Here is a 46,342-nt window from a genome sequence, read left to right on the forward strand (position 1 = left end):
ATATGTCCCATACTGCATCGAGCCTTCCCTTGGGGCAGACCGGGTAACCCTTGCATTCCTATGCGATGCATTCGAAGAAGAGGAACTCGAGAACGATTCACGTACCGTGTTACGTTTTCACCCGGCGCTTGCTCCGTTCAAAGCGGCTGTGCTGCCACTTTCTAAAAAGCTTTCTGACGATGCAATCAAAGTGTACGAAGAGCTGTCACAGGATCTTATGATCGACTTCGACGAAACGGCATCCATCGGGAAACGTTACCGCCGCCAGGACGAAATCGGTACACCATTCTGTATCACATTTGACTTTGACTCTGTAGAAGACGGTCAAGTAACCGTACGTGACCGTGACACAATGGATCAAGTAAGGATGCCAATCAGTGAAGTTAAAGCGTTCTTGCTAGAGAAAACCAAATTTTAAACCCTAAAGCGGAGGCGGCTCGTTCAGCCCCGACAAGCATATCTGGAAAATCCCTGAAGGCACACTTTTTGCCTTTGGGGATTTTTTTAGATATGACCTCGAGGGGCTAGCCGCCGGAGCTAGAAGACCCCTAAAGCGGAGGCGGCTCGTTCAGAGGCGACAAGCATAAGACGGCCCTGCTGAAAAAGGCGTTCTTTGCCTTTTTGGCAGGGTTGACTTATGACCTCGAGCCTCTAGCCGCCGGAGCTAGAAGACACAATAAAAAATCAGGCCCATTCACAAAAGTGAATGGGCCTTTCTATATCACAAGCAGCATCTATAAAACTAGAATAAGTCCTTAAGGTTATCCATTTGGTCCAGAAACCTCCTGGACTTTAATGTCAGACCTGAGTTTTCATCGTAATAAGTCCTGATTACCCGCTTCAATTGATGTTTCGTTTCATCTTTCACCGATATATTTCCCAATCGATTGAGGTCGAAATAGTAAAATACCCTGAGAAGCTTCACAGTGCTTTGTGAGATCGGTAAATGATGTGGGTCTTCACTTAAACAGCGATGACAGATGAATCCATTTTCTTTAAAAGAAAAAGCGAATTCACCATCGGTTTCCCCACACACAGCACATCCATTCAGGTGAGGATACAACCCCAGTACAGGGAGCATCTTCATTTCAAAAATATGCATCAGGATTTCCGGGTCATAGTCTTCATTCAAGTAGTGAAGAGTTTTGTAAAGCAATTCAAACAGGAAGGGGTTCGGCTTTCGGTCCTCGGTCGCTTTATCAAGGAGGTCAACGATATAAGTGGCGTAAGCCGTCTTAAACAGATCCTCCCTCACATGCCTCAGGGACTCTGCCATTTCTCCCTGTTGAAGGGTACCAAGCCCGCTTCCTTTGATAAAAAGGAAATAACCATATGTAAACAATTGTGAAATGGCGGATAGACGGCTATTAGGTTTCTTTGCCCCTCTAGCCATCAATCCAATCTTTCCAAATTCCCGTGTATATATGGTAACAATCTTATTCGACTCACCGTAATGATTGGTTCGAATGACAATTCCTTCACACTTCTGCAGCATTTAGCCACCTCCCGATCTCTATCTTCCCGGGTGATGACAAACTTATCACGTTAAAGGAAAATCAACTTCCGCTGTTTCTTCTTCAAAGCTGTAAGGATCCTCAAATGTCTCCTTCTCAAGCTCCTTAAAAAGGAGATAGGTGTCGATACTCCCTGTCTGCGAAAAAAATTTCCATGTTAAGTCTAACATTAAAAAACCCACCTTTCTGGATTTAAACTAGCAAGACTTCATAAGCTTTCTTGTGATTAGAATGAGCATTTTCTCTCTAAAACATGTGGCCTAAATATTGTTAATTATCAATATTCGTCGTCGCTGAAGCCAAAGTCACGAAGGTTTGCAGAGCGATTGCGCCAATCTTTCTGTACCTTCACCCATAGTTCAAGATAAACCTTTGATCCCAACAGGTTCTCGATATCTACACGTGCCCGCTTTCCGACTTCTTTGAGCATGGAACCCTGCTTGCCGATGACAATCCCCTTCTGGGAATCTCTCTCTACAATGATGGTGGCGATGACGTCTATCAGGTCCTTCTCTTCTTTTCTCTCCATCTTGTCGATCACGACCGCGATACTGTGGGGAATCTCTTCCCGTGTCAGGTGCAGGACTTTTTCCCGGATCAGTTCCGACACGATAAAACGTTCAGGATGATCGGTAATCTGGTCTGCAGGATAAAATTGAGGCCCTTCCGGTAATTGATCCTTCAGTACCTGAAGCAGCTGGTCGACGTTATTCCCTTCGAGTGCTGAGATCGGGACGGTCGCAGCGAACGGGAACAGGTCATTGTATTGTTGAATCATAGGCAGTAATGAGTCTGGATGGACCTGGTCGATTTTATTAAGAATAAGGTAGACCGGCGTTTTCACACCTTTCAGCTTCTCTATGATGAAGTGATCTCCTTTTCCCAATCCTTCCTCGACGTTCACCATGAACAATATGACGTCCACTTCTTTTAAAGTGTTCTGAGCAATCTTCATCATGAAGTCTCCCAGTTTATGTTTCGGTTTGTGAATTCCAGGAGTGTCGATGAATATCATCTGGGCATCATCTGTCGTGTAAACTCCTTGAACTTTGTTGCGTGTTGTCTGGGGCTTATCACTCATAATGGCGATCTTTTGACCGATGACCCGGTTCAGGAAAGTGGATTTCCCGACGTTCGGTCTTCCGATGATGGAGATAAAGCCTGATTTGTATTCTGTATTGCTGACATTATTACTCATTTAGATCCTCCGGTGAAAAAGCTCCTGGTAATAGTTCTGCTACGGTTAATTCTTCTACATCGCCTTTAAGGTTCGTCAATACGACTTTCATTTCTTTCGGACAAAGTTCTGAAATGACTTGCCGGCATGCTCCACATGGTGGAACAGGTCTTGCCGTGTCTGCCACAACCGCAATCATCGAATAATCTGTGTCGCCATCTGAATACGCCTTGAATAAAGCAGTCCGTTCAGCACAGTTACACATGCTGTACGCTGCATTTTCAATATTGCAGCCATGATACACCTTACCGTCCTTTGACAGAAGAGCCGCTCCCACCTTGAATTTACTATAGGGTACGTATGCTTTTTCCCTCGCTAGTTTAGCTTCTTGTATTAATTGTTCTGCATTCATTGATTTAACTCTCCTTTAACCCTAACACATTCATTTTACTACAATTTTCGTAAAAGAAAATGGGCTGTTATCATTTTGTAATAAAATAGTTAGATAATTCAAACTATTTATCAATTTTGTTCTTTGCTCCACTTATTCTATACAAGTATAAGAACGTTTTCAAATGAATTAAAGGCTGCAGGAAAGAAATTGCTCAATTTCTTCCCTGCAGCCTTTATTTTGCGGTGTTACAATGCCTTTTCAGATCAGAGGATCAATTCCAAAAGCTTTGGAAGAAAGATGATGGTTCCTACAATGGCAGTACAAACTGCGAAGAGCAGGACCGCCGCCGAAGCCAGATCCTTCGCAGCCTTCGCAAGTGGATGATACTCTTCTGTGGTAAGATCGACCGCCTTTTCAATGGCTGTATTCATCGTTTCAAGAGCAAGCACGGAAAAGACCAGGATGATCAGGATGATCCATTCCATGACGGATACAGAGAGCAGGTAGGCAAGTAAGAAAACCACAATACCTGCGAATGAATGAATCCTGAAATTCTGTTCCGTTGCCCAGACAGACTTCATTCCTTCCGCTGCATATCCAAAGGATTTTATGAACCGGAATAAGCCGAATTTAGTCTCTTTTGAGTCCATATTCATCTAAAATGTCCTTTTGTCTCTTGAACATTTTCTTTTCCTCTTCTTCTTCCATATGGTCGTACCCTAATAAATGAAGGAAGCCGTGAAGGGCAAGAAAACCAAGTTCACGGGATATAGAATGGTTGTACTCTTCCGCCTGTTCCTTCGTACGGTCAATGGAAATGATGATGTCCCCAAGAACGCGGGGAATCTCAGCCCCTATGATTTCAACCTCATCTTCCCCCAATTCTTCCAGGGCAAATGAAATCACATCCGTTGGCTGATCCTTAGCCCGGTATTCCCGGTTGATTTCCTGGATACGGTCGTTTGTCACAAAGGTCACGGAAACTTCGCTTTCATCCTCGATCCCTTCTTTTTCTGCAGCAAAGTTCAGGATATTCTGAACCAGCTGTGACTGTTCCTCGGATACTGTTTCTGTTTCGTCAATAAAGTCGATTAATAAAGTCATGCCTTATCTCCTTTTGCTTGAAGTTCAGGGTACTCGATCCTCGGATGGAAGATTCCACTCAATGTTTCACATAGAGACCTCTTTACCGTCTCTAATTGCTTTAATGAAATATCACATTCGTTAAACTGCCCGTCCTGGAGGCGGTCCTGTACGATCGAATGGACAAGCTTTTGAATTTCTGCCTGTGTCGGTGATTTCTTCGACCTGACAGCCGCTTCTACACTGTCCGCAATGCTGATGACAGCCGCTTCCCTCGTCTGAGGTTTAGGGCCTGGATAGCGATATTCTTCTTCCTTAACATCTTTCCCTTGTTCTTTTGCCTTATAATAGAAAAATTTCAACAGTGTCGTCCCGTGATGCTGCTCGGCGATGTCAACGATTTCCTTTGGCAATTTATGTTTCCGGAGCATCTGGGCTCCATCTGAAGCATGACTAATAATAACATCCCGGCTTGTTTCAGGCGAGACCCGGTCATGGGGATTTCCCATATTCAGTTGATTCTCGATAAAGAAATGCGGCCGTTTGGACTTTCCTACATCATGATAATAGCAGCCGACCCTCGCGAGTAAACCGTTAGCCCCGATGGCTTCACACGCGGCTTCCGCAAGGTTCGCCACCATGACACTGTGATGATAAGTACCCGGCGCATCGGTCAACAACTTCTTTAATAACGGCTGTGTAGGACTTGAAAGTTCGACCAGTCTCATAGAAGAAAGAATCCCGAATCCCGCTTCAAAAAACGGGAGGAAACCGATCGTGAGGATGGAAGACATGATACCCGATACGAGGGCAAACACAATATAATACACATATTCACTATTCGAATAGGAAGTACCGCTTAATAGGATTAAAAATCCAAGGATCAGGATATTGACAAGGGCTACGTAAATCCCCGCCCTTAAAATATTCGAACGCTGATTTCGGCTCACAAGGAAAAGAATCCCGGATACACCGCTGAATAATGTATAAATCGCAATTTCGATATCGATGGATCCAGAGAACTGCTGATGAAACACGATACTCGAGCACGCAGACAGGATGAATACCATCATCATTGCGATCCGTTCATTCAGTAAGATCCTCAATATCATACCCGTGAAGGCAGCCGGGAATATGAAAACAATATCGTTGATCTCCAGCTGTTCTATCAGTCCGACGATCTTCATGATCAGTAGTGATATGACAAACACGATGCTTGTGAGGATCAAGTAGTTTTGCTTCCGCTCCTCGGTGACTTCAAGTGTATAGAAGAAATAATATAATGAACTGATCACAACCAGGACAAAAAGGGCGAGACCGATATATGGCCTGAAGGAGAACGTATCCTCCACCATCCCCAGAGACTTCAGGATGCTGTATTTTTTAGGTGTGATCAGCTCCCCGTCTTCTACGATGACCCCGCCTTCAATGATTTCAACCTTTTCCACATTTGCCTCGGCGAGCTTCTTTAACTCATCCGTTTTTTCAGCATCGTAGTAAAGCGTCGGCTCGATGGCGACTTTCCCAAGCTTCACTGCTGCGGTGGATAAATCACCTTTGAACGAATAGTTGGTGATCCGTTGTTCCAGATTCAATTTCGCTTCATTTAATTCTTCCTCTTTCACCCCGTTTTCCATGATGATTTTTATCTGCGTTGAAACGATGGTTTCTACACGTGATAAGTCATCTTCTGAGGCCTCAAGGAGGGTTTTTAATACATCATCACTCAGACTGTTGGTGACATTATTATTTTTATCCTTCGGCAATTTGGCTTTCAAGAGCTTCAGCTGTTCATTTAGATCCGGAGTTGATGGAGGTTTTAGATCTTCTTCTCCCCCGGCCTGTGGATTCTCACTTTTCACTTCATTTACGCTTTCCAACAAAGAGTGAATCAATGAAGTTGAGTTATCGATCGCCCCTTCTTTCGGGGTATATACACTCGCTACTTCTGCCTTTGCTTCTTCCTTCTTCTTGGCAGTTGCCTCCTCATCGACGAATTTCTTAGGAGCCCTTATCGTAGTGGGGGCATCTTCATACAAATGAATATCCAGCGTTTTCGGTGTCACATTTCCATATAGGACTCCGAAAACAATGATGCCAAGCAGCACAAATAAGAGGTTGGTAAATAATCGGTAGCTCAGAAAGCTCCTTATCTTGAGTAGAAATGGGTGAGTTTGCATAAAGAACCCCCTGTTATGTATAAGCAATTTCTAATAGCCCATTCAAAAACATTTAGTAATTATGTAAAATGATAACAGTTTTTGACTTATTTATCTATGTATAGCCCAACAAAAAAAGATTGATCCAGGGACATGCCGGATCTTATGATGGCGGCATGGATCATCTGGATCAATCTCTCACTGTTTATTTTTCGATTGTTTCATAGGCATCGATTATTTTCGCGACCAACGGATGTCGGACAACATCGGCTTGATCGAGGTAAATGAACGACACTCCTTTAACATCTTTTAAAATCCGTTCAGAAGAAATCAATCCTGATTCGCTTCCCCTTGGCAGATCCACCTGGGAGCGGTCTCCCGTGATGATCATCTTGGAATCAAAACCAAGCCTTGTCAGGAACATTTTCATTTGGGCCTTCGTTGTGTTCTGAGCCTCATCAAGAATCACAAATGCATCATCCAGTGTACGGCCCCTCATATAGGCAAGGGGGGCGATCTCGATGGTACCCCTCTCGATCAGGCGTGCAGTATGCTCTGCTCCCAATACATCATGCAGGGCATCATATAGGGGGCGGAGATAAGGATCCACCTTCTCCTTCAAGTCACCCGGAAGAAACCCGAGGCTTTCACCTGCTTCCACAGCCGGCCTCGTCAGGATGATCTTCTTGACCTGTCCATTCTTTAGGGCATGTACAGCCATGACAACGGCTAAATAGGTCTTCCCTGTTCCCGCCGGCCCGATCCCGAACACCATGTCATGCTTCTTGATGGATTGGATGTATTGGCGCTGCCCCAGGGTTTTCACCCGGATGGATTTACCTTTGGCGTTCTTTGTAATCTCTTCATTGTACAACTCTGTAAAATATTCAAGCGTCCCTTGTCTGCCCATCTCGATGGCATAATGGACATCACGCTGGCCGATATTGATCCCTTTACGGATTACAGCCACCAGTCGATCAGAAATATCAACGGCGAGACTTACATCTTCTTCTTTACCTGAAACCAGCAACTCTTCGCCTCTTGTTACGATCGAAACGTGTAATTCCTGTTCTATTAATTTAAGGTGAGAATCTGAAACACCGAACAAAGCGATGGCTTCGTTTGGGTTTTCAAGTTGTAATTTCATTAAGATTTCATCTGACATTCGTTAGTCTCCTTGAATAAGTGGTTGTCCTTCTGCAATATTTTCTATTACTTTGAAGTGAATGGTTACCCTAACTTTACCATTCTCCACCTTTTCTTGCAAAATTTTTTCCCCTCTTATTTCTGCATCTTCCGGGAGGGAGGATTCCAGGTTACTTTTGGCAAGCTTTTCAGCAGCCATGATCGCCTCGGATTTTGTATAGGTCCTCTCCACATCCTCTTTCTCTTTCATGCTCCGGTCAATATAATAAACGGGGAGCTCCCATTTCAAAAACCGCAGTGGCTTTTTCGTTTCTTCCACGACGACGTCCTTAAATTCCGTTTTCCCGAATCCCCATACCTGGATATTCATTGATCCGAACCCGAGATAATGTTTTCTTTTCTCGTTTCCGCTGAACACGATAAATCGTGACTTCAGCGGGAGTTCAACCGATGTCTTATACCAGGTTTCCCCCAGTATTTTCGCTTTCGCCGAGACTCCTTTCGGCTCTTTTTCATTCCCGATCAAACCCGACACAAGGAGCTGTCCTTTATTGACGTAGTCATTGACGCTCACCTGGGGATCCCCTTCTTCTACAAACATGTCTGTGATGATGGCTTTCTTTTTGGCGACAATATGCTGCAGGCCAGTTGATTCAGGGGGCAGGGGGGCATTCTTTTCCACAACTTGAAAGTGAAAGGTTGTCCCTTGTAACTCCACCCCGACCCACGTGATATTATCCATCCTGAAGGATAGCTCACGCTGAATGTTCTCAACATCGGGGATAGAGAACTGCATCTTCCCCTTGGAAACACCCATCTGCTCGAGTTCCTTTCGTATACTGTGCTCGGTCTGTGGTGACGCACCTTTGATCTCTATGCCCCACACCATATTGGAAAGAAGGAATACGATGATGAAGAATGCCAGTCCACCAATCATGAAACCCGAATTTTTCAGTGATCTCTTGAATAGAAAGGGAACCCCCTGGCCTCTTAGAAATGTCACTTTACACTCGGATGTCCGTACTGCTCTTCTGAAGTTATGTACATCATCTAAGGATAAGTAAAAGGTGATCGTCTCCGTTCCCGCTCTCTTCACATTCCATATGGTGATACCAGCCCGGAGCAATTGATTGATGACCCGCTCAACTAATCTGCCTTCCATTTTCACAAATACCTTTCCCCTCAGAAAGGTGAACCATTGATTCTTCAAATCCGTCCCTCCTATTGTTCTAAATAGATCACTTCTACGATCTTCCCCTGAAGGAGAATTTCTTCCGGAAGGATCATCTTGATGACAAATTGCTCCCCTTTTATCAGCAGTTGACCCTGTTTAAGCAGAAGCCGCACCTCCCGATCTGTGAAGGTCAACAGACCCCTGTGATTTTCTATATAGATATGAATTTGTCCAATCATTGTGACGCGAGGAAGGTCCATCATGACATCTTCAGGTAAATCCATTTTCTGTGTCATCCATTTACGCATCTGTTGTAAAAAGCTTTTTGCCATAAAAAAAGAACCCCCTTTCATCTCATATTTATGAAATGAAAAGGGGTTTCATCACTTTTATTTTTGATGATGGCGTTTTTTTGATTTCGGAGGACCGAACACCTCTGAAAAAATAAATCCTTTTACGATATCATCTTCATTTTTAAAATCAAGGATCAGACCTGAACCCTCCCGAATCTTTTTTGCCCGGTTTTGGTGGGCTTCAAGCTTTCTTGAATATCGTTCTTCTTGTTTCTGAAGGCTGGAATAAGTTGATTCCGTTTCCCTCTTTTTATCTTCAAAACGGGTTTGAATGGAAGAAACAGGCTCTTTTACAGGCTCTCTGTAAGCCCTTGGTTCCCTCCGTCCGCTTCTTTCGCTCTCCGCTCTTTCCCTGCCTCTTCCAACAGGCTCAGGGGAAGCGGGCGAGGCCGTTTGAATCGGCTTTTGCCTCACGGGTTTATTGGAAGGAGGCTGTTTCATTTTATTGAATATGGACGTGATGATCCCGATCAATATAGCAATGATCAATGGCTCCATTGGGAATACTCCTTTCTGAACAAAGGGAGATTACTTATCACTCTTCGGATCTTTTTTATCCCCTGTCAGCTTTCCGATCGAGTCTCTCATTTCTGTATCGGCATCGATATTCTTTATGTTCATATAGTCCATCACACCGATGTTACCTGACCTGAGTGCTTCAGCCATGGCAAGAGGTACTTCTGCTTCTGCTTCCACAACCTTCGCTCTCATTTCTTCTACTCTTGCTTTCATTTCCTGCTCATTGGCAACGGCCATTGCTCTTCTTTCTTCCGCCTTCGCTTGAGCAATGTTCTTATCAGCTTCCGCTTGTTCTGTTTGCAGTTCTGCTCCGATATTCTTGCCTATATCAACGTCCGCAATATCAATCGAGAGGATCTCGAATGCCGTACCTGCATCCAGGCCTTTTGAAAGGACCGTTTGAGAAATCAGATCCGGATTTTCCAATACCTTTTTATGGTTGTCGGATGAACCGATTGTCGATACAATCCCTTCTCCTACACGGGCAACGATCGTCTCTTCCCCGGCACCCCCGACAAGGCGGTCGATATTCGCACGGACCGTAATACGGGCCTTGGCCTTCACTTCGATTCCATCCATGGCCACACCCGCGATGAACGGTGTTTCGATCACTTTAGGGTTAACACTCATTTGAACCGCTTCAAGTACGTCACGACCTGCAAGGTCAATCGCCGCAGCACGCTCAAACGTCAATTCAATATTTGCACGATGAGCCGCAATCAGTGCATTGACTACTCTGTCTACGTTACCGCCAGCTAAATAGTGACTCTCCAGTTGGTTGATCGTCACCGTGATTCCTGCTTTATGGGCTTTAATCAGTGGATTGATCACACGGCTCGGGATAACACGTCTTAATCTCATCCCCACAAGTGTGAAAATGCTGATCCTTACTCCTGCCGCGATTGCTGAAATCCACAGCATGACTGGTACAAATGTAAATAATACAGCTAAAACGATAATGCCCACCACAATTGCAACGAGCAGTAGAATCGTACTTGGTCCTATAACCATATTTTCTTACCTCCTGAAATATTATGAAATGTCTCTTACTACAATCCTTGATCCTTCCACCTTCACAATTTTAACCTTTTCACCTGCTTTGATAAAGCCGCCTTCTGTCACTGCGTCGATTCTTTCTTCCTCCACAATCACGGTTCCGGATGGCCTTAAAGGTGTTTTGGTCACACCTACCATTCCAATCAAATCCAATCGATTGGCATTTGATACATAACCGCTTTCTGTGCTGGTGGAATCGTTTAAAATAATTTTGTTGAAAAATTTCATTTTTTTACCAAACACCTTTACAAAGATAATCACTGTTGCAACGGCAATCAATAAAGCGATCAAAACAGAGATTCCCATTTGCATCATATCGCCCCCTGCCAACATAATACTTGCAAGGATCGCTCCTATACCGAGTCCCCCTGCTAATCCACCAGGGAGGAAAAACTCCGCCACTATAAGGATGATACCAATGATGAAAAGAATAATGGTTTCGTATCCCGCAAGTCCTGCAACCAAGTGTCCATAAAAGAATAATACAAGGGAGATCAAGCCGATAGAACCGGCTATCCCAAAACCGGGTGAATACAGCTCCACAATCAGTCCAATGCTTGCCAAGGATAAAAGAATGGGGACAACGACAGGATTAGTGATGAAGCGGGCGAGTTTTTCCGCAAACGTTTCATCCACTCGTTTCACAGAGGATTTATCCACCCCAAGCGTTTCATACAATTCATCGAGGTTCCGGACTGTGCCTTCCGAATACCCGATCTCCTTCGCTTCCTTTGAGCCCAGCGTCAATAGTTCCCCTTTTTCAATCCCCAGCTCTTCGATGACGAGGGAATCATCTGCCATGGCCAGAGCATATTGAGGATCTCTCCCATTTGATTCAGCGGCACTTTTCATGGCAGACAGCCAGTAGCTCTGGGCTTTCTTATCTGCCGCATTTCCCTCCTGATCAATGACCGCTGCTGCACCCATCTGTCCATTCGGGACCATATAGATTTCATCTGCATGGAGGGAAATGAATGCTCCCGCAGACAGCGCATGGTCGTTTACGAACGCAATCTTTTTGGCATCGATTCCATCCAGAAGCTGCCCGATATCTCCTGCGGCATCCACCAATCCCCCGGGTGTATCAATATCGAAAATGATCAGTTCCGCATTGTCGTCTTCCGCATCTTTGATCGCTCTTTCCAAAAACGCATGAAGTCCCCTTTCCACTTCCTTTTGAATGGGAATGACGTAGACCTTTCCCGAATCCGCGGCCGTACTGATCAGCGGCTGAATAAAGCTGCACCCAAGAATCAGCATCAACATTACAAGTATACTTCTTCTCAACTTAACCCCCTCGTTTCAGGTGATATTCCTTAATACTTTATGTACGGATAACCCACTATTAAAGTTTCATCTTTTTGAAAAAATATGTTATAAAAAGTGTCTTAGGTCCCCTATTCCACCTGGTATCGATTTTAAAAGGTTCAACGTCAAATGTTGGGGTGAAGTGAATTTTACTTCACCCTTATCCAATATGCGTACCCATTCTTTTATACTTATGTGTCAGTAAAATCTTTGCTCGAAAACGAAGAAAGCTTCTAAAGCCAAAAGCGTTTCGTTTCATCACTTTCGTTAAGTTGTTTATGCCCTCTAAAAACCCATTTGAATAGTTATATCGAAAGCTATTCAATATTTCATTTTGCCAATTCTTTAGGGTTTGGGCAGAACGTTGGAATTCAGGAATTCCAGCCTCATCAATCGCTTCGTAGAAGTCATATAAGGCGTTTTTTGTCTTGAGGATATTTTCTTCCCCATTCACCTTCGCTTTGTCAAACCACTGACAAAACCTCTCTTTGAGTTCATATGCCTGTTTCAGTTCATGGGACATCTCGAGATACCTTTGAAGGTACCACTGATCGCTCTCATTTAATTTATCTGACCTCTTATAAAACACATGCCGCATCTTTTTACATTTCTTCCGATCATAGTCATGCCAACTAGATTGGATCCTTCTTCTCACACCATCGAGTGCCCAATAAATATAGCGGACAAAGTGGAATCGGTCGGCCACAATGACGGGCTTACCCAGAGCTTGTTGTACAGCTGCCTTAAACGAGTGACTCATATCCATAACGACCACCTCCACTTGAGAACCATATTTTCTTAGATAGTGTTTAATGGTGTCTTTATAACGATTGGGAAGGATATCAATCGGTTCTCTAGTGATCCCATTCGCGATAATGAGCTGATATTTTCCTTCTTTTGTGTCCCCTTTGTACTCATCTATGGCAATAACCTTAGGCAGTTCTTTCGCTTCTTCGTTGACCGTAACCTCTGCCAATTGATCAAAGCGCCTTACCACAGTGGAAGCCGAAGTCCCATACACCTCTGCCGTTTCTTTAAATGTCTTCCCCTTAATACTTCGGATCTTTAAAGCCTGATTAAACTCTACAGATAACCGTTGGTATCGTTCCACAAAGGGGTTATTTTCCGCAAATCTTTTTCCACAAGGGCAAACATAGCGCCTTTTTCTGTAGAAAAGAAGTGTGTGTCTTTCAAACAGCTTTAGATGTTTAATCTTTTGAATCCGGTAATCATGAACTTTCATTGTGCTGGCCGGACATTCTGGACAGTTGTGCGACATAAGAGGAAGCTCTATATGTAAACAAAGTCGCTCATCCACTTCCTCCATTTTTATGATGTTTACATCTTCAAAACCAGGCAACATTATGGTAGAATTCATTATGCACGTATCTCCAATCTTTACTTGTTTCTCGACAATTCAAGTATAAAAGATTGGGCGATTACGTGCATTTTTTGTGTCATCTAATTGTGTAGGAACCCCAACAAATATTATAGAACCTTTTAAAAAAACCGGAAAGCATCAAAGCTTTCCGGTTTCTTTAATCTTATGATAGATGTTGAAGAACAAGTTTGTTGACGAGAGCCCCATCGGCTTTCCCTTTTAATTTAGGCATGATTGCTCCCATCACTTTGCCCATATCGGCTTTAGAAGTAGCACCTACCTCCGCTACCGTCTGTTCGACAATAGCAGAGACTTCTTCTTCTGAAAGCTGCTTAGGCATATATATTTCGACGTAAGTCAGTTCTGTTTGAATTTTTTCAACGAGGTCTTCGCGACCGGCGTTTTGAAATTCCTGGAGGGAGTCTTTCCGTTGCTTCACTTCTCGAGAAAGGACAGTCAACTCTTCGTCTTCAGAGAGTTCCTGTTTCCCATGTTTGATGGCTTCATTTTGAAGTGAAGCCTTAAGCATGCGGATAACGGAAAGCTTCTCTTTTTCTTTATTTTTCATCGCTTGTTTCATATCATCATTTAAACGATTGAGAAGACTCATACTTACACCCTCTCTTAGAACTTACGCTTTCTTGCAGCTTCTGATTTCTTTTTGCGTTTTACGCTTGGCTTTTCATAAAATTCGCGCTTTCTAAACTCTTGTAAAGTTCCTGTTTTAGAAACTGAGCGTTTGAAGCGACGAAGAGCATCTTCAAGCGATTCGTTTTTACGAACAACTGTTTTTGACATCTCTCTTTCCCTCCCTCCGAACACACTACACTTACATGTTCAAGTCAAGAAATGGTTTGTACCAATTTCTTAAGACGCAGAGATTTCTGACGTCCTTTACTTCACCAATAGGTTATGGCTTTGCCCTTGCCTTATTGTCACAAGGGGACAGAAAGTGTATGTCTTTCTTGGATGGATTCTTTAATATTATAAAGAAATCCATGTACTTTGCCATTATAATATATGATATGTGTCAGGTCAACAATTTATCATAAAACACTCACATAAATAGGCATGTCTCATTGATTCCCCCCATACATTTGTATTAATCGTACTGGTGTACAGGAGGAATTCAATGATCTTACATGGAATCGCCTTTATTTTTTTCATCTTATGTTTTTTATTCGGCATGACATGGCTCAGGTCCGGGCTATTTAATATTGCAAATCAAAAAATCAAGACTTGGCTTCATTATCTCACGAGCACCCCTGTCAAGGGCGTCCTGACAGGGACCGTTGTCACCGCCTTTATTCACAGCAGCTCGGCCGTCATGGTCCTCACAGTGGGACTTGCTTCCTCCGGTCTGATCCCTTTCCGTCAAACCATCGGCATCATGCTCGGTTCGAATATAGGGACTACTTTCACTCTTGAAATGTTCACCCTGGATATGAACTATCTGATTATTCCATCCATGATCCTCGGATGTGTACTATATTTTTTCCGATCTCCACAGATCAAAAGCAGCGGCATGATCTTTATGGGTTTCGGATTGATCTTTACATCGATCCGGGCCATCCAATGGCTTGCAACGCCTTTGACGACGCAAGAGTCCTTGCGTTCTTACATGATTCAGGTTAATGAACATCTTGTCCTTGCCTTACTGATTGGATGCGTGTTAACTGCCATCATCCAATCGAGCACCGTCGTTACAGGAGTGACGATGGGGTTTCTCGCTGCAGGTTCGATTGATCTCCATGCCGGAATAGCCATTATGCTCGGTGCGAATGTCGGCACTTGTATCACAGCCTTTATTGCAAGCATCGGCGGCGGCACACAGGCCAAGCTGACGGCATACGCACACATCTGGCTGAATGTGATGGGCGTCGCCCTTTTCATTCCCTTCATCCCTTTGCTTGGTATGGTGGTACAGACGCTTGCCGGTTCTGCAGATATGCAATTGGCACACGCCAGTGTCCTGTTCAACCTTCTATGTTCCCTGCTTGTTCTTCCATTCGCCAATTCGTTTGCCCGGTTAATTGAAAAGGTTCACCTTCCAAAAAAAAGCTGAACGGGCATGATACCCGTTCAGCTTTTTATCTTATTAATAATCTGAATCGCTTGTTAAACCTTGGACAATTTTCACACCTGAGCTGGCTCCTAAACGAGTAGCTCCGGCTTCGATCATCGCTTTCGCGTCTTCTAGGGAGCGTACGCCGCCTGAAGCCTTCACGCCGATATCAGGTCCAACCGTCTTTCTCATTAAAGCGATATCTTCTACAGTCGCACCGCCAGTCGAGAAACCGGTTGATGTTTTCACATAGTCTGCTCCCGCTTCCACAGCAAGTTGACACGCTTTTACTTTTTCTTCTTCAGTAAGAAGACATGTTTCAATGATGACTTTAGAAAGTGCCTTTCCTTTAGAAGCTGCAACGACAGCTTCAATGTCACGTTTTACTAGTTCATGGTCGCCGCTTTTCAGTGCACCGATATTGATGACCATATCGACTTCCGTTGCTCCCTTTTCGATCGCATCTTTTGTTTCAAACGCTTTCGTTTCAGGTGTAGAAGCTCCTAGGGGGAACCCGATCACCGTACACACTTTCACTTCTGTACCGCTTAATAATTCGCTTGAATATTGTACCCAGGTAGGATTTACACACACAGAAGCAAACTTGAATTCTTTCGCTTCCTGGCAAAGTACCTCCACTTGGTCTTTTGTTGATTCAGGTTTAAGTAAAGTATGATCGATCATACTTGCAATGTTCATAGTCATTGATTATCTCTCCTTTAACAGTTGTCCGTACCTCTCTTATCATACCAAAACTAAGAGAAAAAGACGAGCACTTTGTAGTATCTCCCAAAATAAAGAAAACCTTTTCATATTCTTGCAACAGGGTTGCATTTCAGAAGCAAGCAGTAGTTGATTTCCACTCCAGATGCTCGCTTTCCGCGGGGCGTGAGTTGAGCATCTTCCGTTCCAATCAACTGATCGAAGAAGTGTCGAAAAAGACTATTGTCATTAATATTTTTTTGTAAGAGGGCAACTAAAAGTTAATTCTAATGAATCATTTAAAGACTGTAGCTATCAGTAATGGTGTAAAAGAGGTTGAAACAAAAACGTTTTGTCAAAGAAAAAGCCGAGCGAATTCGAGATTCTTTATTGAAAATCGTATTCGTTCGGATTTTTTTGTTTTGTCATCGCATTTGAAGTGTATTTAGACAAATCTAGCTGTTGATTGGAGTGCAAGACGAAGACTCCTACGGGAAAAGCGGAATAGGTGAGACCCCGCAGGAACGTCAGAGACGAGGAGGCTCGCCTTCCGCCCGAGGAAAGCGAAGTCTTGCACGGAAATCAACAGCGGTGTAACACGATTATTTTAGTCGATATACTCTCGCCTCGTATGGTTTGAGGGTCAACTTGCTTAACTCTCCATGGTTCTCTACTTCATAGTTGTTCAATAGAAGGTTCTCTGATGATACGTTTAGTTTACCAAGGTCACAAACGGCGTTTTTTGTGGAAAGGTTTGTGATGACGATCATGGTTGTATTTTCTCCGGTGCGTGTATACGCATAGATTTGCTTGTCTTTTTCAAGCAGCAAATCATAGATTCCGTACGTGAAGACGTCTTCCCTTTTCTTAAGTTGAATCATTTTCTTGTAGAAGTTGAGTATGGACTTTTCATCTTTTTCCTGTGCTTCTACGTTGATCGTCTTAAAGTTAGGATTGACTTTCATCCAAGGAGTCCCACTTGTGAATCCGCTGTTTTCCCCTGCTGACCATTGCATCGGTGTTCTGCTGTTATCACGGGAGGAAGCCCAGATGATTTCCATGATGTCTTGATGAGGCACCCCTTCTTCACGTTTAAGACGGTATAGATTTTTCACGGCTACATCATCATAGTCTTCGATGGAAGGAAATTGAACGTTGGTCATGCCGATTTCCTGCCCCTGATAAATGAATGGTGTCCCCTGCATCAGGAAATACATGGCTGCCATGGCTGTGGCACTTTCTTTCCAGTATTCCTTGTCATTCCCCCATGTGGAAACAACGCGGGGTTTATCATGATTTTCGATGAAAAGGGCATTCCAGCCGTTTCCTTCCAGCCCTTTTTGCCAACGTGTGAGCACCTTTTTCAATTCGACGATGTCGAGATCCGGATTAGTTTCCGCATCCCATAATCCAAGATGTTCAAATTGAAAGATCATATCCATCTTTCCATTCTCTTTACCGACCCATAGTTCTGCTTCATCTGCCTTCACACCGTTTGCTTCTCCAACCGACATCACGTCATAATTGGCATACGTACGATCCTTGAATTCCTGAAGGAACGTATGGATCCCTTTTTGGTTCATATGCATGTCAAAGGAAGAAACGTATTTTTCCTTCTTCGGATTCTGCATATCCGGCAGACCCGCGCGCTTTTTAATATGACTGATGGCATCGATTCTGAAGCCGTCTATTCCTTTATCCAGCCACCAATTTACCGTGTCATATAGTGCCTCACGCACTTCTTCATTTTCCCAATTCAGATCCGGCTGCTTCGTCGAGAAGACATGAAGGAAGTATTGGTCCGTTTCTTTATCATACTCCCAGGCTGATCCCCCGAAAATGCTTTCCCAGTTATTCGGTTCTTTGCCTTTCGCGCCATCTCTCCAAATATACCAATCACGCTTTGGATTGTCCTTGGAACTCCTTGACTCGATGAACCAAGGATGCTCATCACTAGTATGATTCAGGACAAGGTCAATGATTAGCTTCATATCCCTTTTATGAACTTCTTTCAATAATTGGTCGAAGTCTTCCATCGTTCCGAAGTCTTCCATGATATCCTGATAATCCGAAATATCATAACCATTATCGTCATTAGGGGATTTATACATTGGACAGATCCAAATCACATCGATCCCTAACTCTTTAATATAATCCAAACGCTGGATGACTCCCTGTAAGTCCCCGATTCCGTCACCATTGGAATCCTGGAAACTTCTCGGATAGATTTGGTATCCCACTGCCTCTTTACGCCATGCCTTTTTCATCGTAACACCTCATCAAAGTATAGTAAGATACAAACGCTTACATTTAATGCAATCGTTTGCACTATTGTTTAAAAAAAAAGACTCTTTTCAAATATAATAATAGTTTACAACCTTCTTCTGCACTAATCAATAGATAATTCGATTCTAACCAAAAAAAAGAAAGTGGTTACAAAGTATTATTGCACGAAAATAAAATGCAAGGCACCCGAGCGAAACGTCAGGTGCCTTCATCTATTAAATGGCTGCTTTTTCTTCTGATTCTTCTAGTACCCGGACAAATTGTCCTTCATTTAGAGGATAACCCGCTTTGGTGAGTTTCACTTTCACAAGTTTCCCTACCATCTCTTCGGTTGCAGGGAACACCACTTTCAAGTAGTTATCCGTGTATCCTACGTAGAGATCATCCTGATGGATTTCTTCAGGGATTACCTCTAGTACTTCGTTTTCGAACTCTGAAGCGTATTCTTTCGCTAATTGGTTCGAAAGTTCAATTAAGCGGTGGACACGTTCGTTCTTGATGTCTTCATCAATCTGATCGTCCATTCTGGCAGCAGGCGTGCCTGTCCGTTTTGAATAAGGGAAAACGTGAAGCTCAGAGAATTTATGCTCTTTGATGAAATGATATGTTTCCAAGAATTCTTCTTCCGTTTCACCCGGGAAACCAACAATGACATCGGATGTAACGGCAAGTCCTGGAAGGGCTTTTTTAAGCTTCTCTAAACGCTCGGCAAAGAATTCCATCGTATACTTTCTGCGCATTCTCTTAAGGACCGTGTTGGATCCTGATTGAAGCGGGATGTGCAGATGCCTTACCACGATATCGGATTGATCGATTACTTCAATGACTTCATCCGTCAATTGACTCGCTTCGATGGAGGATATGCGGATTCTCTTAAGTCCCTTCACGTTTTGCTCAAGATCTTTAAGGAGCATGGCAAGGTTGTAGTCTTTCATGTCCTCTCCATATCCGCCTGTATGGATCCCAGTCAGGACAATTTCTTTGTACCCTGCATCAACAAGCTGTTGAGCCTGGTGAACGACTTCTTCAGGGTCGCGGGATCTCATCAGTCCACGTGCCCAGGGAATGATACAGAACGTACAGAAATTGTTGCAGCCTTCCTGGATCTTAAGGGAGGCACGGGTACGGTCCGTGAATGCCGGAACGTCCAATTCTTCGTACACACGATTCTTCATGATGTTGGTGACACCATTGATCGGTTGACGTTCTTTTTTGTACTCCTCGATATACGTAAGCATTTTCCTGCGATCCTGGGTACCTACCACAACATCGACTCCCGGGATGGCCATGATTTCGGCTGGGGACGTTTGGGCATAGCATCCTGTTACACAGATGACCCCGTCTGGATTTTTCCGGATGGCACGGCGGATTACCTGCCTGCTCTTCTTATCACCTGTATTGGTTACTGTGCATGTATTGATGACATACACGTCTGCGATCGAGTCATATTCTACACGATCATATCCTTCTTCTTTAAATAGTTGCCAGATGGCTTCAGTTTCGTAGTGGTTCACTTTACACCCTAGAGTGTGAAACGCTACTGATGGCATTGCAATCACCTCATAAGTTCTAATTGATAGCTGATGGCTGAGAGAACATACAATGGAGCAGTCTCCGTCCGGAGAATCCTTGGGCCAAGGCCGCATGTAAGAAAGCCCCCGCTTCTCAACAGCTCTATTTCTTTCTCCGATAATCCACCTTCAGGGCCGAATACGACCAGTACACTTTGCCCGTTACCGATGGAGGACAACATCTTTGACAGGTTCCCTTTTTCACCGGCACGTGCTTCTTCTTCATATGCGACAAGTTTATAATCGAACTGACTGCCTGCTTGAATCAATTGTTTGATTGAAACGGGTGCAGAGACATCAGGGACGAGAAGTCTATGCGACTGTTCAGCCGCTTCCTTCACAATCTTTTCCCAACGCTCTGTCTTTTTCTTTGCTTTTTTTTCGTCCCACTTCACAATGGAGCGATCCGCATTAAAAGGGATAAATTGAGTGGCTCCAAGCTCTGTTCCCTTTTGGAAAATCAACTCCAATTTATCCCCTTTCGGCAGTCCGCTCGCAATGGTTACTTTAATTGGTAATTCCTTCGTCGATGTTTCCCATTGTACTATTGACAGCTTGACTGCGTCACTGGAAATCGTTTCAATACGGGTGATCGCTGATGCCTGATCCTTGAAGACAACGAATACTTCATCCTGCTCCTTCATTCTCATGACACGGACAATATGATGATAATCATCCCCCGTGATCATAATCGGATCATTTTCTCGATATAGGTCTTCTATAAAATATCGTTGCATACAGTTTCAACTCCACCGATTTTACTTTGTATTATTCAGGCTTAACAGCGATGATCGCAACCCAGTCTTCCATTACCATGATCTCTTCGATATGGAAACCGGCAGCTTCCAACGAGTCACGTACTTCCTGCTTTTTAGGCTGGATGATTCCGGAAGTGATAAAATATCCACCCGGCTTCACAAGCTCGTATGCGTCTTCTGTAAAGCGCAGAATGATTTCAGCCAGGATGTTCGCCACGATCACATCAGCCTGCCCGGTCACCCCATTCAATAGATTGTTGGCATCCACGGATACCGTTTCCTGTACTTTGTTCAACTTCACATTCAGTCTTGCTGAACGAACCGCGACTTCATCAAGGTCATATGCACGTACCCGGTCTGCGGCTAATAGAGCCGATGCAATGGATAATACACCTGAGCCCGTACCAACATCAATGACGGAATCATGTTCTTTTACGATTCGCTCAAGTGCCTGGATACACATGACGGTAGTAGGGTGAGTACCCGTCCCGAACGCCATGCCCGGATCCAGTTCAATAATGAGTTCATCACTATGAACCGGCGTGTAGTCTTCCCAGGTTGGAACAATCGTGAACTTATCCGAAATTTTCACAGGATGATAGTATTTCTTCCAGGCAGTTGCCCATTCTTCTTCATTTACCTCGGAAATCTCCACTTTGTTTTCACCAATGTCGATATCATAAGTAACAAGGTTCGTGATGCCCTGCTTGATCTCGTCAACGGTTTCCCCCAGGAAACTATTGACGGGCAAATAAGCTTTGACCATGACGCCGTCCGTTGGGTAGTCATCAGGGTTGAGTTGGTAGATCTCCCCAAACATATCTTCTCTTTCCTTAACTAATTCGGCAGGGTCTTCAATGACCACACCGCTTGCCCCTGATTCGTGAAGAATGTTTGAAATCGGCTCAATCGCTTCATTCGTTGTAAGAATACTGATTTCTGACCATTTCATTGATCTACCAACTCCGCTCTTTAGTTATTCGCCTTTAAAGGCCTTTTTTACTTTATCAAAGAAGCTTTCATGCTGTTCATCAGGAATTTGACCGCTGATGTCAGCGAATTCTCTCAATAATTGTTTCTGCCTATCCGTCAGCTTGGAAGGCGTGACCACTTTCACCTGTACATGCTGATCCCCCGTACCGTAACCTCGGACATTCGGTACGCCCTTGCCTTTCAAACGGAATCTCGTACTCGTCTGAGTTCCTGCAGGGACTTTCAGCTTAACTTTACCGTGTAAGGTCGGTACTTCAATTTCATCACCCAATGCGGCTTGGGCAAACGTCACAGGCATTTCACAGTAAATGTCATCACCATTACGTTCGAAGAAATCATGTGAACGGACGTGGAAGACCACATACAGGTCACCGGCAGGACCGCCATTAATACCCGGTTCCCCTTGACCTGTCACGCGCAGCTGTTGTCCATCATCGATACCGGCTGGGATCTTAACAGCGATTTTACGGCGCTTCTGTACTTTACCCGCACCGCCACATGTTGAACATTTTTCCTTGATTTGTTTACCTGTACCGTTACAGTAGTGACAAACCCTTCTGTTCACAATGCGGCCGAATGGTGTATTCTGCTCCACATTCAATTGACCGGATCCATTACAGTGAGAACATGTATTAACCTTTGTCCCAGGTTTCGCTCCCGAACCATGGCACGTTTCACATTCTTCTTCTCTCGGAATTTCGATTTCGGTTTCTTTCCCGAAGACCGCTTCTTCAAATGTCAGAGACATCGTGTATTGAAGGTCCGCTCCTTGACGAGGTGCATTTGGATCTCTTCTGCGGCCTCCGCCGCCTCCACCGAAGAATGTATTGAAGATATCTTCGAAACCACCGAAACCGCCGCCGCCAAAGTCTCCTCTGCCGCCGAATCCCTGGTTGGGGTCCGTGTGTCCGAAACGATCATACTGAGCGCGCTTCTGATCATCACTTAACACTTCATACGCTTCCGATATTTCTTTAAACTTTTCATCCGCATCCGCTTCTTTATTAATATCCGGATGATATTTTTTGGAGAGCTTGCGGTATGCTTTCTTCATTTCGTCTTTTGAGGCGTCTTTTCCAACCCCAAGAACCTCATAATAGTCCCGTTTACTCATTAAAACACCACTCCCGAATCCTTTGCATAAAGGTTATTTTAACATTGAGCTTCGACTATTATCAATAAAAACTCAACATTCCTTACATTAGTTTGTGTCTGTTGATTGAAGGTTTCTTTCAATCATAGAAAAAGTCAAAGCCAAGAACCGCCCTGACTTTGACTTTTTCGTTCGTTTACATCTGATTATTTCTTGTCGTCATTTACTTCTTCATATTCAGCGTCGACCACATCGTCATCTTTCGAAGCTTCGCCTTCAGCGCCTTGAGCTGCCTGGGCTTCCGCTTGAGCCTGCTCATAAAGCTTCATCGTTAAGCTTTGAACAATTTCCTGCAATGAGTCTTTCTTTTCGCGGATAAGATCAAGGTCATCTTTCTCGATCGCTTCTTTCAGTTCAGCTTTCGCATCTTCCGCTTTTTTCACTTCATCTTCTTCTACTTTGCCTTCAAGATCTTTTAACGTTTTTTCCGTTTGGAAAACAAGTTGGTCGGCTTCGTTGCGAAGTTCAACTTCCTCTTTACGTTGTTTGTCTGCTTCGGCATTTTCTTCGGCTTCTTTCACCATGCGCTCTACTTCATCATCTGAAAGGCCTGTAGAAGATTTGATTGTGATGTTCTGCTCTTTGCCTGTTCCAAGATCTTTCGCACTAACATTCACGATACCGTTCTTATCAATATCGAATTTAACTTCGATTTGAGGTACGCCGCGTGGTGCCGGTGGAATGTCCGCTAATTGGAAACGTCCAAGCGTTTTGTTATCAGCAGCCATTGGGCGCTCACCTTGTAATACGTGAATGTCAACAGCAGTCTGGTTATCAGCAGCAGTTGAGAATGTTTGAGATTTAGACGTCGGGATCGTTGTGTTACGCTCGATCAGCTTCGTTGATACTCCACCCATTGTTTCAATTCCTAGTGATAGTGGTGTAACGTCAAGTAAAACGACATCTTTCACGTCACCAGTCAGAACTCCACCTTGAATCGCTGCACCCATCGCTACAACTTCGTCAGGGTTAACACCTTTAGATGGCTCTTTACCAGTTTCTTTTCTGATTGCTTCTTGTACAGCAGGGATACGAGTTGATCCACCAACAAGGATGATCTTATCGATTTCGCTTGCAGAAAGACCGGCATCTTTCATTGCTTGACGAGTAGGTCCCATTGTACGCTCTACAAGGTCAGAAGAGATTTCATCGAATTTCGCTCTTGAAAGAGTCACTTCCAAGTGAAGTGGTCCTGCTTCCCCAGCCGTGATGAAAGGAAGTGAGATTTGAGTTGAAGTCACTCCTGAAAGATCTTTCTTCGCTTTCTCGGCAGCATCCTTCAAACGTTGAAGAGCCATTTTATCTTTAGAGAGATCGATTCCGTTCTCTTTCTTGAATTCAGCTACAAGGTAGTCGATGATCACTTGGTCAAAGTCGTCTCCACCAAGACGGTTGTCACCGGCAGTAGAACGTACTTCGAATACTCCGTCACCAAGTTCAAGGATCGATACGTCGAATGTACCGCCACCAAGGTCATATACAAGGATCGTCTGGTCTTGATCCATTTTATCAAGTCCGTATGCAAGTGCGGCAGCAGTCGGCTCATTGATGATACGTTCAACTTCAAGACCTGCGATTTTACCGGCGTCTTTTGTTGCTTGACGCTCTGCATCGTTGAAGTAAGCAGGTACTGTGATAACCGCTTTTTCAACTGTTTCTCCAAGGTAATCCTCTGCATATGATTTCAAGTGTTGAAGAATCATGGCTGAAATCTCTTGTGGAGTGTATTCTTTTCCTTCCGCTTCTACTTTGTGATCTGTTCCCATATGACGCTTCACTGAGATGATTGTGTTAGGGTTTGTGATTGCTTGACGCTTCGCTACTTCCCCAACTTGCTTTTCTCCATTTTTGAACGCAACAACTGATGGAGTTGTGCGGTTTCCTTCTGCATTTGCAATGACCTTTGGCTCTCCGCCTTCAAGTACTGATACACATGAGTTAGTTGTACCTAAGTCAATACCGATAATTTTACTCATAGTAAGAAACCTCCCTGTTTTGTATATGTAATGTATTTATTATTGACTGACCTTCACCATAGAAGGACGAATTACTCTGTCTTTCAGTTTGTATCCCTTTTGGAATTCCTCGACAACGACATTGCTGTCGAAGTTTTCGTCTTCCACCTGCATGACAGCTTGGTGCATATGAGGATCAAACTCCTGACCTACTGCTTCAATTGGTTCCACTCCCTCTTTCTTAAGGGCTTCTACAAGACTTCTGTGAACCATTTCCATTCCTTGAAGCAATTGTTTCGTTTGCTCATTATCAGCTTCTATATTCAAAGCACGCTCGAAATTATCAAGTGCTGGCAATAGTTCCGTAATCAGTCCTTGAGCACGATATTTTTCCTTCGATTCATTTTCGACGTTTACACGACGGCGGAAATTATCGAAATCGGCTCTTAAACGAAGATAACGATTTTCAGACTCATTCAGCTTTTCCTCTAATTGTGAAAGCTCATCTGATTCTTGCTGCTCTTCTGCTACTTCCTCAGCTTGAGGTTCTTCAGCGAAAATTTCTTCCACTGCTTCGCTGTTTTCTTCTTTCGCTTGCTGCTCTTGTTTTGTTTCTTCAGACATAACATTCACCTCCTTAAAAATGTGATCCTACGCTCATATGAAGGCGCCGAAACGTCTGTTCAAACGCGCTTTCGGGGCCTTATTTTCCTTTATACAATATGTCCACTAATCCCCACTTTGATACAGCTTCGTCAGAACCTTGGACATATCGTTTGAAAAGAAATTAAGTAAACTGACGACACGGGAATACTCCATCCGAGTAGGCCCGATGATCGCAATGGAACCTAATTGTTCTTTGCCAATCGAATAAGTAGCGGTTATGAGACTGCAATTCTCCATAGCAAGATGATCGTTTTCTTTCCCGATCTTAATGTTTACCCCTGTGGCAGACGGTCGGATCAGGTTATAGACGCTTTCTTCCTGTTCAATCATTTCAAGAAGCATACGGACCTTTTGTACATCGTGGAATTCAGGCTGATTCAGGATATTGGTCTTTCCTCCAAAGAACAGCTTATCCGTGACCGTTGGATTGAAGGAGTCCGTTAGGGAGTGGAGGATAAAATCATAATTCTGTATATGCTCTTTAAGTAAGAGAGCGACTTCTTTAAAGATTTTATCGTTCAACTCACTGATCGGTACACCCGTCAAGCGGTCATTTAAGATGTGTACAAGCTTTTCAAGCTCTGACGCATCCATTGTCGCAGGGATATGGAACACTTTATTTTCAACATGTCCGTTATCCGTGACGATGATGGCGATGGCCGTATCTTTGTTTAGAGGAATCAGTTGAATTTTTTTCAGCTTGTTTTCCTTTAAATCAGGTCCTAAAACAATCGTTGTATAATTGGTCAGCTCTGAAAGGATCTTCGCCGATTTCTGAACCACTTTCTCCAATTCATACATGCGCTCGGTAAAAATGGAGCGAAGTGCATGGACGTCATTCTTTTTTAATTTCTGTGGAGAAAGCAAGTGATCCACATAGTATCGATAACCCTTTTCTGACGGTACGCGACCTGAGGATGTGTGGGTTTTTTCTATAAAGCCCAAATCCTCAAGATCTGCCATTTCATTACGGATCGTAGCTGAACTGAATGAAATCTCATCTTTTTTAGACAAGCTTCTCGAACCGACAGGCTGGGCAGAAAGAATAAAATCATCAATGATCACTTGAAGAATTAGAAGTTGTCGATCTGTTAACAACATTCATCACCCCTGTTAGCACTCTACTAAGATGAGTGCTAAATCTAATTAATAAATTATCAAATCAGTAAAGGGATGTCAATATATTAGATTGGGTCTTTTCATTGGACTTTTAAAAATAGCGAGTGGTGGTTGATTTCCGCTGCAGGTGCTCGCTTTCCGCGGGGCGTGAGTTGAGCCTCCTCGGGCTTTCGCCCTGTGGGGTCTCAACTTTCACGCGTTTCCCGCAGGAGTCGAGCACCTTCCGCTTCAATCAACTCTCTGAGTATGAGTTATTTACTAAAAGACTAAATAAACACCCCTACTCTAAAAGATTGGACCAATTAGATTACCCCGAGGAATGATTGGAAAACCTCATTCCCTAAAAAGCGCCCTTGTTTTGTAAGTGCTACCCGTTCTTCATTTACTGAGAGCAGTCCGCGCTTTTCCATTTCTTCGATGGATGGACCAAATATGGATTCTATGGTTGAGCCGAATTTTTGTTGGAATATGGATTTACTTACGCCTTCCACTTTACGTAAGCCTAGGAACATTTCTTCTTCCATCATTTCGGCTTTGGTGACTTGATGCTCCTGGATCGTCGGCAGGGAACCTTCTGCAATCGGGTCCATGTATTTCTTGAGCGGTCCGTAGTTTGAATAACGTACTCCGTTTATATATCCGTGTGCACCTGCTCCTAAACCATAATATTCATTATTGTCCCAGTAAACGAGATTGTGTCTGCTTTCAAATCCCGATTTGGCAAAATTACTGATCTCATATTGATTGATCCCATACTTCTCCATCGTTTCGATGAGGATCTCGTACATGGCTGCTTCCTGGTCCTGTGACGGCAGTGACAGCTTCCCCTTTCTCATCAAATTATAGAAAACCGTTTTCGGCTCTACGATGAGTGAGTAGGCTGAGTAATGAGGAAGATCGAGGTCAAGCGCTTTTGTTAGTGTATCCCGAAAATCTTCTTCTGTTTGCCTTGGAAGACTATAAATCAAATCGATGCTGATGTTTGAGAATCCTACTTTTTGAGCGTTTTCTACTGACGTATAGACATCTTCACTTTTATGGGTACGACCGATTCCTTTCAAGAGTTCATCATTGAATGACTGAACACCGAAACTCAACCGATTCACACCGTGATCCTTTAACACACGAAGTTTATCCTGTGTTAAATCACCGGGGTTTGCCTCGAAGGTGAATTCACCCTTTTCAAAAGGCAAATGGGTCGTGATGGATTCACACAGCGTATCGAGCTGACCGGCATCCAAAGACGTCGGCGTACCACCGCCGACAAAAATTGTATCCAGTTTCTCAGAAGCCGAGACTCTATGTTTCATTTCCTGACCCAGGCTGATTAAGTATTCATTTACTGGCTGACCTTCCAGGAAAACTTTATTAAAATCACAATAATGGCAGATATGTTCACAAAAAGGAATATGAATATAAGCTGATTTAACCAAGATTATCCCTCCTTTGGGGGCATTCATAGAGAAAAGGGGGTAAGCTGTGCTTGAAAAACAAGCCACTTTCCCCCTTTATCTGCATGACGATTATTTTTTATCCGTATCATCCATTTTCAGGACGGCCATGAAGGCTTCCTGCGGAACTTCAACATTCCCTACGGACTTCATACGTTTTTTACCTTCTTTTTGTTTATCAAGAAGCTTACGTTTACGGGAGATATCCCCACCATAACATTTTGCCAGTACGTTTTTACGCATGGCTTTAATGGTCGATCTTGCTACAATCTTTTGTCCGATCGCTGCCTGGACGGGTACTTCGAATTGCTGTCTCGGGATTAATTCCTTCAACTTCTCTACAATCAGCTTCCCACGTTCGTAAGCAAAGTCACGGTGAACGATAAAGCTCAGGGCATCGACATTCTCAGCGTTAAGCAGGATATCCATTTTCACAAGCTTGGATTCTTTGTATCCAATCAGCTCATAATCAAATGAAGCGTACCCTTTCGTATTCGATTTCAACTGATCGAAGAAATCATACACGATTTCAGCAAGCGGAATTTCATAGACGATGTTCACTCGCGTATCATCCATATACTGCATATCGATGAAGTTCCCGCGCTTTCCTTGACAAAGCTCCATTACGGCACCTACATAGTCGTTTGGAACCATGATCGTTGCTTTAACATAAGGTTCTTCAACATGATCGACCTTTTGTGGATCCGGCATCATGGATGGGTTATCCACTTTCACTTCTTCACCGTCCGTCAATTTCACATGATAGATAACGCTTGGTGCAGTCGTAATCAGGTCGATTTTGAATTCCCGTTCGATACGTTCCTGAATGATCTCCATATGAAGAAGACCCAGGAATCCACAACGGAATCCGAACCCTAATGCCTGTGAAGTTTCAGGCTCGAATTGAAGGGCGGAGTCATTTAATTCAAGCTTTTCAAGCGCTTCTCGAAGATCATTATAACGATTTGAATCAATCGGATATAAACCGCAATAAACCATCGGGTTCATGCGGCGGTAACCAGGCAATGCTTCCTGTGCAGGATTACCGGCAAGAGTGATGGTATCCCCAACACGGGTGTCCCCGACGTTCTTGATCGCTGCAGTCAAATATCCAACATCCCCGACCGTCAATTCCTTCTGACCAGTCGCTTTCGGAGTGAAGACACCGATCTCGGTCACTTCAAACTCTTTCCCTGTGGCCATCATGCGGACCTTATCCCCCACCTTGACGCTTCCATCCATCACTCGGATGTAGGCAACGACTCCTCGGTAGGCGTCATATAAAGAGTCAAAGATAAGCGCCTTTAAAGGTGAATCGGGGTCCCCTTGAGGAGCCGGCACCTTTTCCACCACCTGCTCAAGAATCTCTTCAATCCCGATTCCGGCTTTGGCTGAAGCAAGGACCGCTTCCGATGCATCAAGACCAATGACATCTTCCACTTCCTGGCGAACTCTCTCGGGATCGGCAGCCGGAAGGTCGATTTTGTTGATGACCGGCAGGATTTCCAAGTTATTATCCAAAGCAAGATACACGTTTGCAAGCGTCTGGGCTTCAATCCCCTGAGCGGCGTCCACGACAAGGACAGCTCCCTCACAAGCCGCTAAACTACGGGATACTTCGTATGTAAAATCTACGTGCCCCGGTGTATCAATCAGATGGAAAATATATTCTTCCCCATCCTTTGCCTGATACTTTAATTGCACAGAATTTAATTTAATGGTGATTCCACGCTCTCTCTCAAGGTCCATGGAATCTAGCAATTGGGCTTTCATTTCACGCGCCGTCAATGCTTTCGTCTTTTCTAATATTCGATCGGCAAGGGTAGATTTCCCATGGTCGATATGAGCAATAATGGAAAAGTTCCTTATTCTCGATTGTCTCTCTAATTTCTCTTCACGGTTCATTATTCGTTCAACTCCTGTTATTTCCACACATATACACTATTTTGAATTATAGCAGTAGACTATATATTATTCAATGTAAACTAGAGGGCCCATTGGGAATTGACCGATTTACTTGTATTTCGTGAATCGACCTGCAGGGTGAAACATAAAAAAAGGAAGGCTCCCTGAGGGCCTTCTTTACATTTAAATGAGCGAGGAAATCACATCCACTATTGTATTGGTGATGCTTTCGATGGTACTCGCTAGGACTTTTCCGATGGAAGAAAATACATTAAAGGCTTTCATTTCTTCTAACTTCTCTTTCTTTTCAGTCAGGGTTTTCGAATCTATCTCATTCCCGAGGAACGATGCCTCGACATCACCATCCCCTTTCTGATTGACCCCGACAGGAGACGTAAAGTTCTGCTGTTCATGTCCCTTCATATCCACGATGCCCTGATTCGCATACTGCATTCCGATCAGGACGCCGATAAATAATGCCGTTATAAGAAATGCACATTTAAAAAAGAATTTCGTCATGTTCATCCATCCTTTTCATTACTGTCTTACAGCAGGTGCAGTGAGCGAACCATCCACCTTTTCTGCCTGCCAGTAGTACTCAGCGAATACATCAGCGAATGCCTTTGCAGTCCTCTCCAGCTCCTCAAATGTATTGTCCACCCCACCGAATTCAAGGAGCATGGCATTTCCTGAAAGATCCTGATTGAATTTACCGTTTGTGCCGCTTCCCTTTTTCGCAATGACACCGCGTGAAATCCCTTTATATTTCGATTCCAATCGCTTATGAAGTTCGGAGGCAAGCTTCAGATTCCTTTCATAGTTCGGGTGCTCTTCCCCTACAACGAATGCAAGCTTTGCGTAGGGTTTGCCGTTGATCGTCGCGGTCGTCATGTCTCTCCTCTGTGAATCCCGGTGAATATCGACCATATACATCAAGTCTTTATTGCTGGTCATGGCTGCCTGTACCAGCGGCCGTGACTCCTGATAAGCCGACCAATAGTTCAGTCCCTTATTGTTTAAGTGTTGAATCACATCGGTCTTATCAATGCTTGTCCCTATTCCCAGGTCCTCCAAATCACCCTTCACCATTTCCCCCACCTTTGTGACATTGATCTTGGAGTGCATGGCGGAATCCGGATTTGTCACTCCTTCCAGATAAGGAAGATAGGATTCCCTCGTATGGGTGAAGTAAAGAAGGACCGTCTTTTTATTCCCCGTGGATAATGGCGGCGCCACGTCCCCGCTCTTTTGACTGGTTTCTTTCAGATCCCCGACATTCTTGAGTGGTGCTTCATTTTCGGATTCCAGAGCTTCGGGTGGGGGGACCGATTCAATCGGCATATTCGTAAAGTCCGTCCCTTCCCCTGCCACAAGGATATCCCCGTCGAAAATCGAGAAACCCGGCAATTCACGACCGAGAAAGCTTCGGGGATCTTCGAAACTTACATTGGTGGCCACCTGAAAGAGGATGGATGAGAAGCTTGGGAGGGCCTGATCTTCTTCTTTCAAAATGTGATTAAAAGAACGGTTTTCCAGCGCCAACATTTTATATAATGTCTCACCCTTTACACTGGAAGCCGCTTGATTCAACGAATTCGACGTTAATCTATATTCAGGATTGGAGGAAGTGAGGATACCGATCATCGAAAAAACCGAGAGCAATCCTGCAACGAAGATCAGCGTCCCTTTCAGTATCGTAGACATTTGAATGGCGATGACATAGTTAGAGGCTTTGTATGATCTCATTCTCCCACCCTTTCTTTTCTCTACTCTAGTACAATCTATGACATTGATAGAGATAGTAGAACTTCATGTAGTAGTCATTATGAGATGATCGGTGGAAAGTTAAACGGTGGAGTCTAGTATTTTTTTGTGACGGGAAGGGTTTTTGGGGTTCCCCACGACAAAAACGCCTCGAGGTCCATAGTATCCCTCAAGGCGTAATCATCTAAATCCATCTATCTCGTCTGATACCCCGTATTCGCCTGATTCACCGAATCATGCAGAGCCGCATTGAGACCGCTCGCGATGAGGTTCGCCATGTCCTCCATGAACACATCGACTTCTTTCGGAGTCACCATCAGGTTATGGCCGATCGGAGAAAGGACTTCATGAATCAGTTTTCGTTTTTCCTGATCTTCCAAGGTACCGACGATTCCCATGAACGTCTGTCGATGCTGTTCTTCAGGGAGGTCTTCCTCGGTCAGCTTCCTTCTTTCACCGAAGCTTAACCCAGCAGGAGCAAGCGATCTTGAGGGACGGTCACCCTCTTTCATTTCTTTCCCAAAATGTTTCAAGAGAAAATCCACGGTATCGCTGACGATTGTCACAGCATCCAGTACAGTCGGAACACCGATGGCAATGACCGGAACACCCAACGTTTCCTGATCCAGCCCTTTTCGCTTATTCCCAACCCCCGATCCCGGATGGATACCGGTATCTGATATTTGGATCGTCGCATTGACTCGTTCGATGGAGCGGGAAGCGAGGGCGTCGATGGCGATGATAAAATCGGGCTTTGATTTCTCCACCACTCCGAAAATGATATCGCTCGTTTCAATCCCTGTGAGTCCCATGACACCGGGAACGAGGGCACTGACCGGTCGATATCCTTCTTCCACCGATTCCGGCTGCAGTTCAAATAGATGTCTCGTCACGATGATGTCTTCGCATACCCTTGGACCCAATGAATCCGGGGTCACATTCCAGTTTCCGAGGCCAACGATCAAACAGCTTGCATTTTTATCGATTTTGTTATTGATCAGGAATTGATTAAATTCATTTGCGAATATTTTTTCCACCCGCTGCTGAAGCTCTGAGTCTTCCTCGCGAATGCCATGGGCCTCGATGGTCAGATAGTTTCCCGGTTTTTTACCGATTTTCTCTTCCCCTTCCGGTGTGACCGTGACGAGTGAAACCTTGACTCCATCTTCTTCTTTTTCTTTAATCATGACACCCTGAATGGATGACGTATCCTCCGCGTTATCACTGACGACCATTTCTCTTGCTTCCACGGCAAGATCGGTGCGTACGCAATATTTACTAAGATCGATTTCTTCTTTTTTCATTGTGACTCTACCTCCAGGCTTGGGATATTATCCAGTATTTTTTTATGTTTGCCTTTTGGGCAGGTCTTCATTCACTTGTTTAATTTCGTTCTATAGTATTGCAATATCACTGTCCATTTGATAAAATATCATTTGTTCTTATTGTTTAGGAATTTAAATCGAGTCACATAGAATCTCGATCCTTTTATAGGAGGTGACAGGAATGCCAAATATCAAATCAGCTATCAAACGCGTAAAAACAAACAACGAGCGTAACGCTCAAAACGCTGCGGTAAAATCAACAATGCGTACTGCGATCAAGAAAGCAGAAGCAGCAGCGACTAACAGCGCTGATAATGCGAAAGATCTAGTAACTGAAGCGGTACGTCAATTAGACAAAGCAGCTCAAAAAGGTCTTATCCACAAAAACGCTGCAGATCGTCAAAAGTCTCGCCTAATGAAAAAAGCGAACTAATTGAAAAAAACCACCGAACCAATTGGTCCGGTGGTTTTTTTTTATGTAAAACTTTGATCATGAAGTTTAAACAGGAACATTTCGATCATCAGTTCTTTCTTGATCTTTCCAGTTTTGATTTCATAATCCCCCTGCGAGAGCATATCGATGATATGGGCCAGCTGCTTATCATTGAAATGCTTCGCCTGTCCTGCTGCGAGTTTCACCCTGAACGGATGCACTTTCAAAGTGGTGGCGATCTTTTGTTGTCCGTACCCTCTTCGCGAAAGCTCCTTGGTTCCATATATAAGGCGGAACTGCCCTGCGAGGATCGCAAGGATTTTAAGCGGTTCTTCGTTTTGCTTAAGCAGGTCATAATAAATCCTTAATGCCTCATCGATCTTTCTGTGAACAACTTTGTCCACTAACGTAAAAATATTTTGTTCCAACGACCTGGCCGTCAACCGTTCGACGACTTCCACATCGATCCGGTTGGTGTCACTTGCATATAAAGAAAGCTTATCCAGTTCCTGTGTGAGCATCATCAGGTTTGTGCCTGCTAAGGTCAGCAGTAATTCGACCGCATCTTCATCGATCTGGACACTATTCCCGGCAGCACGTTCCCTTACCCAGGACTTCAGTTCCTGCTCATTCAACTTTTTGGCTTCGACAACTTCAGCACTCTTTTTTAAGGACTTGGTGATCTTTTTACGCTCGTCCAGCTTTTCATAATTCGCCGTGATGACAAGGATTGTGTACGGTGCAGGTGATTGTATGTATTGTTCAAAGCGCTTGATATTATGTTCTACTTTTTCTTTTGTTTTTTCAGCCGTCAAAAAAACGGGGTTTTGGAGTACGACGACTCTTCTTTCTCCCATGAAGGGGAAGGTTTCTGCGTCTTCTATCGCTACCTCTATCGGTGTTTCCTCCAGATCATAGCTGGAAAAATTAAAATCCATTTCTTCTTCTGAAATGGCCCTTGAAACAATTCTTTGTTTCGTTTCATTAATAATAAATGATTCATTTCCGTAAACTAAATATATAGCGGCAAATTGAGATTTCTCTATTTTTTTCCATGTATCAATAACCAAGTCAGCACTCTCCATTAAGTCTTTTCTCTACTCTATGGTAAAAAAGCTTTTTGGTTTTGGCAAGGGGTAAAGGGGACATCCCTCATATAGGACACCCCCTATATCTATATTAACGCTAACGGATAAGACCTAGGAACCTTATCCGTCAAGCGGTATTTCCTGTATTGATTAGTGTCACCACGGTCTCTCAAAGTTATGGGTGACAACTCTTGTCAGTAAAGGAAAAAGTAAAGGGAAGTATAGATTTTTCAGTAGCGTTGTTCTATACTAGAATAGAAATAGGAGGGGTAGTTGTGAACCAATTTGAAAAGAATGTACAATCAAAACGAAATGATGCGGTAGATTCTGGCGTCGGTTTCGGTGTTTCTTTTGGTTTCTTTGCCGTAATGTTCATTATTGCAACAGTTATCAAAATGATCGGCTCTTAATGAAAAATAGGAGGCAGGCCTGAAAGATTCCGGTTACTTCAATTTCCATATATGGTACTGACTGTATCATAAAGATGGTTTGAAGGCGCCTGATTCTTCCTCTATGGGTCTGCCCCTTTTTCATTAGCGCTTAATTTGTTTTGTTCTACATCCTATGGCCGGTGGGCTGAAAACGTTCCTGTTTTATCCCAAAATCGATAGGTGATTGCCCCGTTCACAGCCGTACTATAAATCGTCACTCCCCTTACCTTTAATCGCTCCACTACTTCAGGGTGGGGGTGTCCGAAACGATTGGTTTCTCCAGCAGAGATCACCGCCACATCGGGGTCCGTTTCATCGAGGAACGCTTCCGATGTACTCGTCCTGCTGCCATGATGACCGACTTTCAACACATCCACAGGCAGATCGAATGTCTGAACGAACTCCCTTTCCCCTTCCTTCTCGAGATCCCCTGTAAACAACCATTTCTTTGATCCGATTACACCGTATAGAACAATGGAGTCATTATTCCCTGCATAATCAGCATCAAGGGGGGATACGATATGAAGCCCATCACGGTCTCCACGCCATCTTTCCGGATACATCACTTCTTTGACGGAGATCTTTTTTTCCTGAGCCAGTTTGACCATCCTATCCACCTCCACCTTCTCCCGGCTGCCGGGACTAATCAAGAGTTCCCCGACTTTCATTTCGTTTAATACCGCTTCCGCTCCCCCTATATGATCAAGATCTCCATGAGTTAAAATCAATGCATCGATGGAAGTGATTCCTTTGCTTTTTAAAAAAGGCACCACAATGTCCTCCCCTACAGAAAAACGGTTCATTTTCTCCTCCCATTTTTCTTTCGGAAACGGCACCTCCCCTCCTGCATCAATCAAATATGTGCCATGGTTGTAAGGAAGATCGATCAGGGTCGCATCTCCCTGCCCAACATCAATGAAGACAATTTCTCCATAGGGATGGTAGTTATTCAAGAAGAGATGAATAACGGTGAAAAGAAAAAGCCAACCGGTGGAAAGATATTTCCTCCTCTCTAAACCAACGAATGCAAAATAAATAAGAATGAGATACCCGAGCAGAAAAACAAAATTCGGCCTCCCCATGATCAAGGTGCTAAATGGAAAAGAAGCAACGGCAGAGGATAACCATTGAATCCCTTCCAGCAGAATTTCATAAGGGATCATGGACCATCCAGCCGATCCCACTGAAGTGACGAGATAGGTGATGATGGCCATCGGAAGGATGATAATGGAAAAAAGCGGGACATATAGGAGATTAGTCAGAAAGCCGATCAATGAGAACTCATAGAAATGATAGATCACGAAGGGGATGGAAGATAATTGGGCCACCACCGTGACGGTGACCATTTGTTTGAAGGAAGAAGATGCCTGTAAAATGGTCCGGGAAGAAAGCACAAGTGAGAAACTGACGGCGAATGAGAGCTGAAATCCCACATTGTAAACCAAGAAAGGTTCGTATAAGACAATGAGCAGGAACACTGCGGCGAGGCTATCGATTACACCGATATTCCGGGAGGTCTTTTTGCCGAGAATGAGGATGATCAGCATGAAGGAAGCCCGTACAACAGAAGGAGAGCCGCCCGTCATGACGATATAGCACAGGAGAAACATGATCCCTGTCCATGATGCCGCTTCCCTCGTCAGGCCAATCCTTAATAAACAATAATGAAGCATCGCAAACAAAAGTCCCACATGAAGACCTGAAATGGCAAGGAGATGAACGACCCCGAGCTCCCTGAATGCCTTCATGGCATCCTCTGCAATCATCCCTGTCTCGCCGAACAGTAATGCCTGAGTGATGCCAACCGTTGCAGGGGGAAACTCCTGTTCAATTCTTTTCAACCCATGAAACCTGAGCTGTGTAAGGGCATGTTTCCAAGAGCTTCGGTCCAAACATCCTTCAAATTCCTGTATCTCAAGGACCCAATATACCCCTTGATGGGACAGATAGTCTTTATAGTTGAATGAATTGGGATTTTTGCCCGGCCGGGGTTCTGCCAACTGTCCTTTAACATTGCAAACAAAACCGGGATTTACTTTTGAAAATTTCCGTTTTTCCTCTTCGGTATCAAAATAATAGCGAATCAGGATTTTCTCATTCTTCACTTTCGCAAATGAAACAAATGAGTTGCCGTCAATGGTGGGGATTTCATCTATAAATACTCCATGGATGGTAGGTTCAGATTGCGGGGTAAGAGTTGATTTCTGGTTTTTCTCTTGTACAAGGGCATGAAAGAAGGAAGCGATTACCAGTAGGAATGAAATGAAAAGGATGGTACGGGGCATTCTTCTCAGGAAAAGTGAAAGGAAGAGGATAACAAGGACGACAGCACCCCAAAGGAGTTGAAGTGCCAGCAATGTCCCTGATAGAACCGATAACGCCAAATAAATGCATAAGCCTCTACTCAAAAAGCTTTATGTATTCTTGCTCATAATAGTGAAGCTTATCCTCCGAAACTCCCTGCTGCCTCAAATCCTCTATCAATCGAATCATGAGCGTTGCTTTTTCCTTGTGTTTTACATCGATACTGCTTTCCTGGAAAGGCACTTTTTCCACATGGACGTCTGCCTTTTCGAACAGTTCGATGGCGTATGGATGATTTTTATAATCTTTTGCATAGTAAACCGTTTTGATACCTGCCTGAATGAGTGCTTTACAGCATTGAAGGCAAGGGAAGTGAGTGACGTATATGTCCGCATTCTCAGTCCCTACCCCGAACTTCGAACATTGCAGGAGTGCATTCATTTCTGCATGGATGGTCCTCACACAGTGATTGTCAATGACATAGCACCCTTCATCTATACAATGATCTCCGCCGGCTATGGAGCCATTATACCCTCCTGCAATGATCCGCTTATCCCGGACGATGGTTGCTCCCACCGCCAATCTCGTACACGTGCTGCGGAGGGCAAGCAGTTGACTTTGAGCCATGAAATATTGATGCCACGCAATTCTTTCCATCCCCATTCTCCCTTCTCTTGTTTTCGATTTAGTTTAATGCTTGTTTAAGTGTATAAAGACTTCCTGCATTTCGTCAATCATTGGACAAAAATATGTTCTTGTAATTTATCGAAGGTTTTATCTCCAATTCCTGAAATTTTTGTTATTTCTTCAATGGATTTAAACGGACCATTTTCTTCACGGTATTGGATAATGGTGGCGGCTTTCGATGGTCCTATTCCAGGAAGGGTTTCGAATTCGGCTTCTGAGGCTGTATTGATATTGAGTTTATCCTCTCCTGATCCTGCCCCTGAAGAAACTGGGGCAGGAAGTGACTGAGGCATTGTTTCCATTTCTCCGATTTTCGGGACATAGATCATCATTTCGTCCGTAACTTTGACGGCGAGATTCATCAATTTTTTGTCGGCATCCTTTGTGAATCCCCCGGCCCTGTCGATGACAAACTTAAGCCTGTCACCCTGCCTCACTTCATAAAGACCGGGGTTTACCACCTCTCCCTTTACGTCCACATACACTTTTTCAGGACTCTTTGCTGTCTCTGTTTCAGGATTTTCAGGATTTATTGGTTTTTCTACTTCTGCTGCTGCAGTGAAGGAAGGTTCTTCAACGGGAGGCTCGTCCGCTTTTTTCAATATATACCCAATCAGGATAACGGCACAAATCGCGAGGGACACAAGAATCGTTCGGTACTTTTCAATTAAGGACTGCATGGAAATCACCTCTGGTGGAATATTCGTTGCAAGGAATTCATAAGTTTTAGGAGAGAGTGTGATAGAAGGAGGGCTGAACATGAAATTAGGTATCATCGGAACGGGAAACATGGGGAAAATCATCATTGAAGCTTTCATTGAATCAAAAGCGATTTCTCCTTCACATCTTCATATTACGAATCGTTCATTAAAAAAAGCCGAGGATATAAAAGAGAAATACCGCAGCGTGAATGTCGTCCATTCAAATGAAGAAGTCATTTCTTCGTCTGATCTAGTCTTCATCTGCGTTAAACCGCATGATGTGTATGACGTGATCCAGGAGAGTAAGAAGAGCTTCACGAAGGATAAATGTGTCGTTTCCATAACAAGCCCGGTAAGTGTGGACCAGTTGCAATCCTTATTACCCTGTTCTTGCGCACGATTCATTCCAAGTATCACGAACCGCGCATTGAGCGGTGTGTCCCTTCTGACGTATGGAAGTCAATGTTCAGATAAATGGAGAAGGGATTTAACGAAGCTGGCCAGGAATATCTCAACACCTGTCGAGATTGATGAAAATGTAACTCGGGTAGCGTCTGATATTGTCAGCTGCGGGCCGGCTTTTTTCAGCTATGTGACCCAGCGATTCATCAATGCGGCAGTGGAAGTTACGGAGATAGATCAGGAAACAGCAACTGTCCTCGCTTCTGAAATGCTGGTTGGTCTTGGGGACCTGCTGAAAAAGAACATCTATACGTTACCTACACTTCAAGAAAAAGTTTGTGTAAAAGGAGGGGTAACCGGGATAGGGATTTCTGTCATGGAAAGGGAATTGGGAGATGTTTTCGAGAAACTGTTCGAAGCCACACAAGAAAAATTCGTGGATGATATTGAAGGAACCAAATCACAATTCGGGGTCTAGAAAGGACTCCTTTTTTACATTCGACATAAATTGATTTTTTCCTTCTTTTTTCTAACATTTTCAACCTGTTGGTAACAAAGTTAAGCCGGATCATTCCATTTTGGAGATAATCCGGCTTTTTTTATTTCTTTTTGCACGCAAAGAAAATTCTCTCACTTTGATCTGACGGAGATTCTTCCGTAAAGTCCGCGTTGATATTCAACACATCGAATCCAGTAGTCTCGAGCCACTCCTTCACCATAAGGATTGGATAGGTACGCTGTTTGTGAAGTTCCTCCACTCTCTCATACTGTCCCGTTTCCACATCTTCCACGAAAAAAGTAAGTTCATGTTCCACACTATTGGGGACTTCACCGGGGAAGCAACCCCATATATAGGATACATGATCATCCGTAAGGGTAAAGGTTTGGTTCATGAATATCTGCGTCATTTTGTAAATGGAATGCACATCAAAAAGAAATAACCCTTCCTGCGTCAGATGATCATACACCTTTTTAAATGTGTTCTCCACGTCACTCTCGTCTTCAAGGTAATTCAATGAATCACAAAAAATCGTGATGATATCGTATTCACCAAGGGAATCGAGTCTCGACATATCCTGTTGAAATAACTGGATGTGAACATCCTGTGCCGATGCCTTTTCCTGCGCGATGGTGAGCATGTCCTGAGACAGATCGACACCCGTCACATCGTATCCGTCACGCGCTAGCCTCAACGATAATTCACCTGTTCCACAAGCGATGTCGAGGAGTCTTTTCCCTTGGATGGAATAACGTTCTGCCTGTCGGTTCACATACTCCAACCAGCCGTCGTATGGGACGTCCTGCATTAAATAATCGTACACATAAGCAAAACGTTCATAACTCATTTAGAGGTTCTCACCTTGGCCGACTTCGACGAATGACGCGTCTCCCCATAAACGTTCAAGATTATAGTAACCTCTCTCCTCTTTATGGAACACATGAGCGACTACATCGCCTAAATCAACCAAAATCCAGCGTGCCTGGTCAAAGCCTTCCAGTCGTTTGACAGTGTACCCCTTTTCTTCTGCTGCGTCTTTCAATTCACGCGCGATCGCCTGTACCTGTTTGTCCGAGTTTCCGTGGCAGATCAGGAAATAATCCGCAATCAGCGAAACACCTTTCATATCCAATACAACAATATCCTCAGCTCGTTTATCATCGGCTGCTTTAAATGCTAATTCTACTAAATTTTGTTCCATTCCTTCATCTCCTCTGATTTAATGTCAGTTCATTGTAAAAGCGAAATGTATCCGGATAGATCGCTTGATTTTTTTTCATCAAAAACATGATCGTATTCTGCAGAGCTTTAATGAGTGCAAGGTCCAAGGATTCCTTGGCAAGTTCCCTTACTTCCTCCACTCCCGGAAACCTGCGATTCGGCTCAATATAATCGGCTAAATAAACCACTTTGTTGAGTACCGTCATCCCTTCTTTCCCGGAAGTATGGAAGCGGATGGCATTCAGGATATCCTGATCTTCAATCCCGATTTCACGTTCTACAAGTATTGCTCCCACAGGCGCATGCCATAACTCACTATTATAAAGCAACAGATCCTTTGAAAGATTCTCACTTTCAATGATCCCCTGCATTTCATCTTTATCCCGAAACTTTGCATAGTCATGAAAGATTGCGGCTGTTTCGGCCTTTTTTTCATCGGCTCCAAATCGTTTCGCAAGCTCGATGCTCGTCTCCATGACACCGCATGTATGAAGGTAACGATGTTCAGTCAAATGCTTTTCAACTATCTCGAGCGCTTTTTCCCTATTCATATAATTTCTCCTCCTTGATAAATCGGTACACGTCGTCCGGAACCAAATAGCGAACGGATTGTCCTTTATTTACTGTGTCACGAATGTAAGAAGAAGAAAGATCGATTGCCGGCACTTCGATCAATTGGACGTTAAAGGAAGTCTCCTCGGAATAATCGGGACGATTCACCCCGATGAACGTCACCATATTCTGAAGCTCATCGATTTTATACCATTTCGGAAGATACTCGATCATATCCCCGCCTATGATAAACGAAAATTCGGTGTTCTCTTCTCTTTCCATCAAAAGCTTGATGGTGTCATATGTGCAGGAGGCACCCTCTCGTTCCAATTCAATCCGTTCGATGGAAAAACGGGGGTGACCCTTGATGGCTGTCTCCAGCATTTGAAGGCGCTGGTCCACCGTTACCCTTTCATCCACCTGTTTGTGGGGCGGTACATGGTTAGGAAGAAAGCGGATTTCATCCAATTGTGCCTTTTCTAACACTTGCTCTGCAATGACCAAGTGACCCATATGGGGAGGATTGAATGTCCCTCCCAGAAGTCCAACCTTTTTTTTCATCATCGTATCGGTCCTTATCTTGGCAGGATTAATTGCTTGTTTTCTTTCGATTCTTTGTAGAGGACAATGGTATTTCCGATGATCTGGACGATTTCAGCCCCTACACCTTCCGATAGCTCCTGTGCAACCTCAGATTTATCCATATCACAATTCTGAAGGATGCTGATTTTCATCAATTCCCTCGTTTCAATTGCTTCTCCGACCGTTTTGATCATATTATCGTTGACTCCGCCTTTTCCTACTTGAAAAACCGGATTTAAGTGATGTGCTTCTGAACGTAAAAATCTTTTTTGTTTACCTGTTAACATGTTAACCTCCTAGTTGTTGTAAAACGGTGTCCCTCATATTGGAATAGGACGGAAAGATTCCTGTCCACTTCTTAAATGAGAGGGCTCCCTGATAAACGAACATATCGAGTCCGTTTTGAGTCAGGGCACCTTTTTGTTTGGCCTGCTTCAGTATTGATGTTTCCAGCGGATTATAAATGATATCCGTGACGATGCTTCCCTGCTTTAATTCATTGACCTTTATAGGACTGTCTTCAATATGAGGAAACATGCCGATGGACGTCGTCTGGATGATGACATCATAGTGGTGCAATTGATTCTCGGCAGTTTCAAGGGTAAGGAACGAAGAATCCAGCGGAAACGGGCAGGCATCCATCATGTTCTCTGCTCTCCCCGGAGTCCGGTTGGTTACATCGATTCTCTTCACACCCGATGAGGCAAGTGTATAATAGATGGCCCTGGCTGCACCGCCGGCCCCGATGATCAGCATCGACTTGTTTAGAAGACGATCACCGGCTGCTTTCTTCAAGCCTTCAACAAATCCAAGACCGTCTGTATTATACCCGATCAGCTTCCCATTTTCATTTACAATCGTGTTGACAGCACCAATGGCTTCTGCCAATGGATCGATCCCATCGAGAAGGGACATGACTTGTTCTTTATGAGGAACGGTCACATTCACTCCCTGAATTCCCAAGGCTTTGATTCCACGGATGGCCTCGGGCAGGTGCTCTTTCTTTACATGGAATCGAACATATTCAGCGTTAATTCCGTTATCTTTAAACGCGCCATTATGCATCAGGGGAGACATTGAGTGAGCAATCGGGTCCCCTATCACACCATAAAGAGCCACAGAATCCCTCCTATATCAATGATTTTCTTAAGAAGACGCTGACACCTTTCGGGACGTGAGCGGCAATGGTCACTCCAGCATCATTGACGGTAATCCATCCCAAACCTGAGAAAACGATATCCGTTTTTGCTTCTTTGATCCTGAACTCATGCCTCACAAGTGGAGGGAACGTATCCATATCGTCTTTTCTTGGTGGCTGCAATAATTCACCCGCATGATTTTTATAGAGTTCATCCGCCTTTTCAATCTTCGTCCGATGGATGGACAGCTCGTTTGAGAAATAGCACGTAAACGGCTGACGCTCACCAGCCATGAAATCAAAACGGGCCAATCCGCCGAAGAACAACGTTTGTTCCGGATTCAGCTGGAACGTCCTTGGCTTGATTTCTTTTTTAGGCGTAATGATTTTCAAATCCTGTTTATCTACAAAATGGGCCATCTGATGATGATTGATGATGCCTGGTGTATCAATCAATGATTCTTCCTCATCAAGTGGAATTTGGATCATATCCAGAGTTGTACCAGGGAAGTGGGAAGTCGTGATGACGTCCTGCTCACCTGAGACATGTTTGATGATGCGATTGATGAACGTGGATTTCCCTACGTTCGTACATCCGACCACGTAAACATCTTTTCCATTCCGATATTCCTCGATCGCTTCGATCGCTTCTGAGATCCCCTGACCCTTGGCAGCACTCACCAATTGAACATCGATCGGTTTCAATCCCAGTTGACTTGCTTCGTGCTTCATCCAATGAATCAGCTTGGAATGTTTCACCGACTTAGGCAAAAGATCCACCTTGTTTCCTATCAGAAGGATCGGATTCGACCCGACGAACCTGTGGAGGCCCGGAAGCCAGCTTCCATTAAAGTCAAAGATGTCCACTACTTTCACTATAAGCCCTTCAGAGTCACCGAGCTCGTTCAATATCTTCAGGAAGTCATCATCAGTCAACGGAACATCCTGGACCTCATTATAATGCTTTAATCTGAAACAGCGTTGGCAGATGATCTCTTCTTTTTGAAGAGCAGAAGGAGGCGCATAGCCCATGCCTTCTTTATTTTCCGTCTGAATTTCAACGCCACAACCTATACATACAACTTCACTCACTTTTTGTCCTCCCACTCAAGCATGCCTTTACGCTTGAAAAACTTCATAATTCTGCGTTCTACCTGACGATTGAACTTAGTAAAGAAACCATCCGATTGAGCCACAGGTACGACCAGTATCGTATGAAAGCCGCTGCGGTTTCCACCTAATACGTCCGTTAATAGCTGATCGCCAATGACAACCGCCTCTTCCTTCTTTACGCCCATTTGTTTGATCGCTTTCTTAAAAGCACGGCCCATGGGCTTTCTGGCCTGAAAGATGAACGGAACACCCAAAGGTTCAGCGAATGCCCCCACGCGGTTTTTATTGTTGTTGGATACAATGGTCACAAGGATCCCCTGTTCCTGCATGTCTTTAAACCACTGGATCAATTTAGGGGTGGCGTTCGGCCTGTCCCACTCCACCAACGTATTATCCAAGTCGGTAATGATTGCCTTGATCCCTTTTTCCTTAAGATGTCCCGGGGTGATAGTGAAAATATCCTGGACCTGCTCATTGGGTAAAAACTGCTTGATCACATGCTACACCTCAAATTTCTTTATCGTTTATATGATGAACTGCTTTCGATATATTTTCATTAGAAGATATCGCGAAACGATTTCTATAGTATACCTTTAACCTATAACAGATTAATGATAACCAATTTTACATACAGATTCAAAATAAATCATATATATTCTTGGAATTCCAAACATATTCTTATAAAAAATAAATATTTTTCGACAAATTTCCAGCTATCTTCATACTTGTGGATAACCTTATTCACATTATACAGAACACAAACTAGCTTTATTTACCAGTTATATACAAGTTAGTCACAACTTATCCACCATGAACTGTGGATAACGGAACGCTTGTTCTAAAAAAATAATTTTGGTAAAGTTACATTATTACAAAAAACGTACTTACACTAAGTTTTGAATAAAAAGATGATGAGTAATGGAGGTGGCATTAATGAGGAAATTATCGGACGAACTGTTGATTGATTCGTATTACAAAGCACTGGAGCTGAAACTCAATACAGAATTCATTCGCCTCATCGAAATGGAAATTCACCGTCGATCTCTTACAAATAAAATAAAAGCTACTTCGTAGAATACTAACATGAAACGGGACGGATTTATATAAAATCCGTCCTCTTTTTTATGGAATATATGCTCTCTTGCCATTACACTTCAGAATACTGTCCCTCTGCCCTAAGGTGTAGGAGCTTGACCAGATCCATTACTCAATAAAAAAACGATTAACTTTAACAGTTTAATAAGTATATAATAAAATATAATTATATACTATATGAATAAGAATCTTTTTCACTGTATGAGGTTAACCCTCAACGTTAGCCAGGTGAACGCGAACTCTGAAAGCGATATTTCAGCCACGAATCTTGTTCAACAGTGAGCAAACTTAAAAGAAGGAGTGAGTAATAATTGTTTCTCTCCGGGGTACTCGATCATACATTCAAAAAGCTTAAAACTCAAACAGCCAACCTGATTACCCTTACGAATTTATCATTAGGTGGTTTTGCTATTATTTCCGTTCTTCATAACCAATTACATCTGAGCTTGATCCTCATTTTCATCGCTGCGTTGACCGACAGATTCGACGGACTGGTGGCAAGAAAGTTAAACATCGAGTCCGAGTTGGGAAAGCAGCTGGATTCCATGAGCGACATCATTTCCTTTGGGGTGGCCCCGGCAGTGTTAATGTATACCGCCGTCCTCAGCCAGTTTGACTTTCCCGGCATGTTCTTCACCATTTTATACTTGGCTTGTGGTGCTTACCGGTTGGCCCGCTTCAACATTTCAGAAAATGACGGCTATTTTACCGGCCTTCCCATAACTGCAGCCGGTTGTTTACTGACCTTGAGCTATCTTGCCATCCCGTTTGTTTCGGGTGTGCTGATCGTGTGTATGACGATCACACTGGCTGTATTGATGGTCAGCCCCTTTACATTAAAGAAAATGTAAGGCACAAAAGAGGCCCTGTTGGTATCGACCCCCAAAAGTTAGAGTAGAAAACTAACTTTTGGGGGTGTTTTTATGGCTAAATATAGTGAGGAATTTAAACTAAAACTTGTCACCGAGTATCTGGATGGCCATCTTGGATATAAATCATTGGCGAAAAAATATAACCTACCCTCTAAGACACCACTACAAGATTGGGTAAGAGCTTATAAAACACAAGGAATAGAAGGTATAAAGCGAAGAGAAATAAACAAAGCGTACTCTGTTCAAT

At 43.8% G+C, this 46,342-nt stretch carries 50 protein-coding genes (1 of these 50 running past the window's edge); 8 read left to right on the plus strand and 42 right to left on the minus strand.

What is annotated here, in order from left to right; all coding sequences use genetic code 11:
• On the plus strand, positions 1–418 hold the 3' end of the coding sequence (locus AM506_RS15920) for a glycine--tRNA ligase (RefSeq protein ID WP_060673476.1). It extends 956 nt beyond the left edge of the window; only the last 418 of its 1,374 coding nucleotides appear in the window; the start codon falls outside the window, past its left edge; its stop codon occupies positions 416–418.
• Between the two features lie 324 nt (positions 419–742).
• On the opposite strand, the gene recO is transcribed toward AM506_RS15920, so the two are convergent.
• The 16 genes from recO to rpsU form a co-directional block, all read right to left on the minus strand.
• Positions 743–1,495 carry a DNA repair protein RecO gene (gene recO / locus AM506_RS15925; protein WP_060673477.1) on the minus strand — a complete coding sequence of 251 codons (753 nt, stop codon included), beginning with the start codon at positions 1,493–1,495 and terminating at the stop codon, positions 743–745.
• A 45-nt stretch (positions 1,496–1,540) separates the two neighbouring features.
• The gene (locus tag AM506_RS22245; protein ID WP_082386398.1) at positions 1,541–1,684 is read right to left on the minus strand and encodes a YqzL family protein; all 144 of its coding nucleotides are present in this window, start codon (positions 1,682–1,684) and stop codon (positions 1,541–1,543) included.
• Positions 1,685–1,791: 107 nt separating this feature from the next.
• A complete protein-coding gene (gene era / locus AM506_RS15930; RefSeq protein ID WP_060673478.1) occupies positions 1,792–2,712 on the minus strand; it encodes a GTPase Era in 921 nt (306 codons plus the stop codon).
• Positions 2,705–3,103, minus strand: coding sequence for a cytidine deaminase (locus AM506_RS15935; protein ID WP_060673479.1), 399 nt, complete (start codon positions 3,101–3,103; stop codon positions 2,705–2,707). Before AM506_RS15935 ends, era begins: the two co-directional genes overlap by 8 nt.
• Positions 3,104–3,348: 245 nt before the next feature.
• Complete coding sequence (locus AM506_RS15940) at positions 3,349–3,741, minus strand: diacylglycerol kinase (RefSeq protein ID WP_060673480.1); 393 nt, start codon at positions 3,739–3,741, stop codon at positions 3,349–3,351.
• Positions 3,716–4,189, minus strand: a complete 474-nt coding sequence (gene ybeY / locus AM506_RS15945) for an rRNA maturation RNase YbeY (RefSeq protein WP_060673481.1) — start codon at positions 4,187–4,189, stop codon at positions 3,716–3,718. The genes AM506_RS15940 and ybeY overlap by 26 nt, the downstream gene beginning before the upstream one ends.
• The gene (locus tag AM506_RS15950; protein ID WP_060673482.1) at positions 4,186–6,348 is read right to left on the minus strand and encodes an HD family phosphohydrolase; all 2,163 of its coding nucleotides are present in this window, start codon (positions 6,346–6,348) and stop codon (positions 4,186–4,188) included. The genes ybeY and AM506_RS15950 overlap by 4 nt, the downstream gene beginning before the upstream one ends.
• Positions 6,349–6,532: 184 nt before the next feature.
• A complete protein-coding gene (locus AM506_RS15955) occupies positions 6,533–7,492 on the minus strand; it encodes a PhoH family protein (protein WP_034757504.1) in 960 nt (319 codons plus the stop codon).
• A gap of 3 nt (positions 7,493–7,495) precedes the next feature.
• Entirely contained in the window at positions 7,496–8,683 is a 1,188-nt protein-coding gene (gene yqfD, locus AM506_RS15960; RefSeq protein WP_060673483.1) for a sporulation protein YqfD, read from the minus strand.
• Positions 8,684–8,694: 11 nt separating this feature from the next.
• The gene (yqfC, locus tag AM506_RS15965; RefSeq protein WP_034757499.1) at positions 8,695–8,979 is read right to left on the minus strand and encodes a sporulation protein YqfC; all 285 of its coding nucleotides are present in this window, start codon (positions 8,977–8,979) and stop codon (positions 8,695–8,697) included.
• A gap of 57 nt (positions 8,980–9,036) precedes the next feature.
• Positions 9,037–9,498, minus strand: coding sequence for a hypothetical protein (locus AM506_RS15970; RefSeq protein WP_060673484.1), 462 nt, complete (start codon positions 9,496–9,498; stop codon positions 9,037–9,039).
• A gap of 30 nt (positions 9,499–9,528) precedes the next feature.
• Positions 9,529–10,524, minus strand: a complete 996-nt coding sequence (floA, locus tag AM506_RS15975; protein WP_094075155.1) for a flotillin-like protein FloA — start codon at positions 10,522–10,524, stop codon at positions 9,529–9,531.
• 27 nt (positions 10,525–10,551) lie between these two features.
• Entirely contained in the window at positions 10,552–11,862 is a 1,311-nt protein-coding gene (locus AM506_RS15980) for an NfeD family protein (RefSeq protein ID WP_235576128.1), read from the minus strand.
• A 181-nt stretch (positions 11,863–12,043) separates the two neighbouring features.
• Complete coding sequence (locus AM506_RS15985; protein ID WP_060673486.1) at positions 12,044–13,261, minus strand: ISL3 family transposase; 1,218 nt, start codon at positions 13,259–13,261, stop codon at positions 12,044–12,046.
• A 166-nt stretch (positions 13,262–13,427) separates the two neighbouring features.
• The gene (locus AM506_RS15990; RefSeq protein ID WP_034757488.1) at positions 13,428–13,874 is read right to left on the minus strand and encodes a GatB/YqeY domain-containing protein; all 447 of its coding nucleotides are present in this window, start codon (positions 13,872–13,874) and stop codon (positions 13,428–13,430) included.
• Positions 13,875–13,888: 14 nt separating this feature from the next.
• Entirely contained in the window at positions 13,889–14,062 is a 174-nt protein-coding gene (gene rpsU / locus AM506_RS15995; RefSeq protein WP_032087602.1) for a 30S ribosomal protein S21, read from the minus strand.
• Between the two features lie 334 nt (positions 14,063–14,396).
• Between rpsU and AM506_RS16000 the strand changes: the two genes are divergently transcribed.
• On the plus strand, positions 14,397–15,329 hold the full coding sequence (locus AM506_RS16000; RefSeq protein WP_235576129.1) for a Na/Pi symporter: 933 nt from the start codon (positions 14,397–14,399) through the stop codon (positions 15,327–15,329).
• A gap of 33 nt (positions 15,330–15,362) precedes the next feature.
• On the opposite strand, the gene deoC is transcribed toward AM506_RS16000, so the two are convergent.
• The 14 genes from deoC to gpr all read right to left on the minus strand — a co-directional run bounded on the left by deoC (position 15,363) and on the right by gpr (position 32,956).
• Positions 15,363–16,034, minus strand: coding sequence for a deoxyribose-phosphate aldolase (gene deoC / locus AM506_RS16005; RefSeq protein ID WP_060673487.1), 672 nt, complete (start codon positions 16,032–16,034; stop codon positions 15,363–15,365).
• A 599-nt stretch (positions 16,035–16,633) separates the two neighbouring features.
• A complete protein-coding gene (locus AM506_RS16010) occupies positions 16,634–18,298 on the minus strand; it encodes a glycoside hydrolase family 13 protein (RefSeq protein WP_060673488.1) in 1,665 nt (554 codons plus the stop codon).
• A 234-nt stretch (positions 18,299–18,532) separates the two neighbouring features.
• The gene (mtaB, locus tag AM506_RS16015) at positions 18,533–19,867 is read right to left on the minus strand and encodes a tRNA (N(6)-L-threonylcarbamoyladenosine(37)-C(2))-methylthiotransferase MtaB (RefSeq protein ID WP_060673489.1); all 1,335 of its coding nucleotides are present in this window, start codon (positions 19,865–19,867) and stop codon (positions 18,533–18,535) included.
• A gap of 5 nt (positions 19,868–19,872) precedes the next feature.
• On the minus strand, positions 19,873–20,625 hold the full coding sequence (locus AM506_RS16020; protein ID WP_060673490.1) for a 16S rRNA (uracil(1498)-N(3))-methyltransferase: 753 nt from the start codon (positions 20,623–20,625) through the stop codon (positions 19,873–19,875).
• A gap of 31 nt (positions 20,626–20,656) precedes the next feature.
• A complete protein-coding gene (gene prmA / locus AM506_RS16025; RefSeq protein WP_060673491.1) occupies positions 20,657–21,598 on the minus strand; it encodes a 50S ribosomal protein L11 methyltransferase in 942 nt (313 codons plus the stop codon).
• 24 nt (positions 21,599–21,622) lie between these two features.
• Positions 21,623–22,753, minus strand: coding sequence for a molecular chaperone DnaJ (gene dnaJ, locus AM506_RS16030; protein WP_060673492.1), 1,131 nt, complete (start codon positions 22,751–22,753; stop codon positions 21,623–21,625).
• Between the two features lie 185 nt (positions 22,754–22,938).
• The gene (gene dnaK, locus AM506_RS16035) at positions 22,939–24,768 is read right to left on the minus strand and encodes a molecular chaperone DnaK (RefSeq protein WP_060673493.1); all 1,830 of its coding nucleotides are present in this window, start codon (positions 24,766–24,768) and stop codon (positions 22,939–22,941) included.
• A gap of 39 nt (positions 24,769–24,807) precedes the next feature.
• Positions 24,808–25,371 (minus strand): nucleotide exchange factor GrpE, encoded by a 564-nt coding sequence (gene grpE, locus AM506_RS16040; protein WP_060673494.1) that lies wholly within the window; start codon positions 25,369–25,371, stop codon positions 24,808–24,810.
• Between the two features lie 105 nt (positions 25,372–25,476).
• Positions 25,477–26,511, minus strand: coding sequence for a heat-inducible transcriptional repressor HrcA (hrcA, locus tag AM506_RS16045; protein ID WP_060673513.1), 1,035 nt, complete (start codon positions 26,509–26,511; stop codon positions 25,477–25,479).
• A gap of 323 nt (positions 26,512–26,834) precedes the next feature.
• Positions 26,835–27,992 carry a radical SAM family heme chaperone HemW gene (gene hemW / locus AM506_RS16050; RefSeq protein ID WP_060673514.1) on the minus strand — a complete coding sequence of 386 codons (1,158 nt, stop codon included), beginning with the start codon at positions 27,990–27,992 and terminating at the stop codon, positions 26,835–26,837.
• Between the two features lie 63 nt (positions 27,993–28,055).
• A complete protein-coding gene (gene lepA, locus AM506_RS16055; protein ID WP_060673495.1) occupies positions 28,056–29,888 on the minus strand; it encodes a translation elongation factor 4 in 1,833 nt (610 codons plus the stop codon).
• A 183-nt stretch (positions 29,889–30,071) separates the two neighbouring features.
• Positions 30,072–30,407 (minus strand): DUF3679 domain-containing protein, encoded by a 336-nt coding sequence (locus AM506_RS16060; protein ID WP_060673496.1) that lies wholly within the window; start codon positions 30,405–30,407, stop codon positions 30,072–30,074.
• Positions 30,408–30,425: 18 nt separating this feature from the next.
• The gene (gene spoIIP / locus AM506_RS16065) at positions 30,426–31,634 is read right to left on the minus strand and encodes a stage II sporulation protein P (RefSeq protein ID WP_060673497.1); all 1,209 of its coding nucleotides are present in this window, start codon (positions 31,632–31,634) and stop codon (positions 30,426–30,428) included.
• Positions 31,635–31,846: 212 nt separating this feature from the next.
• Positions 31,847–32,956 carry a GPR endopeptidase gene (gene gpr / locus AM506_RS16070; RefSeq protein ID WP_060673498.1) on the minus strand — a complete coding sequence of 370 codons (1,110 nt, stop codon included), beginning with the start codon at positions 32,954–32,956 and terminating at the stop codon, positions 31,847–31,849.
• 202 nt (positions 32,957–33,158) lie between these two features.
• Between gpr and rpsT the strand changes: the two genes are divergently transcribed.
• A complete protein-coding gene (gene rpsT / locus AM506_RS16075) occupies positions 33,159–33,410 on the plus strand; it encodes a 30S ribosomal protein S20 (RefSeq protein ID WP_060673499.1) in 252 nt (83 codons plus the stop codon).
• Between the two features lie 41 nt (positions 33,411–33,451).
• Here rpsT and holA read toward each other — a convergent pair whose 3' ends face one another.
• Positions 33,452–34,480 (minus strand): DNA polymerase III subunit delta, encoded by a 1,029-nt coding sequence (gene holA / locus AM506_RS16080; protein ID WP_060673500.1) that lies wholly within the window; start codon positions 34,478–34,480, stop codon positions 33,452–33,454.
• Positions 34,481–34,773: 293 nt separating this feature from the next.
• Between holA and AM506_RS22250 the strand changes: the two genes are divergently transcribed.
• Positions 34,774–34,908: a YqzM family protein gene (locus AM506_RS22250; protein ID WP_082386400.1), complete on the plus strand. Its 135-nt coding sequence runs from the start codon at positions 34,774–34,776 to the stop codon at positions 34,906–34,908.
• A 152-nt stretch (positions 34,909–35,060) separates the two neighbouring features.
• Here the strand turns inward: AM506_RS22250 and AM506_RS16085 are convergent, their stop codons facing one another.
• The 3 genes from AM506_RS16085 to AM506_RS16095 form a co-directional block, all read right to left on the minus strand.
• Positions 35,061–37,337, minus strand: a complete 2,277-nt coding sequence (locus AM506_RS16085; RefSeq protein ID WP_082386401.1) for a DNA internalization-related competence protein ComEC/Rec2 — start codon at positions 37,335–37,337, stop codon at positions 35,061–35,063.
• Positions 37,330–37,890: a ComE operon protein 2 gene (locus tag AM506_RS16090; protein WP_060673515.1), complete on the minus strand. Its 561-nt coding sequence runs from the start codon at positions 37,888–37,890 to the stop codon at positions 37,330–37,332. The genes AM506_RS16085 and AM506_RS16090 overlap by 8 nt, the downstream gene beginning before the upstream one ends.
• A gap of 77 nt (positions 37,891–37,967) precedes the next feature.
• A complete protein-coding gene (locus tag AM506_RS16095; RefSeq protein ID WP_160316888.1) occupies positions 37,968–38,600 on the minus strand; it encodes a helix-hairpin-helix domain-containing protein in 633 nt (210 codons plus the stop codon).
• Between the two features lie 79 nt (positions 38,601–38,679).
• Here AM506_RS16095 and comER point away from each other — a divergent pair, with 79 nt between their 5' ends.
• Positions 38,680–39,501 carry a late competence protein ComER gene (gene comER / locus AM506_RS16100; RefSeq protein ID WP_060673503.1) on the plus strand — a complete coding sequence of 274 codons (822 nt, stop codon included), beginning with the start codon at positions 38,680–38,682 and terminating at the stop codon, positions 39,499–39,501.
• Positions 39,502–39,622: 121 nt separating this feature from the next.
• Here comER and AM506_RS16105 read toward each other — a convergent pair whose 3' ends face one another.
• The 8 genes from AM506_RS16105 to AM506_RS16140 are packed head-to-tail and all read right to left on the minus strand — an operon-like array spanning position 39,623 to position 44,625.
• Positions 39,623–40,369, minus strand: a complete 747-nt coding sequence (locus tag AM506_RS16105) for a class I SAM-dependent DNA methyltransferase (RefSeq protein WP_060673504.1) — start codon at positions 40,367–40,369, stop codon at positions 39,623–39,625.
• On the minus strand, positions 40,370–40,723 hold the full coding sequence (gene rsfS / locus AM506_RS16110; RefSeq protein ID WP_034757434.1) for a ribosome silencing factor: 354 nt from the start codon (positions 40,721–40,723) through the stop codon (positions 40,370–40,372).
• 4 nt (positions 40,724–40,727) lie between these two features.
• Positions 40,728–41,294: a bis(5'-nucleosyl)-tetraphosphatase (symmetrical) YqeK gene (gene yqeK / locus AM506_RS16115; protein ID WP_060673505.1), complete on the minus strand. Its 567-nt coding sequence runs from the start codon at positions 41,292–41,294 to the stop codon at positions 40,728–40,730.
• Entirely contained in the window at positions 41,287–41,856 is a 570-nt protein-coding gene (locus tag AM506_RS16120) for a nicotinate-nucleotide adenylyltransferase (protein WP_060673516.1), read from the minus strand. Before AM506_RS16120 ends, yqeK begins: the two co-directional genes overlap by 8 nt.
• Before the next feature lie 14 nt (positions 41,857–41,870).
• Positions 41,871–42,164: a ribosome assembly RNA-binding protein YhbY gene (gene yhbY / locus AM506_RS16125; protein WP_060673506.1), complete on the minus strand. Its 294-nt coding sequence runs from the start codon at positions 42,162–42,164 to the stop codon at positions 41,871–41,873.
• Between the two features lies 1 nt (position 42,165).
• Positions 42,166–42,996, minus strand: a complete 831-nt coding sequence (gene aroE / locus AM506_RS16130) for a shikimate dehydrogenase (protein WP_268788404.1) — start codon at positions 42,994–42,996, stop codon at positions 42,166–42,168.
• 10 nt (positions 42,997–43,006) lie between these two features.
• Positions 43,007–44,107, minus strand: coding sequence for a ribosome biogenesis GTPase YqeH (yqeH, locus tag AM506_RS16135; RefSeq protein ID WP_060673507.1), 1,101 nt, complete (start codon positions 44,105–44,107; stop codon positions 43,007–43,009).
• A complete protein-coding gene (locus AM506_RS16140; protein ID WP_060673508.1) occupies positions 44,104–44,625 on the minus strand; it encodes a YqeG family HAD IIIA-type phosphatase in 522 nt (173 codons plus the stop codon). Before AM506_RS16140 ends, yqeH begins: the two co-directional genes overlap by 4 nt.
• A gap of 436 nt (positions 44,626–45,061) precedes the next feature.
• Here AM506_RS16140 and AM506_RS16145 point away from each other — a divergent pair, with 436 nt between their 5' ends.
• The 3 genes from AM506_RS16145 to AM506_RS16155 all read left to right on the plus strand — a co-directional run.
• The gene (locus AM506_RS16145) at positions 45,062–45,202 is read left to right on the plus strand and encodes a sporulation histidine kinase inhibitor Sda (RefSeq protein ID WP_034757416.1); all 141 of its coding nucleotides are present in this window, start codon (positions 45,062–45,064) and stop codon (positions 45,200–45,202) included.
• 332 nt (positions 45,203–45,534) lie between these two features.
• A complete protein-coding gene (pssA, locus tag AM506_RS16150; protein WP_060673509.1) occupies positions 45,535–46,074 on the plus strand; it encodes a CDP-diacylglycerol--serine O-phosphatidyltransferase in 540 nt (179 codons plus the stop codon).
• A 72-nt stretch (positions 46,075–46,146) separates the two neighbouring features.
• Positions 46,147–46,342, plus strand: a 196-nt coding sequence (locus tag AM506_RS16155; protein WP_152968527.1) for a helix-turn-helix domain-containing protein, incomplete at its 3' end; no start/stop codon positions are given.

It is taken from the genome of Rossellomorea vietnamensis, from assembly GCF_001305855.1.
Classification (GTDB): domain Bacteria; phylum Bacillota; class Bacilli; order Bacillales; family Bacillaceae_B; genus Rossellomorea; species Rossellomorea vietnamensis_A.

Excerpts from the sequence above, each read along its gene's own strand:
- recO (WP_060673477.1), bottom strand. The coding sequence starts at position 1,495 with ATGCTGCAGAAGTGTGAAGGAATTGTCATTCGAACCAATCATTACGGT.
- AM506_RS22245 (WP_082386398.1), bottom strand. The coding sequence starts at position 1,684 with ATGTTAGACTTAACATGGAAATTTTTTTCGCAGACAGGGAGTATCGAC.
- era (WP_060673478.1), bottom strand. The coding sequence starts at position 2,712 with ATGAGTAATAATGTCAGCAATACAGAATACAAATCAGGCTTTATCTCC.
- AM506_RS15935 (WP_060673479.1), bottom strand. The coding sequence starts at position 3,103 with ATGAATGCAGAACAATTAATACAAGAAGCTAAACTAGCGAGGGAAAAA.
- AM506_RS15940 (WP_060673480.1), bottom strand. The coding sequence starts at position 3,741 with ATGAATATGGACTCAAAAGAGACTAAATTCGGCTTATTCCGGTTCATA.
- ybeY (WP_060673481.1), bottom strand. The coding sequence starts at position 4,189 with ATGACTTTATTAATCGACTTTATTGACGAAACAGAAACAGTATCCGAG.
- AM506_RS15950 (WP_060673482.1), bottom strand. The coding sequence starts at position 6,348 with ATGCAAACTCACCCATTTCTACTCAAGATAAGGAGCTTTCTGAGCTAC.
- AM506_RS15955 (WP_034757504.1), bottom strand. The coding sequence starts at position 7,492 with ATGTCAGATGAAATCTTAATGAAATTACAACTTGAAAACCCAAACGAA.
- yqfC (WP_034757499.1), bottom strand. The coding sequence starts at position 8,979 with ATGGCAAAAAGCTTTTTACAACAGATGCGTAAATGGATGACACAGAAA.
- AM506_RS15970 (WP_060673484.1), bottom strand. The coding sequence starts at position 9,498 with ATGGAGCCATTGATCATTGCTATATTGATCGGGATCATCACGTCCATA.
- AM506_RS15985 (WP_060673486.1), bottom strand. The coding sequence starts at position 13,261 with ATGAATTCTACCATAATGTTGCCTGGTTTTGAAGATGTAAACATCATA.
- AM506_RS15990 (WP_034757488.1), bottom strand. The coding sequence starts at position 13,874 with ATGAGTCTTCTCAATCGTTTAAATGATGATATGAAACAAGCGATGAAA.
- rpsU (WP_032087602.1), bottom strand. The coding sequence starts at position 14,062 with ATGTCAAAAACAGTTGTTCGTAAAAACGAATCGCTTGAAGATGCTCTT.
- AM506_RS16000 (WP_235576129.1), top strand. The coding sequence starts at position 14,397 with ATGATCTTACATGGAATCGCCTTTATTTTTTTCATCTTATGTTTTTTA.
- deoC (WP_060673487.1), bottom strand. The coding sequence starts at position 16,034 with ATGACTATGAACATTGCAAGTATGATCGATCATACTTTACTTAAACCT.
- AM506_RS16010 (WP_060673488.1), bottom strand. The coding sequence starts at position 18,298 with ATGAAAAAGGCATGGCGTAAAGAGGCAGTGGGATACCAAATCTATCCG.
- mtaB (WP_060673489.1), bottom strand. The coding sequence starts at position 19,867 with ATGCCATCAGTAGCGTTTCACACTCTAGGGTGTAAAGTGAACCACTAC.
- AM506_RS16020 (WP_060673490.1), bottom strand. The coding sequence starts at position 20,625 with ATGCAACGATATTTTATAGAAGACCTATATCGAGAAAATGATCCGATT.
- prmA (WP_060673491.1), bottom strand. The coding sequence starts at position 21,598 with ATGAAATGGTCAGAAATCAGTATTCTTACAACGAATGAAGCGATTGAG.
- dnaJ (WP_060673492.1), bottom strand. The coding sequence starts at position 22,753 with ATGAGTAAACGGGACTATTATGAGGTTCTTGGGGTTGGAAAAGACGCC.
- dnaK (WP_060673493.1), bottom strand. The coding sequence starts at position 24,768 with ATGAGTAAAATTATCGGTATTGACTTAGGTACAACTAACTCATGTGTA.
- grpE (WP_060673494.1), bottom strand. The coding sequence starts at position 25,371 with ATGTCTGAAGAAACAAAACAAGAGCAGCAAGCGAAAGAAGAAAACAGC.
- hemW (WP_060673514.1), bottom strand. The coding sequence starts at position 27,992 with ATGAATGCCCCCAAAGGAGGGATAATCTTGGTTAAATCAGCTTATATT.
- lepA (WP_060673495.1), bottom strand. The coding sequence starts at position 29,888 with ATGAACCGTGAAGAGAAATTAGAGAGACAATCGAGAATAAGGAACTTT.
- AM506_RS16060 (WP_060673496.1), bottom strand. The coding sequence starts at position 30,407 with ATGACGAAATTCTTTTTTAAATGTGCATTTCTTATAACGGCATTATTT.
- spoIIP (WP_060673497.1), bottom strand. The coding sequence starts at position 31,634 with ATGAGATCATACAAAGCCTCTAACTATGTCATCGCCATTCAAATGTCT.
- gpr (WP_060673498.1), bottom strand. The coding sequence starts at position 32,956 with ATGAAAAAAGAAGAAATCGATCTTAGTAAATATTGCGTACGCACCGAT.
- rpsT (WP_060673499.1), top strand. The coding sequence starts at position 33,159 with ATGCCAAATATCAAATCAGCTATCAAACGCGTAAAAACAAACAACGAG.
- AM506_RS16090 (WP_060673515.1), bottom strand. The coding sequence starts at position 37,890 with ATGGAAAGAATTGCGTGGCATCAATATTTCATGGCTCAAAGTCAACTG.
- AM506_RS16095 (WP_160316888.1), bottom strand. The coding sequence starts at position 38,600 with ATGCAGTCCTTAATTGAAAAGTACCGAACGATTCTTGTGTCCCTCGCG.
- comER (WP_060673503.1), top strand. The coding sequence starts at position 38,680 with ATGAAATTAGGTATCATCGGAACGGGAAACATGGGGAAAATCATCATT.
- AM506_RS16105 (WP_060673504.1), bottom strand. The coding sequence starts at position 40,369 with ATGAGTTATGAACGTTTTGCTTATGTGTACGATTATTTAATGCAGGAC.
- rsfS (WP_034757434.1), bottom strand. The coding sequence starts at position 40,723 with ATGGAACAAAATTTAGTAGAATTAGCATTTAAAGCAGCCGATGATAAA.
- yqeK (WP_060673505.1), bottom strand. The coding sequence starts at position 41,294 with ATGAATAGGGAAAAAGCGCTCGAGATAGTTGAAAAGCATTTGACTGAA.
- AM506_RS16120 (WP_060673516.1), bottom strand. The coding sequence starts at position 41,856 with ATGAAAAAAAAGGTTGGACTTCTGGGAGGGACATTCAATCCTCCCCAT.
- yhbY (WP_060673506.1), bottom strand. The coding sequence starts at position 42,164 with ATGTTAACAGGTAAACAAAAAAGATTTTTACGTTCAGAAGCACATCAC.
- AM506_RS16145 (WP_034757416.1), top strand. The coding sequence starts at position 45,062 with ATGAGGAAATTATCGGACGAACTGTTGATTGATTCGTATTACAAAGCA.